Source organism: uncultured Roseibium sp. (assembly GCF_947496995.1).
Lineage (GTDB): Bacteria > Pseudomonadota > Alphaproteobacteria > Rhizobiales > Stappiaceae > Roseibium.
In genome coordinates this window covers 115343-157009 of sequence record NZ_CANMFD010000008.1, presented here as the reverse complement: position 1 = coordinate 157009, position 41667 = coordinate 115343, and the positions used below count along the sequence as shown (strand labels likewise).

Here is a 41667-nt window from a genome sequence, read left to right as displayed (position 1 = left end):
GTTCAAATCCTGCTCCCGCAACCAAATCAAAAAGCCCCCTCGGATCCGTCCAAGGGGGCTTTTGCGTTTGACGTACAGCAGGGAGAAGCAGGCGCCTCCTCTGACGAACTCATTCATCAGACTGCAACGCGAATTCGGAAGTCAGGTGTTCAGTCTTGCTCCGGCTCGAAATAGTTCGAGTTGTCTGCCGAGATAAGCGCGATCGTGGAATCCAGACGGGAGAGGTGAAGGACGCCGGCTGCGATGGCTGCGCTGCTGTCGTGGGCTTTCACTGCCTCGGCGATCATCTCATGATCCTTGAGCAGCTGGGGCATCCTGTCCTGTTTGGCCAGGCCGAGTGTGCACAGGCGGTCAACTTTTGCCTTTTCGGCGGAGATCACATCAAAGGCAAAATCGACCCGGGCGATCCGGCAAAGCGCCTGGTGAAACGCGTAGTCGAGGTCACCAAAGGCTTCGTAGTTCTTGTCCGCAATGACCTTGCGCTGCGCGGCAATGCAGTCGTTCAGCAAGGCGGCACCAGCGGCATCGCACCGCCGGGCGGCCAGGTCCAGGACTTCTTTTTCCACGGCTGCGCGCACGAAACGCGATTTTTCGATTTCCCGCGACGAGAACCTTCTGACTTCGGTCGCTCTTTGCGGTCGGATCAGCAGGAGGTCGAGGCTTTCCAGGCGGCTGAAGGCGTCCCTGACGGGCTGTCGGGAGACACCGAATTTTGCGGCGATATCGGCTTCGGAAATCCGGTCTCCCGGCTTCAGACGCATCGATCCGATCTCGTCGTAGAGGTAGTCGAAGATCTCGTCGACACGCGGCCTCCGGTCGCTCGTCTGTTTCAATTGCACCATTCCATTTTCCTCCGACGCCCGGGATCAATAGGCGCATTTCGCCTCTGAAACCAGTTACCTGTCCCAATCTTGCAACCGAGCAGCCAACTCGAGACGAGTGAAATTTGGACTAGTATTCCAGATTTCAGACTAGTATACTAGAAATAAGTTGTCAGGCGCCGTGTCGCTGCGATCAGACCTGATCGCCAGGCGCGGCTACTGGAGCTGTCCGATCGGGATATGGCGGATTGACGGCCGGTCGGTTGAAGGTCAGCCGATAGACAGTCTGAGACGATACCTCGAAGACCAGGCGCATGCGGGCCAGCACCGGTTCAATATGAGCGGCCTCAAAGCGATGCGGGGTCGGTTCGTAATGTCGCTGTCCGGTTTCCGCTGTTCGCTCCCTGCGGGTCTTCACCGTTTCTGAGGGGCAAAGCGACGACAGCTTTCGCACTTTCGAAGCGCGGGAGCCATAAAGAGCGAGAACGAGTGAACAGCGCGAGACCACAAGCTTCAAGTCAGATCGCCGTCCCAGGGATTTTCAATGTCGAAACAACGACTGACAGTGATGCGGTAAGAAGGAAATGAAATGAAACTCAAGGGTAAGACAGCAATCGTTACCGGCGGCGGCCGGGATATCGGCAGTGCCTGCGCAGTGAAGCTGGCGGAAGAAGGCGCGAATGTCGCCATCAATTATTTCTCCAGCAGCAAGGGCGCGGATGCCACCGTGGAGGCGATCAAGGCGCAGGGCGGAAAGGCGTTTGCGCTTCAGGGCGACCTAAACACCCAGGCCGATGTCGATGCGCTGGTTGCCAAGACGGTCGAGACCTTCGGCGGCGTGGACGTCCTGGTCAACAACACCGGTGGGTTGATCGCGCGCAAGAAATTGTCCGAGATGTCTCTTGAGCACTGGCAGGCGGTCATGGACCTGAACCTGACCAGCACGTTCCTGATGATCAAGGCCTGCCTGCCTCATCTGAAATCGGGAGCCATCGTCAACATCGCCAGCCAGGCGGGACGCGACGGCGGAGGCCCGGGTGCGGTGGCTTATGCGACCTCGAAGGGCGCCATCATGACCATGACCCGCGGCCTTGCCAAGGAACTGGGTCCCGACGTCCGCGTCAACGCGCTGTGCCCGGGGATGATCGACACCGACTTCCACAACATCTTCACCAAGGACGAGGTCCGCCGCAACGTCGAAGCCGCGACACCGGTGAAACGTCAGGGGACGCCGGTCGATGTTGCCAATCTCGTCTTGTTCCTGGCCTGCGAGGATTCCGCTTTCATGACCGGCGCCAATGTCGATATCAACGGCGGCATGCTTTTCAGCTGATCATGAATGAATGTGGAGACAGTCTTGCCATAAGCTGCCTCCTGCTGTGACGAACGGAAATATGTGATCCGCCAGGTGTGGGCGGATCACGTCAACCGGTCTTGATGCCAACCGTAGGTACGGCTGGTATCAAGGCCGGTTTTTTTGCGTTTAAAGACCCCTGATCTCCGAAAATCGGGTCAAGCGGAGAGCTGCTCGCAATCGGGGGTAATTGTCTAAAAAGATTGTATGTTCATTTTCATAAACTAATGGTAGTATTTCCTGGATTTTCCGAATGCATTCTTTTGAATTGTCTTTTTTAAAAAACATATTGGCGGATAGCGCATGTCACTCTCCCAAAAGTGGATCGACACGGTCGAAAAAGGCATCGACGACGTGCGGTGGGACCAATATGACGGTTCGATCCAGAAGGAAGTAGAAGCCTACAGCTCGCGCCTGAACAAGACGCCCAATTTTCTATCGCCCAGCTGGCTTTACATAAAGGCCATGCTGTGGACGGAAAGCGGCGGGCCGGACAATCCTGCCTGGACCACGCGGCCCTTTCAGATAGGCAACAAGGGAGATCCTGCCTACGACGTTCTCAAGAACGAGAAGGAAGGATCGTCCCTTATCATGAGTGCGACGCTGAAGGGCGATATCAAGGCGGACAAGATCAATACACCTGACGTCAATCTGCGGGCAGGCATTGCATATCTTTATACCCGCATGGCGACCTACGACCACAAATCGATCCGCGACACCAAGGATACGGCCAAGCATACCTATGCGGTGCAGGCCAACGACAACTTTGAACGGATCGCAAAGAAAATCGGAACGACCGTCACCGAGCTCAGGCAAAGCAATCCGTCCGTCGACCCCACGAAGCTGCAGATCGGCCAGAAACTCGATTATTACAAGGCCGAAATCAGGCTGGTGATTACGGGCTGGCGTAAATTCACCACCGAAAAGATGGCAGAGCGGTACAATGGCGGCGGTGACGTGAACTACAAGGCCAAGCTTGACTACCTGATCGGCACGGTGTTCCCCAAACTGAAACGGAACAAGACGAAATGAGGCGACCGATGCGACGATTGACCGTTTATCTGCTGGCAGCGGGCCTGCTGGCCGGCAATGCCGCGGCGGACGGTACGCCTTCCACCGCAGAAACCGCTGCGTCTTTTCCCGATGAACGCAGCGCGATCGCCGATGCGTTACTCGGGCAGGGTGTTCTGGTTGACGGGCGTCTACTGACGCATCTGAGCCATGTCTGCAATCTGACGATCGGCGAGGGGGCCTACCCGGTGCTCGATGTCCGCGAACTGGTGCGGGGAGCAGTAACGCCGCGCGGTCAGTCGCGGATTGTCGTCATCGATCCGGAATTCGCTCTCATGCAGAGTTTCGAGTACGGACAGGCGCGGCCCCTGTTCTGCGACGGCAATCGTCTGTTTCTGAACGGAGACCTTGCCGTCGACAATATCGGCCCTGAGGGCAATGTTCTTGAATTTTCCGCGCCGGAGGCCGCCCCGTCCGTCACGAGTATGGAAGCCAATGATTTCCCGGCACCGGAAATCGGAACGCCCGATTTCCGGCTGCAGTAGATCGCCTAGCGGCCTCAGTCGAACAGCGACGGCAGGAACAGGGAGAAGGCGGGGACGTAGGTGATCAGCATGAGCGCCACGAAAAGCGCCAGGTAGAACGGCCAGATCGATTTGAGTGCGTCCTCGATCCTGATCTTGCCGACGGCGCAGCCGACGAACAGGCACGTGCCGACGGGCGGTGTGCACAGTCCCAGACCCAGGTTGACCAGCATCATGATGCCGAACTGCACCGGATCCATGCCGAGTTCTCTGGCGATTGGCAGGAAGATCGGCGTGCAGATCAGGATAAGGGCAGCCATGTCCATGATCATGCCGAGCACCAGAAGCATCAGGTTGATCAGCAACAGAATGACGATCTTGTTCTCCGAGATCGCCAGGAGGAACGTGCTCAGTTTCGTCGGGACCTGGTAGAGAGCGAGCAGATAGGCGAACGAACTGGCAAAGCCGATCAGGATCATCACCATCGCCGTGGTGCGCAGCGAGGACGTTACGCAGACGACGAATTCCTTCCAGCCGAGGGTTCTGTAGACAATGGCTGTCAGGGCGAGGGCGTAGATCGCTCCGAAGGCTCCGGACTCCGTCACGGTGAAGACGCCGGACAAGACGCCGCCGACAATGATGACCGCCGTGATCAGGCCGGGTATGGCGCTGACGGCGGATCGCGCCACAGCGCGCCAGCCCGGAAAAGGCTCGGAGCCGTAATTGTGTTTGACCGCCACCACATAGGCGGCGACGGCGAGGCACAGGCACATCAGGATGCCTGGGATGACGCCCGCCAGGAACAGCTTGGAAATGGATATCCCGCCGCCGGCGGCGACAACGAAGATGATCATGTTGTGGCTGGGCGGAATGACAATGCCTGCGATGGACGAGGTCACTGTGACGTTGACCGCATAGTCCGGGCGGTAGCCCTTTTCCTTCATGACCGGGATCAGCAGGGAGCCGAGCGCGGAAATATCGGCGATGGCCGACCCGGAAATGCCGCCGAACAGCATGCTGGAGGAAATGTTCACCATGGCGAGGCCGCCGCGAACGTGGCCGACGAGGGTGGACGCAAACCGGACCAGGCGGGCGGCAATGCCGCCGTGGAGCATCAACTCACCTGCGAAGATGAAGAAAGGGATGGCAAGCAGGGAAAAGGACGCGATGCCGGAAATGGAGCGCTGGAACGTCATCAGCAGAGGGAAGCCCTCGTACCAGAAGGCGGCAGCCGCGGAGATGCCCATGGCGAAGGCGACCGGGACGCCGAACAAGACACTTATGCCGAACACACCCAGCAGGATTGCGAGACCCATATTCAAAGACCTTTTTTATTCGGAGATCTCGCCGCGCAGGGTGCTGAGGCCTCTCAGGACGAAACGCGAACCGGCGAAAATGACGATGAGCCCACCACAGGCGACCGCCGAAGCGGTGCGAATACTCTCCGGGATGTTCAGCATCGGAAGAAGGGTCGCCCAGCCGAACTCGAAAAGTTCCAGGCTGGCGACGAGCATGACGCCTCCGAAAATCGCCAGAGCCAGGTCGGTCAGCAGCAGCAGAACCTGTCTTGCCTTTGGCGGCAGCGCATCGCGCAAAAACGTGACGCCGAGATGCGACTGTTCGTGAATGCCGACTGCGGCGCCCAGGAAGGTGATGTAGCAGATGAGGAGAAGGGCCAGTTGCTCGACCCAGGTCGGTGTCGAATTGAGGACATAGCGGCCGAACACCAGCCAGCCGAAAGTGGCCACGAGAACGACAAGCGCGACCGACCCGATAAACACACAGACATTCTTGAGACGGGTCAGCCCTGTTTCCAGGCGGTCCGCAAAATCCCTGAAATGCGTCATTTCATTCTCCCGGTGGCGGGCCGTGCCGGAGGAGTGAGCACGGCCCGTCCCATTGTTATTGCGCGTTTCTGAACATGTTGACCAGCTCGGTCAGTTCAGGGTTCTGCGCAAGATACTGCTCATAGACCGGAGCCATGGCTGCCTGAAAGGCTGCTTTGTCGGCGATGGAATTCACGGCGACGCCGCCACCTTCAACCTTGGCCATGCTGGCAGCTTCGCGTTCCTGCCAGAGCTTGCGCTGCAGCTCGGTGCTGTTGCGGCCGGCGACCTTGACGATTTCCTGCTGTTCCGGTGTCAGGGAGTCGAAGGTTTTCTTGCTCATGCACAGGCACTCGGGAATGATGAGGTGCTGGGTGAGCGAGTAATATTTGGCAACTTCGAAATGGTTGGTGGATTCGTAGGACGGAGGATTGTTCTCCGCGCCGTCGACGACACCGGTCTTGATGGCCTGATAGACTTCGGCAAAGGCCATCGGGGTTGCGTTGCCACCCATGGAATCGACCATTCCGACGAACAGATCGTTGTTCATCACCCGTATCTTCATGCCCGTGATGTCCTTGGGCTCCTCGATGGGCTTCACGGATGTATAGAATGACCGTGCACCCGCATCGTAATAACCGAGAGCGATCAGGCCTTTTGCTTCCAGCCCCTTGCTCAGGGCAGCGCCGGGTTCGCCGTCCATCAGTTCGTACATCTGCGGTACGCTTTTGAAGATGAAGGGCAGGGAGACGACATTGGCCTCCGGTACGACCTGGCCCATCGGCCCGAGGCTGAAGACGCCGAAATCAATGACGCCGAGGCGGGTCTGTTCGATGGCATCGGGCTGTGAGCCCAGAACGCCGGAGTGGAAGATCTTGGCGGTCAGTTCACCGTCGGTCTTCTCGCTGAGTTCCTTCGCGAAGGCTTCCATGCCGTGCGAGACCGGGTAGTCCTCCACATGGATATTCCAGCCGCGCAGTTCGCGTGCTTCGGCTTCAAGCGCCGGGATTGCGAGCGACGCCGCAACGACGGATCCAAGAAGCATGGCTAATTTGAGAGATTTGAATTTGGTCATCGGTTCCTCCCTGTTTGACCTCCGTAGACGATATTTATTTTACAAATATTTACAAGTTAAAAAATTAATCAGACAAATTTCCGCGATTTTTCTTTTCAACCGATTGAAATGAGGGAGTAATTTTCGGACTGGCGATCAAGACTGCTCTAGCGTCGAGCCAGGGTCCTAGATCATTCAGTGGTCTTCCGAAGTGGCTGCGGCGTCCTTTTCTGGTGCGCCTCAGGCCATCGGGAAAAGCCATGGGAGAGCATGCGTTGCGATACAAATTTTTACAAATAATTGACAAATAGGATTGGGGCGAATATCTCTTCAAAGGGACAAGGCGTATCCTGTTCTGCAAATATCGGAGTGTCTCCTGTGGCGGGTTTGAGCAAACAAACACACGAAAAACTGATGAACGTGAGCACGGCGACACTGACAACCGTTCTGTTCAAGCATGGATTGAGGAATATTTTTCTGCAGGGGCCGCAGCGTTTGCGCCCTGGTCCGAACATGGTCGGGCTTGCCTATACGCTGAGGTATATTCCGGCCCGGGAAGATCTGGATCATCTCGAAACCTTCGCCAATCGCGAGAATGCGCAGCGCAAGGGTGTTGAGGAATGTCCGGAAGGAGCGGTTTTCGTGATCGATTCCCGCGCCGATGCGTCAGCCGCGTCCGCGGGATGCATCCTGGCGACACGGCTTCAGTCCCTGGGATGCAGCGGGATCGTCACCGACGGAGGATTCCGGGACACGCCGGAAATCGCGCAGCTGGAGATGCCGGCCTATCACACCCGACCCAGTGCGCCGACCAACCTGACCAAACATCATGCCGTTGCCATAAACGATCCGATCGCTTGTGGAGGGGTCGCGGTTTTTCCCGGAGATATCATCGTCGGGGACAATGAAGGCGTTGTCTGCATACCCGATCATATGGCAAACGAGGTGGCGAACGAAGCGGCGGAGATGACCGTCTTTGAAGATTTCGTCCTGGAACGGGTGCAGCAAGGGGAGTCGACATTCGGGCTATATCCCCCGACCGACGCCTCGACAAAGGAGAGGTTCAAGTCTTGGCGGCACGAAAGAAGCAGGTAATCGCGCTTGCGGCAGCCGAGGGGCAGGTTCGCGACAAGACGCTCTCCGACAGGGCGTATGAGAACATTCTTGCCAAGATCATGGACGGGGATATTCCCGTCGGAGGCAAGTTGCCGACCGAACAGACGCTCTCCGAGGAGCTTGGTGTCTCGCGGCCGGTGCTGCGCCAGGCGCTGAAGCAGTTGCGAGAGGATGACGTGGTCGTCTCGCGCCAGGGGTCCGGGTCCTATGTAAAACGCCGCCCGGAAGGCGCGGTCCGCGATTTTGCGCCTGTCGGGTCAATCGCCGATATTCAACGCACATTCGAGTTCAGGGCCGCCATCGAGGGCGAGGCTGCCTATCTTGCGGCGGAGCGGCGGTCGGAAGACGATCTTGCGGAGCTGCGCAACGCGCTGCTGGAACTGGACCGCTGTATCGAAAACGGCGAATTGGGCGTGGCGGCCGACGAGGCCTTTCATGTCGCCGTGTGCAATGCGGCGGACAACAAGTATTTCGTGGCGGCCAGGTCGTCGATGAAATCCAATATTCTCACGGGCATGAACCTCACCAGAAACCTGACGCTGACTAAGCCGCAGGACCGTCTGAAACTGGTCCAGTCCGAGCATTATGCGATTTTCGAAGCCATCGAAAAATTCGACCGGAAGGCTGCCAGAAAAGCCATGCGCAGCCACGTCGAGAATGCCCGAAAGCGGATTTTCGAGGGCTGATAAAAGCCTCGATAAACAAGACCCATTTTTAGGTTGCCATGAGATACCCGGGATCTGTGGTTCGGTATGGCTGTCAGGCCTCGTTTGCTTCTGAAAAAAGCCTCTTCATTCGACCTGAAGAACGATCTTGCCGATATGGCTTTTTTCGCCGAAAGCTTCCTGTGCCCCGGCGATTTCCTGCAGCGGGAAAGTGGCTGCGACCAGCGGGGCGATGTCGCCGCGCTCGATCCTGTCGATCAGGTTGCCGAAGACTTCCGGTTCCAGAACGGTGCAGCCGAAAAAGCTCAGGTCCTTGAGGTACAGGGTGCGCACGTCCAGTTCGACGACAGGTCCGGCAATCGCGCCTGCCACCGCGTAACGACCGCCGGGCCGCAGGACGTCGAGCAATGCCGGCCATCCGGGTCCGGCCACCAGATCGATGACAACGTCGATGCTGTCGGACCCGAGTTCTCGAACCGGATCGTCGTTCCGGCCAATCGTTGTTGCAGCTCCAAGCTTGCGGATCGCATCGGCTTTGGCGGTACCTGTAACCGCAATGACTTTTGCGCCGCGTGCCTTGGCAAGCTGGACCGCAGCCGAGCCGACGCCGCCCGATGCGCCGGTCACCAGAACAGTGTCTCCCTGTTGAACCCTTGCGCGGGTCAGCATGTTTTCAGCAGTGGAATAGGAACAGGGAAACGATGCCAGTTCCGTATCCGAGAGGCTGCTGTCGATCTTGTGGGCGTGCCGGGATGCGACGCGCACGAAATCCGCAAATCCTCCGTCGCATTCCGAGCCGAGATACCATGGCCTTGGGGGTTCGGCCCCGTTCACTTCGCGCAGGCAGGGCTCAATCAGGACGCGCTCGCCGATGCGGGCCGCCGAAACCTCCTCGCCGACCGCAACGATATGACCGCAAACGTCGGCGCCCTGGATCCGGGGGAAGGTCAGCGGCGCGCCCGACCAGGAAGCGTCATCCGCAGCTGCGTTTTTCGAATACCAGCCGATACGGGTGTTGATGTCGGTATTGTTCACTCCGGCCGCCGCCACGCGCACCACAACGTCCCGAGGGCCTGGCCGGGGCACTGGGAGGTCGGTCCGCCATTGCAGCGTCTCGGGACCGCCATGTCCCGTCAGAACTATTCCGCGCATGGTCTCCGGCAATGTCATTGTAGGCCCCTTTTCAGGTAGAATGATTACTCTACTTGCGTTTGGTAGAGCAATCATTCTACCTTGTCAAACATGAACGAACTTCAGATACGGATAGCAGCCGGCCTTGAGCGTGCCTTCGCAGAGCACGGGTTTTCGGCGCCGAATATCGAGACGCTTCGCGATGCCGCGCAGGTTAGTCTCAGGACGCTCTATAAATATTATCCCTCCAGAAACGACATGGTGCTGGCGGCCCTGGAGTTTCGACACGAGCGCTATCTGGCGCAGATCTTTGCTGATCTGCCGGCGCCGCCGCGAGAGGCGCTTTTCGAAGTCATCCGGCGGGTCGGGCAGTGGATGGAGAGCGAAGCCTCGCACGGGTGCCTGTTTCATTCCGCTGTGGCGGCAGCGCCGGAAAACGGGGCGTTGAGACATCTTCTGCAGCGCCACAAGCATGAATTCGCACAGCGGCTGGCAGCGGCCGCGAAGCTTCCGGAAAACCAGACAGAGTTGCTGCTGATTTGCGAGGGCCTGATGCAATTGTGGCCTCTGTACCGGAACGAGGCCTGTGAAAGCGCCTTGCAACTGGCCGCCGCGTTGCTGGCAGATGACGGCGGCGACCGAAAGGTTGCCGGCAAACGCGGCCGGATCGAAACGGTTGCCTGACATACTCCCGGACCGGACAAGAAAATGACCGGCCGCCCAAAACCACTGCAGGATTTCCTTACCGCAGCCCTCGATGCGTTTTCAAAAGCGGCAAGCGAACCGGAAAGCCACAGCGCCCTGTCACGTATCGAAAGAGCGCTCGCGGAGCCAGCGCCGGTTCCCTTCCAGGACGGGCGTCGACTGCCGGTTTGCGATCATCTGCGTTTGTTCCAGGGACAGGGGTCGGGGCGCACGGCCTTGGGCGGTCTTCTGGACAGGTTTTTCGATCTTGAGCCAGGGCTCGTCTGGCGGGGCCGTGCCGGCGACATGACGAACGCCAGCGCGAACTTTGCCGAAGGGCATGCAAACGCCGTTGTTGTCGGTCCTTCCGGGATGGAGCGGCGCTCGGATGTCTGGCTCGGCGTTTCACTGCTGGCGCCGCATGTCCGCTATCCCAACCATTCGCATCCGCCGGAAGAAATCTACCTTGTTGCGAGCAAGGGAGAATTCCGGCACGGAGGCAGCAACTGGTTCGAGCCCGGGCCCGGCGGATCTTTCTACAATTCACCGGGCATCGACCACGCCATGCGCTCCGGGGATACGCCGCTGCTCGCATTCTGGTTCCTGTGCTCCAGCGACGCGGGCGAGGCTTAGGGAGGTCCAGCGCGCGTTCTCCGGTCGTTTTGCGGGCCCGGCGGCTTGTTTGATCCAAATCCGGTGTGCTGAATTGCGTGAGCGCAGTGCGGCAAAAAGGTTTTCACGGAATGGACAATCAATTCCATTTGGTTATCGATTGATCCGGGATTCCCATTATTCCGATGACGGGCTTTCCGCTAGACAGGTTTTATCGGGAGTGCCTGCGGTTTTCGGGCCGCACATCCCGACAAGTGGAGGAGACACTATGAAATACACGCCCAAGAGCCTGTGTGCGGGCCTGCTCGCGTCCGTCGTGATTGCCGGTGCAGCGCCTGTTCATGCCGAAACCTACATTGTCGCGGTCGGTGCGGCCTCGAACAGTCTTCAGGGGCGAAGCGCTGCGCGCTTTGCCGAAGAGCTGCAGGAGCGCCTCGGAGATGCCGACAAGGTTGAGTTCTATGCGGATGCGCAGCTCGGCGACGAGAAGGAGCTGATGCAGAAACTCCGTCTCGGCACGGTACAGTTCACCCTCATTTCGTCCATCATGACCAATGTCGCGCCGGAATTCGCCCTGTTCGACATGCCGTTCCTCGTCCAGGACCGGGAGCATCTGAAGGCCATCGACAAGAATCTGGTCAGAACCGAGCTTGCTCCCAAGGCGGAAGCAGCCGGACTGCATGTGATCTCGACCTGGGAAAACGGCTTCCGCCAGATCACCAACAGCAAGAAACCGATCAACGTTCCTGCCGATCTCGACGGTCTGAAAATCCGTACGCCTTCCTCGGAATGGCGTGTGGCGATGTTCAAGGAATGGGGCGCCAACCCGACGCCGATGGCGTTTTCGGAGGTGTTCGTCGCCTTGCAGACCGGCACCATGGACGGTCAGGAAAACCCTCTGACGAATATCGTCGGCGCCAATTTTCAGGAAGTTCAGGGATATCTGAGCCTGACCGGCCACGTCTATTCGCCGACCTATCTCACCACGGGCGCCGGGACCTGGGGCAAGATGTCTGACGGCGTCAAGGCGATCGTCGGCGAAGTGGCTTCCGAGGTTCAGGACTGGTCTCTGGCCCAGGGTGAAAAGGCGGACAGCGAACTGGTCGACAAGGTTCGTGCCGCGGGCGTCGAAGTGAACGTGGCCGACAAGGCTGCCTTCGTTGCAGCGTCCGTCCCGATCTACGAAGCTTTCGCCGCAAAGGTCGAGGGCGGCGACAAACTGGTCGGCCTCGCCCAGAGCCTTGCCAACTAGAGCAAGTCGCGTTGAATTGAACTCAGGAAACCGCCCGAACGCATTTGTAATGCAAACGCTACCTCGGGCGTCTTCCTGAACCCTTCAATCCGCTTGAACGCGACACGCTCTAAATCACGATAACAATGAAGCCGGCCGGGCAGAACCGGCCGGCGAAATGGACCGGGAGGAGCCATGATTGCCCTATTCGAGCGCATCCTTGTGCGCGCAATCGAGGCTGTCTGCATCGCATTGCTGCTCGCCCTGACCGGGGCGGTCATTTATTCCACGACGATGCGATACCTTGGATGGTCGCCGTCCTGGTACGACGAACTTGCCAGCGTAATGCTTGCATGGCTGACATATTTCGGGGCGACCTACGCCGTTTTCATGCGGCACCACATGTCCTTTGCCGGGCTGGTGGCGGCGCTTCCGCGAGGACCGGCCGTGGCGCTCGCGCTGGTCTCCGAAATACTTGTCCTCGGCTACTTCGCCCTGGTTGCCTGGTACGGAAACGCCGTTCTTGCCGTCGCCAAGTGGGATTCCCTGTTGAGCCTTCCCTGGATGACGCTTGATATCGTTCAATCCGTGATCCCGATCTCCGCGGTGCTGATGATCGTCGGGACACTTCTCACGATGCCGCGCACCCTGCGGGATGCCGCCTCAGGCATCGATCACGAACATGCCGAGATCGAACAGGTAATCGCAGAGGCGGAAAAAGACGCCCAGGCGCTGCATCTCAAGGAGGCCGGCAAATGATCCTTCTTCTGACAACCGTCGTTCTGATCGCGCTAATTCTCATCAACGTGCCGATCGCCATTGCCATCGGCATCGTTTCGGTCGGCGGGTTCCTGCTCACGTCCGGTTCCGACCGTCTCTACGACATGGTGATCGCCCTGTATTCGGGAGCGACCTCGTTTCCGCTGATCGCCATTCCGCTGTTCATTCTCGCGGGCAACCTGATGAACACATCGGGTATTTCAGTCAGGCTGATCAATTTCGTTTCCGCGCTCATCGGTTTTGTTCGCGGCGGGCTGGGGATGGTCAACATCGGCGTCTCGATGGTCTTCGCGGAGATCTCCGGCTCGGCCGTGGCCGATGTCGCGGCAACGGGAACGGTGCTGATCCCGGAAATGAAAAAACGCGGTTATTCGCGGACACTGGCGGCCGCCATCACGTCATCTTCGGCGTCGCTTGCAATCATCATTCCACCGTCCATTCCGATGATCCTCTACGGCGCGATCGCGGAAACCTCGGTGCTCAAGCTGTTTGTCGCCGGTATCGTGCCCGGTGTCATGGGCGGCGGTCTGCTCATGCTGGTGACCTACATACTGGCGGTGCGCTACGATCTGCCGCGTGCCGAAGGGTTCGATCTCGGTCATGTCGGCAGGACTTTCCGCGAAGCCTTCTGGGCGCTGACCATGCCGGTGATCATCCTCGGCGGTATTTTCTCCGGGCTTGTGACGGCGACCGAAGGGGCCGGCCTTGCGGTTCTCGCCGCCCTGGTGATCGGGCTCTTCATCTATCGCGACCTGGACATACGCCGCTTGCGCAAGACCATGCTGGAAGGCATCAGCCAGACGGGTGTGGTCATGATGCTGGTGGCGACGTCCGCTGCGCTGGGCCTGTTCCTGACCCAGGCGCAGGTTCCCCAGCAGCTTGCCGCGCAGATCACCGAGATCACCACGAACCCCTACATCGTGCTTGCTCTGCTGAACCTGCTGCTGCTTGTCCTCGGGATGTTCCTGCATGGAGCAGCGGCGATCATTCTCGTCGTCCCGGTGGTGATGCCGCTTGTCAACGCCGTCGGTATCGACCCGATCCATTTCGGCATCATGGTGACGCTGAACCTGGCAATCGGGCAGCAGACGCCGCCTGTCGCCTCGGTGCTGATCACCTCGTGCTCGATCGCCAAGGCGGGCATCTGGGAGACGTCGCGCGCCAACCTGCCGTTCATCGCGGTCCTGGCGCTGATCCTGCTCCTGGTCACCTACGTTCCCCAGGTTTCACTTGCATTGACGGAGTATATCCAATGACGCCTGCCAAACCCCGTCTGGTTCTGACACTGGGCGACCCCGCCGGCATCGGATCGGAGCTGGTTGCACGGCTGCTTGCCGATCAGGAGGCCCGCGAGGCGGCGGACGTCCTGATCCTCGGCGACGAGGGCGAACTGAAAGAGGGAATGAAGACGGCCGGCCTGTCCTTCGACTATGACGTGGTGACCGGTGCCGCAGCGCTTTCCGAAGCCTCCGGAACACCGCTGTTTCTTCAGGTGGGGCGAGCCCCGGAAACCGGCTGGAAACGCGCGGAGGCGACGGCGGAGGGCGGGGCCCATTGCCTGTCGACGCTCGGCACGGGCCTCGATCTCGTCAGCACCGGTCAGGCCGATGCACTGGTGTTCGCGCCTCTCAACAAGGCATCCCTGCATCTGGCCGGCATGCGGCAATCAGATGAGTTGCACTGGTTCGCCGACAGGCTCGGCCATAACGGCAGCGTCTCGGAACTCAACGTGATGGAAGGGCTGTGGACCAGCCGGGTGACAAGCCATGTCGCCCTGCGCGAGGTTGCCGATCTCATTACCGAAGACAAGATCATCGAGGCTTCGCGGCTGATCCATAATGCGCTTGTCGAAGCGGGCATTGAAACGCCGAGGATCGGTGTCTGCGGGCTCAACCCGCACAATGGCGACAACGGCAATTTCGGCACGGAGGAAATCGAGATCATCGTTCCCGCCGTCGAGCGGGCGAAGGCGCTCGGCCTGCCGGTCGAGGGGCCTTATCCGTCAGACACGATCTTTCTGAAAGCGGTCGCGAAGGAACTGGATGCCGTCGTCACGCTCTATCACGACCAGGGCCAGATCGCGATCAAGCTGCTCGGCTTCTGGCAGGGTGTGACCGTTCAGGGCGGCCTTCCCGTTCCGGTCACCACGCCGGCGCATGGCACCGCCTTCGATATCCGCGGCAAGGGCTGCGCCAATGTCGGCCCGATGCGCAACGCCTGGAACATTGCCTGCACCATGGGGGCCCGGCGCCGTTCCTCCCGTATTTCCCAATGACTGGATCTCCCAAATGAAAATCAAATCTGTTCGCACGCGCGTCTGGACCTGGAAAGGACCGACGGTCCCGCCGCAAGGCAATTTCTGCACCAATGCTTCCGACGCGCTCTGGACAAAGGGCGACGCCATGTCGTCCTTCCGGTTTTACCAGTGGCTGACGTGTGAGGTGGAAACTGAGGACGGTACCGTGGGGATCGGCAATGCCGCCCTTGCGCCGACCATCGTCAAGAAGGCCATCGACGACTGGTACGCGCCTCTGGTGATCGGCGAAGATCCGTTCGACTACGCCTATATCTGGGAAAAGATGTACCGACGAAGCCATGCCTGGGGCCGCAAGGGCATCGGCATGACCGCCATATCCGCCATCGACATCGCCATCTGGGACCTGATGGGGAAACTCGTCGGCAAGCCCGTGTTCAAACTGCTTGGCGGGCGCACCAAGGAAAAGATCCCGGTCTATTATTCAAAGCTCTATGCCGGCTCCATCGAGAGCATGCAGCGCGAAGCCGAAGAGGCGATGAAGGGCGGTTACAAGGCGTTCAAGTCGCGTTTCGGTTTCGGGCCGAAGGACGGCATGCCGGGCATGCGCGAGAACCTGAAGCGGGTCGAGGCGGTCCGCGAAGTCATCGGCTATGACAACGACCTGATGCTCGAATGCTACATGGGCTGGACCCTCGACTACGCGAAACGCATGCTGCCGAAGCTGGCGAAATACGAGCCGCGCTGGCTAGAGGAACCGGTGATTGCCGACGATGTCGGGGGGTATGCCGAACTCAATGCGATGAACATCGTGCCGATTTCGGGCGGAGAGCATGAATTCTCGATCATCGGCTGTGCGGAGCTGGTCAACCGGAAGGCCGTGAGCGTCCTGCAGTATGACACCAACCGGGTCGGCGGCATCACCGCCGCGCAGAAGATCAACGCGATCGCGGAAGCCGCACAGATCCCGGTGATCCCGCATGCGGGTCAGGCGCACAACTACCATGTGACCATGGCCAATACGAACTGCCCGATCAGCGAATATTTTCCGGTCCATGACGTCGAGGTCGGCAACGAGCTCTTCTATTACATCTTCGAAGGCGATCCCGAGGCGCGGGATGGCTATCTGCAGCTCGACGACACGGTGCCGGGTCTTGGCATTTCGATCACCGACAAGCACCTGCAGCATTTCGAGATCACGGAGTGAACATGATCGGCTATTCCGGTATCTGGCCTGTCGCTCCGACGCCCTTTCACGATGACGGATCAATCGACGAGGAGGGAATGCGCCGCGTTCTCGACTGCCTGATCGACCAGGGCGCCGACGGCATCTGCATTCTCGCCAATTTTTCCGAACAGTTCCTGATCTCCGATGCGGAGCGGGAGTTCTTGACGCGGCTGTCTCTGGAGCATGTGGCGGGCCGGGTTCCGGTGATTGTCACGATCAGCCATTTCGCCACCCGGATCGCCGTCGAGCGAGCGCGCCTTGCCAAAGATCTGGGTGCGGCCATCGTGATGATGATGCCGCCCTATCACGGCGCACTTTTGAAGGGCAATGCGAACCAGACCTTTGAACAGTTCCGGGCCGTCGGCGACGTCGGCATTCCGATCATGATCCAGGATGCGCCGCTTTCCGGCGTCGACCTGCCGGTGCCTCTGCTGGTGCGCATGGCGTGCGAGATCGAGATGGTGAAGCTGTTCAAGATCGAATGCCCGCAAGCGGCCAACAAGCTGCGTGCGCTGATCGCCGAAGGTGGAGACTCCATCGAAGGGCCGTTCGATGGCGAGGAGGGGATCACCCTGCTCGCCGATCTCGATGCGGGCGCGCGCGGCTCGATGACCTCCGGCATGATCGTCGACCGGATCAAGCCGGTGATCGAACTTTACCACGCGGGGCGGACGGAAGAGGCGGCCGATGCCTATGCGCGGGTCCTGCCGGCCATCAACCACGAGAACCGGCAATGCGGCTGGCGCTCCTGCAAGGCCGCCATGGTGGAGGGTGGTGTTATCCGTTCGGAATTCTGCCGGCACCCGATAGAGCCGCTTCAGCCTGCCATCCGGGACCGGCTGCTGAACCTGCTCCGGCCGCTCGATCCGCTGGTGCTGCGCTGGGGGCGATAGCCGACAGGGCGCCGGGTCCGTGACCCAGATCGTTCAAAAAGAAGAGACAGTGCAATTTGACCCTCCGCAAGCGGGATTGTTCCGGTTCGATGGATAGAGCAAAGTGGATGCGCCGAAGACTGAGCGGATCGACCGATATGCATGGAACCTTTGACATGGCGATCCTGTCTCGCCTGCGGTTCAAACAACTCGCCCTTGTGGCCAGCCTGGAAGTGACCACGAATCTGCACGGATCCGCGCGCGAACTGAACCTTTCGCAACCGGGAGCGACCAAGCTGCTGAAGGAGGTTGAGGAAACGCTGGGCGTGACACTGTTCGAACGCCAGTCCCGGGGCATGAAGGCAACAGCCTATGGCGTCGTCGTCGCCAGGCATGCCCGCCAGATCATTTCCGAAACGGGACGCCTGAAGGCGCAACTGTCCGCCATGCAGCGCGGCGAATACGGGAAGGTGCGGCTCGGAGCCATCATGGAAGCCTTGCCCGGACAGGTTTCCAGGCTGCTCACGAACCTGATGGAATCGAGTTCCGGGCCGCAGATCAGCCTCACGGTTTCAACGTCCGACAACCTGATCGCCGGGCTCAACGAAGGGGCACTCGACTTTGCGCTGGGCCGGCCCGTAGAGCACCTCGATATGAGCGGCATCCGGTTCGAACCGCTGTGGCAGGAGAAACTGGCCGTCGTCGCCGCGCCTGGCCATCCACTGGCGGAGAAGGACCGGCTCGGCCTGAAGGATCTGGACGGCTTCAGCTGGATCCTTCAACCGCGCCCCAGTCCCATGCGGATGTCCATCGACCTGGCGTTTGCCCGCGCGGACCTGCCCGCACCGCATTACAGCCTGGAAACATCCTCGATGCTGATGACGACCGTCGCGGTCGGCGAAAGCGACCTGCTGGCCGTCCTGCCGCAATCGGTCGCCACTTACTACTCGGACAGCGAGCTGATCCGTATCCTGCCGGTGCAACTGGAGGAGCACATGAGCCGCTATGGGCTTCTCATCCCGAACAAGGATGAATTCGGTCCCGAAGTCGAGGCGCTGGTGTCTCTGGTGCGGTCTCTGTTTTAGGTGCAAATGCCTTGCGGGGGCTGATCTCGTCGGCGCCCTCCGGTGCCCTCATTCTTCTCGGGTGCGCGTTGAATCCACCCGCAGCATGGACAGCAGTTTCCGGACCGCCGGGGATAGAAAACCGTCATTTCGGACGACGGTCTGGAAGAACCGGTCAAGCCGCGCTTCCGGGACCGGTACCGCACGGCGGCCGCCTGCGACCTTGGAGTCCGGCTTGCATCACGCATCGAATTCGCTCAATAAATAGCCCTCTTCCAGATCCGATTGCCGGTCGTGCGTCGTTTCATTTCAAGGACTTCACAGCTCAAGGCGGGACATTTCATGTTTGACGATATCGACATGTTGGCCAGGGAGGCGACGGAATGGCGCCGGCACCTGCACGAAAATCCGGAACTGCAATTCGTTGAAACCGATACCGCAGCCTATGTGACGGAAAAGTTGCGGAGTTTCGGCCTGGAACCGGAAACGGGTATCGGTGGCACGGGCGTGGTTGCGGTTATCGAAGGCAATGGCTCGGCCGGCAAATCCATCGGTCTGCGCTGTGAGCTGGATGCCCTGCCCATCGAAGAACAGACAAATGTGTCCTATGCTTCCAGGCGCTCCGGCGTCATGCATGCCTGCGGTCATGACGGCCATATGGCCATGCTGCTCGGCGCGGCGAAAAAGCTTGCTGCCGACCGGGAATTCCCTGGCCGGATCGTTCTCATCTTCCAGCCGGCGGAGGAGTTCGGTGGGGGCGGTGAAAAAATGATCGTCGAAGGCCTGTTCGACGGGTTCGACTGCGACGAAGTCTACGGCATTCACAACATGCCGGGAATTGAAGCGGGCAAGGTTGCGGGCGTTTCCGGGCCGGTCATGGCGGCAGCCCGGGCCTGGGACCTGAAGATCGAAGGCAAGGGCGCGCATGCGGGCTGGCCCCATACGGGCATCGACAGCATCGCCGTGGCGATGGATTTCATCAACGCATGTAACGCCATCGTTGCGCGTGAGACCGATCCGATTGCGGCCGTCGTCATTTCCACGACCCAGATACACGCAGGCACCAACTACAATGTCATTCCGCAGTCTGTTCATGTCGGCGGTACCATTCGAACCCTGTCCGACGCCGCCATGGCGGATGTGATTGCGCGCATGCAGCGCGTGGCGAGGGGAGTTGCGATCGCGAAAGGGTGCGAGATTACCTTCGACGTTCAGAGCGGATACCCGGTGACGGTCAATCACGGCACGCAGCTGGCCGGAGCGCTTGCGGCAGTGCAGTCGGCTTTCGGCAGCGAAGCCATCGAAGCGGAGTGCGATCCAAAGATGGGTACGGAGGATTTCTCCTACATGCTCAATGAGAAACCGGGCGCCTATCTGTTTCTCGGCTCGGGCGATGTGGCCCCGCTGCACAATCCCTCCTACGATTTTCCCGACGGGATCATCGAGCGCGGGATCGGGGTCTGGATGACCATCGCGAAGGCGCGCACCGCCGCCTGAGCCTCCACACAATCGACGTTTCAAAGAAGCCGGGCCTTGCCCGGCTTTTTCTTTAGGCATGCCTAAAACGTAACCTTGACATGTCTAAGATTCTTATTGAACATGTCTAAACACGGAGAAAGACATTTTCATGTATGATCGCAATTCCCCCTTCATGTCGAGGCAGTCGGTTCTCGAACCCAAGCAGAAAACCGAATTCGCCGAGGAGCGGCTCTCCCAGGCGATCTTGTGGTGTGAACTCACTCCTGGTTCCACGGCGACGGAAGTGGAGCTTGCGGAACGGTTCGGTCTCGGGCGCGCGGCGACGCGCGCTGCGCTCGCCAAGCTTTCGGCCTTTGGTCTCATGCAGCCGATCCCGCGCCTCGGGTGGCGGGTCCTGCCGATGAGCGGAGCACTGATCGGACAGGTGATTTCGGCCCGTCGGCTCGCGGAACCGGCTCTCGCCGGAGCCGCTTTGAAAGCCGACGCCCTCGGCCAGGCGGCGAACCTTGCCAACATGATCGCCATCATCGGCGATCAGTGCGATGAGGGGTCGCTTTCCACCCGGCGCGGATACGAGCGCGATCTGTTCGACCTCGTCGCTCAGGGCGTCAATCCGATCGTGGCCAATTTTCTTGCGAGCCTCTGGGACCAGTCGGACCGGATTGTCCGGTTTCTCGAGATCGGCGGCGCCAAGCCGATGGGGTCGATCAACGCGGAAGCCCTCGTCGATGCGCTTGCGGAGGGGAAAACGGAGATGGCCGAAGCGGCGCTGATGGAACATCTCGACAGATTTCAAAGCTTCGCCAGCGAAGGACTGCTCAACGACGGCAGCGAGCTGGTGTTGGACGGAGGAAGCTCAAAACGGCAGGCAGCACCGGCAAAACAGCAAGAAGAATCAAAAAAGCCTGCAGACGGACCTATTCGTGTCTCCTCGCGCGACAGGTCATCTAGTACGGGAACAGAATCATGAACGCGTTCAGAAAAACGGCGCATCGTATCGCGCCACTCATACTTTCGGTCGGCCTGGTCTTCACTGCTCCGGCGGCTGGTCTTGCGAAGGACCTGCTGACGGTCAATCTGGTGAACGAACCGGCGACCCTCGATCCGCACCAGCAATGGAATCCGGACAGCTATTACGTCTACAGAAATATCTTCGACAACATGCTCACGCGCGACAATGCGGGTGAAATCGTGCCGCAGATCGCCACGGCATGGGATCAGGTCAGCGATACGGAGATCACGTTCGATCTGCGCGACGACATTGTCTTTCACGACGGCGAGAAGCTGACGGCGGAAGATGTCGTCTACTCCATCGAGCGCATTACCGATCCGGATTTCGCCAGCCCGCAGCTCGGCCAGTTCAACAAGATCATCAAGGCCGAAGCTCTAGGCGACTACAAAGTCAAGCTGACGACCGACGGTCCGTATCCGGCGTTGCTTGCACAGCTCGTCAAGCTGTCCATCGTTCCCGAGCACGTCGCCTCCTCGATGACGTCCGAAGAGTTCAATGCCGCGCCGGTCGGCAGCGGTCCCTACAAGTTCGTCAAGTGGGATCGCGGCGTGGAAGTTGTCGTGGAGAAAAACGACGACTACTGGGGCGACAAGGGGCCGTTCGAAACCGTCTCCTTCAAGGGCGTGCCGGATGCCTCCACCCGCATGGCGAACCTGCAGGCCGGCACCGCCGATCTGGTGGTCACGCTCAACGCTGACCTTGCCCAGCAGCTTGAAACCAGCGGCCGCGGCGTGGTGAAAAACGTGAACACCGAGCGCGTCGCTTATTTCGCCATGAACAGCACCAAGGCTCCGCTCGACGATATGGAACTTCGCAAGGCGATCGGCTACGCAATCGATCGTGAAGGCATCGTCGAAGGCCTTCTGGGGGGCTATCCGAAGGTGGTGGACCAGATGTTGTCGCCGGCCCATTTCGGCTGGAAGGACGGCATGACCGGCTTCACCTACGATCCCGAAAAAGCCAAGGAGATTATCGCCGGTCTCGGCGACGATGCGAAGGTCGAGATGGCTCTGGCAACCTCGCCGGTGTTCGACCAGCGTGTCGTGCAGGCAATCCAGCAGATGCTGACCGAAGTCGGCCTGAACGCTTCCATCGAGATTGTCGACATGGCCACCTGGCTCAAGGATCAGCAGACAAGCAACGATCAGGCGCCGATGCTGACCTTCTCGCGCTGGTCGTGCGCGTGCCAGGATCCGGACGGCATCATGTATCCGCTGTTGCATTCGTCGTCCGCCTGGTCCCGGTTCTCGGATCCGAAGATCGACGAATTGCTCGATGCCGCGCGCAGCGAGCTGGATCTGGAAAAGCGCGCAGGGCTCTATGCGGAACTCAACGCGCTTGCCGTGGAAAAGGCCGCCATCCTGCCGCTCTACCAGGCAGCAATCATCTATGGCGCGTCGGACAAGCTGGACTGGCAGCCGACCTCCAACGAGAGCATGTTCCTGAACCGCATGGGCTGGTCGGAATAATCCCCGAAGGCCGGCGACTTCACGCCGGCCGCTCCCCCTTTTGCCGCGCGCCCCGTGCGCCGGACCTCACGCATGGAGACTGCAAATGTCTTTTTCGAAATTACTCAGGGCGGCCGCTGTCGTCTCGGTGATGCTGACCACGGCTTCTGCGGCGCTTGCCAAGGACGAACTGGTGGTCGATCTGGTGAACGAGCCGGCGACACTTGATCCCCACATGCAGTGGAATCCTGACAGCTACTACGTCTATCGCAACATCTTCGACAATCTCGTCACCCGCAACAATGACGGCGAGATCGTGCCGCAGGTTGCCGAGAGCTGGGAACAGATCTCCGATACCGAGCTGCAACTGGACATCCGCGACGGGATCACGTTTCACGACGGCGAACCGCTGACGGCTGACGACGTCGTCTATTCGGTCAAGCGGATCACCGATCCGGACTTCTCCAGTCCGCAGCTCGGTCAGTTCAATTCCATCGTCGACGCGAAAAAGGTGGACGACAACACGGTCGTCCTGACCACGAAGGAGCCTTATCCGGCGCTGCTTGCCCAGCTCGTGAAACTGTCCATCGTGCCGGAGCATGTTGCCGGCAAGCTCGGCAAGGAAGGCTTTAACGAGGCTCCGGTTGGTTCGGGTCCCTACAAGTTCGACGGGTGGGACCGCGGCGTTCAGGTCACCCTGAGCAAGAACGACAACTACTGGGGCGACAAGGGGCCTTTTGAAACCGTCGTCTTCAAGGCCGTGCCGGATGCGTCCACCCGCGTTGCGAACCTGCGCGCAGGAACAGCCGACCTGGTGGTATCGCTCAACAGCGACCTGGCCATGCAGTTCGAGGGAGCCGACGGCGTCAAGGTGCTGTCCGCGCCCACCGAACGTGTCGGCTTCATGGGCATGAACACTCTGGTTCCGCCGCTCGACGATCCGGAAATCCGCCTGGCCGCCGCAATGGCAATTGACCGGGAAGGCATTGTCGAAGGCATTCTGCAGGGTGGCGAGAGCGTCGCCAGCCAGATGGCAACCTCCGCGCATTTCGGTTTCGTGGAGGGGGTCGAACCCGTTCCCTACGACCTTGAAAAAGCCAGGGCGATCGTTGAGGAAAAAGGCGAAGCGGCCAAGGTGCCGATGAAATTCGCGACCTCGCCGGTCTATGACCAGCGTATCGTCCAGGCCATCCAGCAGATGCTGAACGAAGCCGGGTTCGACGTCGAAATTTCCATGACCGACATGGCAACCTATCTGAAAGCCGCCCAGAACCCGGAACAGTCCGCGCGCCCTCAGCTCAGCTTCGGCAGGTGGTCCTGCGCCTGCCAGGATGTCGACGGGGTTCAGTATCCGCTCCTGCATTCGTCCTCCAACTGGTCGCGCGTAAACGACCCAGCGCTGGACACACTGCTGGAGACCGGCCGGGCGACACTCGACGAGGCTGCCCGTCTGGACGCCTATTCCAAGGTTCAGAAGATCGTGGCGGACAACACCTATATTCTGCCACTCTATCAGGCGGCTGCTCTCTACGGCGCCAATGATGCGCTCGTCTGGCAGCCGACCGCGAACGAAAGCCTCTTCCTCAACCGGATGAGCTGGCAGAACTGAGCAAGACGCAATGACAAGCTTCCTCCTGCGCCGCATCGGCCAGTCGCTCGTCGCGCTCTTCGGTGTCATGACGCTGGTGTTCTTCATCCAGCGTCTGACCGGAGATCCGACATACCTGCTCGTGCCGGAAACGGCGACGCAGGAGGATATCGAGGCCATGCGCCATGCGCTGGGCCTCGATCGGCCGCTGTTCATTCAGTATGTGGACTTTTTCCGGGATACGCTGAGTCTGGATTTCGGAAAATCCTTCATTCAGAATGTTCCGGTCACCACGATCATTGCGTCGCGGCTTCCCTACACACTGGAACTCGCCGCCGGTGCCTTGCTGGTCGCTGTGGTCATCGGTGTGCCTCTCGGGCTTTTGCTGGCGCTCGCGCAGAAGAAATTCTGGACCAACGGGCTTATGGGAATTGTTCTGGCGGCACAAAGCATGCCGACCTTCTGGAGCGGCATTCTCATGATCCTCCTCTTCGGCGTCTCGCTCGGCTGGCTGCCGCCGTCGGGTTCGGGCTCGTTCGCCCATCTCATCATGCCGTCCATTGCGCTGGGCCTTCTGTCCATGGCGACCTATGCCCGCATCATGCGCAGTTCGGTGCTGGACGAACTGTCGAAGGACTACATCCGTTCCGCACGGGCGCGGGGCGTGAAGACCCGCAGGCTGGTGATCCGGCATCTGCTTCGTAACTCGGCCATTCCGGTCATCTCGATCACCGCGCTGGAAATCTCCCAGCTTCTGGCCGGAGCGGTGATCGTGGAAACGGTGTTTGCCTGGCCCGGGCTGGGTCTGCTGACGGTCCAGTCGGTGGTTTCACGTGATTTCGTTGTCGTTCAGGGCGTCGTCCTGCTCGGCGCACTTGTGACGATCGCCATGAATTTTCTCGCCGACATTCTCTACAGTTTCGTCGATCCCAGAATCCGCCTGGACGGAACCGGCCGATGACGGGAGCTCTCAAAAGCCTGCGCACGGTCTTCTTTCCCGCAGACGGCAAGGGGATACCTGTCGGCGTCTTTGTGATGATCGTCGCGTTCATGGTGCTGGTCGCCGCGCTGGCGCCCCTGCTGGCGCCTGTCGATCCGAACACGCAGAACCTGATGGGGCGCCTGAAGCCACCGGGAACGCTTGCCCGGGGAACATTGTTCGTGCTCGGTTCGGACGAACTCGGTCGGGATCTGCTCTCCCGGCTGATGTATGGCGCGCGCGTCTCACTGTCGGTCGCCTTCCTGTCCGTTCTGCTGTCGGGAGTGGTCGGAACGGTGCTCGGGATGGCGGCTGGTTACAAGCGCGGCTGGGTCGAGACGGTGATCATGCGGATCGTGGATATCTTCCTGTCCATCCCGGCAATCCTGCTGGCGATCATTACGGTTGCGGTCCTCGGGCCGGGCTTCATCAACGTCATCCTGGTGCTGGCCCTGACCCGCTGGCCACGCTATGCGCGTGTTGCCTACGGTCAGACCCTGTCGGTGGCGAACATGCCTTATGTCCGCCTATCGACGGCCATGGGGGCCGGCTGGGTCCGCATTCTCGCCCTGCATATCTTCCCGAACATTATCGCCGCTCTCTCCGTGGTCGCCACGCTGGAATTCGGCCTGATGGTTCTCTTCGAGGCGGGTCTGTCCTTCCTCGGGCTGGGTGTCCAGCCGCCCACCGCAAGCTGGGGGGCAATGCTGAGCGTCGGGCGCAACTATGTCTCCAACGCCTGGTGGATCGCCACTTTCCCAGGAATCTGTCTCTTTCTTCTCGTGCTGTCGGTCAATCTCATCGGTGACCGTCTCAGCGACTATCTCAATCCCAAGTCACGGTAGTTCATCATGGAATTCGGTACTCAGTTTCAGGGACAAGGTGTTGTCGTCACCGGTGCGCTCGGCCTGTTCGGCCGCGGGATCGCCAAGGCATTCGCAGCAGTCGGCGCGAAGGTCTGCGTTACGGACATGGACCAGGCCGCGCTGGAAGACCTGGTCACGGAACTCGGCACCGAGGGAAGTTTCGCCCGGGCCTGCGACCTGACGTCGACCGAGGACATGGACAATCTCATCAAGGCGGTCGGCGATGCCTGGGGTGCTCCCGACATCCTGATCAACAATGCGGGCATCTATCCGAGCGGCTTTCTGCTCGACATAGACACCAGCGACTGGGACCGGCTCATGGATGTCAACCTGCGGGCACCGTTTCATCTTTCGCGCGGCTTTGCCCTGCAGATGATCAAGGCGGGCAAGACCGGGAGTTTCGTCAATATTTCTTCCGGCGCTGCCCGCAAGATGCGCCGGACCGTCGTGCCCTATTGCGTTTCGAAGACGGCGCTCGACCGGCTGACCAAGGGATTTGCGGTCGAGCTTGCCGAGTTCGGCATCCGTGTGAATGCCCTCGAACCGGGATTTGCCGCCGGCAGCAGCGTCAGCGCCCTTTCGGAGGAACATGTGACCCGGGCAATCAGGGGCATTCCTCTCGGACGGCCGACCAGCATGGACGATATCGGGCCGGCGGTTCTTTATCTGTCTTCACGGGAAGCCTCCTATGTGACCGGTACGACCCTCTCCGTCGACGGTGGCAATTCAGCCGGCACCCTTGACGTATTCCAGGACAAGAAGACACCGCTATGAGCAGCCTGAAACCCGCAGCCCCGTATCCCTGGCCGGAGGGAAAGACCTCCGCATTCTGCTTCAGTGTCGATGTGGATGCCCATTCGCCCTGGATGTGGAACAACCGCAACGATCCGCCGGCCCTGCTGTCCCACCTCGAACAGCGCCACTTCGGCCCGCGGGTCGGGCTCGCACGGCTTGCCCGGCTGCTGGAGTCCGTCGGCGTCAAGGGAAGTTTCTTCGTGCCGGGTGCGGTTGCCGAGGCGCATCCCTGGATGCTGCCGGAATTGCTGGAGGCCGGTCACGAGGTTGGGCTGCACGGATATTTCCACGAACTCGTTCAACAGGTCAGCGATGCGGAATTCTCGCGCATGCTCGAGGCTTCCATCGCGCTGTTCGAAAAACAGATCGGAAAAAAGCCGGCCGGGTTCCGGTCGCCTGCCTGGGAGATGACCCCGCATATGGTGGCCGAGGTCAAGCGCCACGGCTTCTACGACAGTTCGCTCATGGGTTTCGAGACGCCCTATTGCGTGGACGGGCTTACCGAGGTGCCGGTCAACTGGGCGACGGATGATGCCATCTTCTTCAAGTTCCTCGGCGGGCCGGGCATGGACAGCTGGCCGCCGGTCGGGACAGATGCAGTGCTTTCTGCCTGGCAGGAGGAACTGACCGCCAGTCGCACGTTCGGTACGCTGTTCATGCTCACCGTGCACGACTGGATCTCCGGGCGCGGTGCGCGCACGCAGATGCTGGAAAAGCTTCTCGAAAGTGTTCTGTCGGACAGCGGAATCTGGGTCGCGACCGTAGGCGAGGTCGCGGCGCATTATGAAGCGGTGACGCCCGGTCGGGATGCCGTTTCGCCGGAGATACCGGAGACCCTCTTCAACCATCCGGCCTGGAAAGGCGCCTGATGCAGACCTGGAATATTCACAAGCACCAGCTTGTCTCGACAAAAGGCATCGTTGCCGCCCAGCAGTTCGAAGCGGCGCAAGCCGGTGCCGCCATCCTGGATGCCGGCGGCAATGCCATGGATGCAGCCGTTGTCACGGCGCTCGTGCTTTCGGTGGTGGAACCCTGGTTGAGCGGCGTCGGCGGCGGCGGCCTGCTTCTGTGGGCTGACGGGCAGGGACAGGCAGTCGATACGCTGGATTTCAATGTCCGCGCCAGCCGCAACATGACCCGCGACCAGTATCCGCTGAGCGGCGGGCTTGATGGCGACTGGTTTGACTGGCCCGCTGTGGAGGACGACCGGAATATAATCGGCTATTCGTCCATCTGCGTGCCCGGGGCAATCGCGGGCTTTGCCGAAGCGCTGGAGAAATACGGGACAATCAGCTGGGCCGAGGCGCTTGCGCCTGCCATCGAGTTCGCCGAACGCGGCATGATCGTCGACTGGTTCACCAGCTTGTGCCTTGCCATCGATCTGTCGGGCCTATCCCGGTTTCCCGCAACGGCGGACCTGTTCCTGGACAACGGCAAACCACGCAAGGTCGGGCTGGGTGAGGCGGAAGCCTTTCTGCCGATGCCTACCAAGGCCAAGATGCTTCGCCGCCTCGCGGAGGCAGGTGCCAGGGACTTCTACGAAGGCGACATCGCCAGAAGTCTTGTCGAGGACCTTCAGGCGGGCGGGTCGGTCATCGACGCGCAGGACCTTGCCGGCTACCGGCCGCGCTGGTCGCATTCCAGATCAGCGCCCTACCGGGAAACGACCGTGCATGTCGTTCCGGGCCTGTGCGGCGGGGCCAGTCTTCTGAACACGCTGGGGCAACTCGAAGATGTTCTGCCGCGGCTCAAGGTGAACAGTGCGGAAGCGGCATCCGCCTATGCCAGAGCCATTCGAACGACCTATGAAGACCGCCTGAAGACCATGGGTCATGCAGGCAGCCGGGAGGACTGCACCAGTCATGTCTCGGTGGTCGACAAGGACGGCAACATGGTTTCTCTCACCAACACGCTGCTGTCCCGCTTCGGCTCGAAGGTTCTCCTGCCGCAAAGCGGCATTCTGATGAACAACGGCATGATGTGGTTCGATCCCCGCGACGGGGTGCCGAACGCCATTGCCCCCTCGGCGCAACCGCTTGCCAACATGTCACCGGCCATCTTGCATCGGGAAGGCAAGCCCTGGCTGGCGATCGGTGCGGCCGGCGGGCGGCAGATATTCCCGGCGCTGGCCCAGCTCATATCCTATCTGGTGGATGGCGAACTCTCCCTGGATGAAGCCTTCCACGCCCCGCGTCTCGACGGCAGCGGTCCGACGATCGTGATCGACCGGACGGCGGAGCCGGACGTCGCGGCGGCCGTGGCCGAACATTATCCGGTGCGGATCACCAGCAACACGCTGCATCCGGTATGTTTCGCCATTCCCTCCGCAGTGTTGAACGACCGCGTCACCGGCAAGCGATTTGGCATGGTTCATCCCGTGAACCCCTGGACGGGCGCCGCCGAAGGAGGGGCCGATGGCTGACGCACGCGCCGACACCACCCTCCGGATCTCCGGGCTGAAAGTCTCCGTCGGTCCCTTCCAGGTGGTTGACGGGGTGAATATCGACATCGGGAAAGGCGAGATCGTCGCCCTGGTGGGAGAGAGCGGGTCCGGCAAGAGCCTGACGGCGCTTTCCGCCATGGGACTGCTGTCGGGCCGCGTCGTGCAGAGCGGAGGCGATATTCTTTTGAACGGCGAGCGGATCGATCCGCTGGACGAGCAGGAAATGAGCCGTCTTCGCGGGACGCGCATTTCAATGATTTTCCAGGAGCCGATTGCGTCTCTCAATCCTCTCCTGAGCGTCGGCGAACAGGTTGCCGAGAGCCTGTTCGTGCATGGCCGGGCGGGGCGAGCGGAGGCCTGGTCGAAGGCCGTGCAGATGCTTGCCGATGTCGGTATCCCGGAACCGGAAAAACGCGCCCGGCAGTTTGCCTGGGAATTGTCCGGCGGCATGTGTCAGCGGGTGATGATCGCCTCCGCGCTGATCGCCGAGCCGGACCTGTTGATCGCCGATGAGCCGACGACGGCTCTCGACGTCACGGTTCAGGCGCAGATACTCGATCTGATGCGCCGCCTGCGCGACAAGACGGGCACCTCGATTCTCATCATTACCCACGACATGGGCGTTGTGGCGTCCATAGCCGACCGCGTCTGCGTCATGTATGGCGGCAGGGTTGTCGAGCAGGCGGAAGTGCACCAGCTGTTCAGGGCTCCGCAGCACCCCTATACGAAACTTCTCCTGACAACGATTCCCAAGATTACCGACACACCCAAGGAAGAGCTCTATTCCATCAAGGGGACGGTTCCCGATATCAGCGCCTTTCCCAAAGGGTGCCGGTTTCGTACACGCTGTCCGCTTGCCGACGATGTCTGTCTGCTTTCACCGGAACTCGAAGCTGCAACCGGGGCGCAGGGTGGGCTTGTCGCCTGCTGGCATTCCGACAAGACGGAGACGCTCCAATGAGTGAGGCGCAGCGGGAACCGGAGCAATCGCCGCGCCCTGTCCTTCTTCAGGTCGATACCCTGAAGGTTCATTTCCCGTCGGGCAGGAAAAGCCTGTTCGGCGAGGAGCAGGTGGTGAAAGCGGTCGACGGTGTCTCCTTCCGGGTACACGAAGGCGAGACGGTAGCGATTGTGGGGGAATCCGGATGCGGGAAGTCGACGACCGGCAACGCCATCCTCGGCCTTGCGCCCGTCACCGAGGGCAGGGTCTCGTTTCGGGGGCGCGATATTGCCGGTCTCGGACCGGAGGAGCGTGCCAGCATGTGGCGCAATCTTCAGGTGGTCTTTCAGGATCCGGTCGCCGCGCTCAACCCGAAGCGGACAATCGGCCAGTCGATTGCCGAGCCACTTGCCATCAACAAGGTGCCGAAGACGCAGCAGAACGAACGTGTCGCAACGCTGCTTGATCTTGTCGGTCTCAATCCGGGCCAGAAGGACCGTTTCCCGAACGAGCTCTCCGGGGGGCAGCGTCAGCGTGTGGTCATCGCCCGGGCCCTTGCGCTGGAACCGGACCTGATCATCTGCGACGAGCCGGTTTCGGCGCTTGATGTATCGATCCAGTCGCAGATCCTGAATCTGCTGATGAAACTGCAGAGGGATCTGGGGCTTGCGTATCTTTTCATCTCGCATGACCTGTCCGTGGTCCGGCACATCGCCGACCGGGTCATCGTGATGTATCTCGGTCATATCGTGGAACAGGGGCCGGCCGACATCCTCTTCAGGGCGCCCCGTCACCCGTATACGGAAGCCTTGCTGTCGGCGATTCCCTTGCCGGATCCGGTTCTGGAGAGAGCAAAGAAACGGGTGCTCCTGGAAGGCGATCTTCCCAGCCCGGTGGACCCGCCGAAAGGCTGTCCCTTCGTCACGAGGTGTCCCATCCGCGAGGCACGTTGCGCTGATGAAAAACCGGCTCTGCGGCAGGACGAATACGGCCGGGAAACAGCCTGTTTCCTGCGGTAGGCTCCGGCTGGTCGTCTGCTTCTCGGGCAGCGGGCCGATCCGCGTCCTGCCGTTGTCGCGAGTGTAGGCAACGCGAAGAGCCAGAGCCGCCATGGGCTTCTCGTCCCTCATGAATATCGATCGATAAATTAATTCGAATTGACGCTATGGATCGGTGCCCTCAAGCTTCCCGAGATCTAACGGGGAGGCGGCTGGCCGTGGCCTGCCGGAGAAAGGCGGGGGAAATGGTATGAACGTCGGTTCAAGAATTTATCTCAAGCGTCAGGTAACGCCTGCCGACATTGTGGACGGGTTCCGTACTTTGCCGTCGGCCAATGTCGCCGACTCGATGAACCGCCTGAACTCCCTGGAGCCACGCATCCGCCGGATGGGGCCGCCGCTTGCCGCGCCAATGGCAGGCGCCGCGGTGACGGTACGGGTCTGTGCCGGCAACAACCTGTTGTTGTACAAAGCCTTGGACATCGCCGTGCCCGGTGATGTGATCATCGTTTCCAACGGTGGTGCGGACAATCAGGCGCTGATGGGCGAAGTGATGTTCGGATATGCGAAGTCTCGCGGCGTTGCCGGGATGGTCTTCGACGGTCCGGTGCGCGATGTCGACTCGTTGGACAGCCTGGAGCTTCCGGTGTTCGCCACCGGTCTGCGGCCCGGCGGACCTTTCAAGAACGGTCCGGGAGAAGTGAACGTTCCAATCGCCTGCGGCGGCGTCAGCGTGAGCGCGGGGGACGTCATCCTGGCCGACAATGACGGCGTGGTGGTCATTCCGCGGACGGGCGCTGCGGGTGTGCTGGAGCGAGCCCGCGCCTTGTCGAAGACGGATCAGGAGAAGGTTGCGGCAGGTCTTGCCGGAACCCTGGACCGGAGCTGGGTCGAGCCTGCGCTCGAGGCTGAGGGTTTCGAGCAGATTGACGGCTTTTATGAATGAAATGCCCAAATCCGTCGCGCTGTCTTACGCGGACCGGGGCATGCCATATTCCGGTTTCTAGCGCACCGTGGAGAAGGCGGTCGGAGTTAGAAAGCTGGAAGCGATGTTGGCCACGACTTCGCCGTGTTCGGCCTGATGGGCGGAACGGGCCGAGACCCATTCGGGATCTGTTGCAAAGGCGGTCCAGAGGCGCTCGCGCTCTTCCAGCGTTTCCCATGCCAGGAAATAGGTCAGGTCGTGGTTCGAGGGGCCTACCAACGTGGTGAAAAAGCCTGCGGGACGCAGGCCGATCCGTTGCCAGATGCGCAAGGTTGTCGTTTCGAACCGTTGCAGGAGGGCGGGCATTCCACCGGGCACACATGAATAGACGCGCATTTCATAGATCATCGGGATTTCCTTTTGGGGCCTGCAGTCGATGTCGCGGCGATTTTATCGCGAGGTGCTCAGGTCTTCGTCGATACCTTGCGCGGGTTTGTGCGGCAGGCGGATCAGATAAGAGTTCAATTCCTGCATGGTCGTGCAGGAATTGGCCGTGACCTAACCGCCGACCACGGCGGTCTGGTCGGAATAGCGCACGGTGAAGGTCATCGAACCTTCGTTCAGCATCCAGCGGCGCAGGTCATACCGGCGCAGGCCGGCGGCGTGGAACGGATCGGCATCCGCGAGCGCGCGGGCTTCCGCCTCATCTCTGGCGCGCACAATGATCATGCCGCCGTAGGGGACGTCCGCACCTTCCTCGAACAGCGGGCCGGCGCCGAACAGAATGCCGTCGCGCTCCATCCTGATCTGATACTCCAGATGTGCGGGCAGAAGCTCCTGCATCCCGGGTCCGCGTGCGGGCGTCGTGGTGATGACATAGAGCGACTGGCGCAGCATGCTGGCGTAGAGGTCTTCGGGTTTCTGTGCACTCATGATGAGGCTCCAATCGGATCTGGAACGACAAGGCCCGCCGGAATGGACCGGCGGGCCGGGACGTCAGCGTTTGTCGATACCGGCTGAATCAATCACGTCGGTCCAGACGGCGATTTGGCCTTCGATGAGCGCCTTGAGCTCTTCGCCGCTCGAACCGCCAGCCTTGGCTCCCAGGTCGCCGATCTTTTCCTGCACCTCGGGCAATTCCAGCGCTTTATGCACTTCGCCGCGGATGCGTTCGGCAATGTCATCGGGCACGTCTGCGGGCATGCCGATGGCGGTCCAGGAGACGACATCGAAACCTGGGGAGACGGTTTCCGACACGGTCGGAACGTCGGGAGAATCCGGCCAGCGGTTTTCGGAAGTCGCTGCAAGGATGTCATAGACGCCTGCTTCGGCCTGTCCGCGGATAACGGTTCCGGTGTCGATGATCACGTCCACTTCGCCGCCCATCAGGGCCGTACTTGCCGCAGCGCCGCCCTTGTAGGGCACATGAATGAACTTCGCTCCGGTGCGAAGATCGAGAAGTTCACCCGTCAGGTGCTGGGTGGATCCGACGCCGGAATGGCCGATCTTGAGCGTGCCGGGGGCAGCCTTGGCAGCCTCGATCAGCGCATTGATGGACTCGTATTCACCGGCTCTGGCTGCAATGAAGAACGGGAACTGGCCCAGGGTGGAGATGAAGGTGTAGTCATCGACGGACTCGTAAGGCAACTGATTGTAAAGCGCCGCGGCCACGGCGTGGCCGCCCACCATCAACTGCATCGTATAGCCGTCCGGGTCCTGTTTGGTGACATAGCCGGAAGCCACGGTGCCTCCTGCGCCGGGACGTGATTCCACGACCACCGGCTGTCCGAGGCCCTTGGACATTTCCTCGGCCAGGATGCGGGACACGGTGTCGGCATTGCCACCGGCGCCAAAGCCGTGGACGATCCGCAAGGAGTGATCGGGAAAGCTGTCTTGCGCGGCGGCAGGCAGCGCCAGCGCGAGGGTCAATGGCAGAGCTGCCAGTAATTTCTTGAACATTGTATTCCTCCCAGTTGTTCAAGCCCTTGTTCCGTCAGCCCGGGCTTGTTGAAGGCTTTTCGCTTAACTCAAGGCGTTGAGTGGACGGGTTTTCTCATGGCCGAAACTCCCGACCAGACGGCAAATGCGATCAGCACGGCCGAACATGCGACCAGCATGGCGCTGATCGGCCGAGTCAGGAAGATCGTGAAATCGCCGCCGTACAGCAGCATGGTCCGGCGGAAATTGTCCTCAAGCAGCGGGCCAAGGACAAAGCCCAGCATGACGGGGGCCGGCTCGAAGCGGTAATTCTTCATCAGGTAGCCAAGCACGCCGAAGGCGAGCGTGAGAACCACATCCGTGACGCTGGTGCGGTGTGAATAGACGCCGACACAGATCATGACGATGATCACCGGATAGAGCTTCTGGTAGGGCACGCGCAGAAGCAGAACCCAGAGCTTTATCAGCGGGATGTTGATCAGAAGGAGAATGATGTTGCCGACGAAGAAACTCGCGATCACACCCCAGAAAAGCTCCGGCTGATCGACCGCGAGGCGCGGTCCGGGAATGATGCCGTTCAGTATCAGCGCGCCTATGATCAGCGCCATCACCGCATCACCGGGGATGCCCAGTGTCAACGTCGGGATAAAGCCCGTCTGGGCAGCCGCGTTGTTGGCGGACTCCGGCGCCGCCAGGCCGGGCAGATGCCCCTTGCCGAACTTTTCAGGTGTGCGTGAAAACCGTCTCTCCATGGCGTAGGCCATGAAGGAGGCAATGGCCGCACCGGTTCCGGGCAGGGCGCCGAAGAAGCTGCCGATGCCGGATCCGCGCACAATCGGCAGCACCAGGGAGCGGGCTTCCGCTCTGGTGGGAAGGACGTCCCGCATGGTGATTGAGAGCGCCGGTCCCGGCGGGCTGCGCCGGGAGGCGTTGCGGATGATCTCGCTGACCCCGAAAAGGCCCATGGCCAGGGATACAAGGCTGATCCCGTCAGCCATTTCCGGCATGGCGACAAAGCGGTAGTACCCGGTCGTCGCATCCGCACCGACAAGTCCCAGGGCGATCCCCAGGAGCACCATGGCGAAGGAGCGGATCTGGGAACCGGTGCCGATCAGCGAGGCGGCGAGCAAGCCGAGGATCACAAGCATGGCGTATTCCGGTGCGCCGAAGCGCAACGCGATGATCGTCATGGGGATCGCCGCCAGCACCAGAATGGCGACGCCGACGATGCCGCCGACGAAGGACGAACAGGCCGCCACGAAAAGCGCAAGCCCGGCGCGGCTGCGTTGCGCCAGCGGATAGCCTTCAAGACAGGTGACCACCGATGATGGCGTTCCCGGCAGGTTCAGAAGGATGGAGGCGATGGAGCCGCCATACTGGGAACCGTAATATATGCCCGCCAGCATGATCATCGAGGTCGTTGCATCGAGGTAGAAGGTGACCGGCAGCAACAGCGAAATAGCCGTGATTGCGCCGATCCCGGGCAAGACCCCGATGAGCTGACCGATGAACACGCCGATGAAGGCATACATCAGGATCTCGGGTTGCAGAACGACGCTCAGACCGAGCAGGAACTGATCGATCATCGCTACCTCCAGAATGCCGGAATGGGCAATTCGAGTGCGACAAGGAACAACAGCCACCCTCCAAGGGTCGCGAGACAGGCGTAAACCAGCACGGGCAAGGGGCGCGCCTCGTCATCGGCAAACATCGAGACGACGACGGCGAGGAACATCGACGGCACAAGGCCGGCGATGTCGATAAGACCGGCGAACAGGAGGATGGCCGTCGAGACGAAGATCAATCCACGCGGATGCATCCTGCCCGCCTGCGCGGCTTCGGGGGTCGCCACGTCAATGGCGATGATCGCAACAGCCAAAGCGCAGATCAAGAAGCCCACCACACGCGGGATGTACCCCGGACCCATCTGGGTCAGGTTGCCCACCGGATAGCTCCAGCAGATCAACAGCATCACAAGACCCGCCACAAGCAGCACGCTGCCGCTCAGGGCGCGCCGCGCTGTGCCTGGCCAATCCTGGGTCACGCTTTGCATAACCGTCTCCTCCCTGAGACCGTTGATCGACGAGGCCTGTTTCACGGCCCCTTGTTCATGGTCCCTGCCGGTGTATTCGAAGGCGCCGGCGGAACGATGCCGAACCTGTCGGCGACCGCCGCCAATCGCTTGAGTGTGCCTTCTGCAATTGGAATGCCGTTTTGCATGCGTTCGGCAGACAGACAAAACCCGCGTTCCCCGGGCATCAGGATTTTGTCTGTGCCCGGTGCACGGGGCAACTTCCTGAGGCGGTCCGCCAGATCCGAGATGTGTTCGGCAAAGGTGTCCGGCTCACCGAAAGCCGCAATCTTTATGGCCAGCGCGGCACCATTCATGGCGCCTTTTTCTCCCGCCAGCACAGGAGCGATCGCGGGGTTTGCCACGAGGACACTTGCGAGGACTTCGATCATCAGGGACAGGCCGGACCCCTTGGGGCCGCCAAGAGGTGTCAGCGTCGCCACATCCGAAGGGTCCGTCGCAGGCGTGCCATCAGCGGCAATCGCCCAACCTTCCGGTATGGCCGAGCCGGTATCCCTGGCATGCATGATCTTTCCCAGTGCCACGGTGGAGGTGGACATATCCAGAAGAAGTGGCAGTCCCTGCGATGGTGCGGCGATGGAAATCGGATTTGTCGAAAGCCCGGAGACCCGAGCCCCGTGGTAGGCCATCAAGGGGCCGGAGGCCGTCATGACTATCCCCAGACAGCCGTTTTCGGCAGCTCGCAGCGCGAAGTAGCCGACGGCTCCCGCGTGGGTGATGTTACGCGCCGAGCACCAGCCGATCCCGAAACGTCCGGCTGTCTCCACTGCCGTATCCATGGCCGCGATCATCGCGGAAGGGCCGGGAGCGCGCGCTGCTTCCAGCACGGAAACCGCTCCTTCCCGGGACACGACATGGGGAACCGCGACCGGATCGATGGTCCCCTCTTCGGTCATCTCGATATAGCGAGGTATGCGCAGGACCCCATGTGAGTCCGCTCCACGCGCGTTTGCCCAGACAAGGATTTCAGCCGTATTTTCCGCATGGGCCGGGCTGTAACCGCCGGCCTGCAGAAGATCTGCGGCATACCGCTTGAGTTTGTCCGGGTGGAACAGCTTCATGCTTGTGAACCCAGCGGTGTCGGGAAGAATTTTTTCAGCCAGGCATGGATCAACGCCCGGGTATGCGGCTCGTCCTCATCCGACAGCGGGAAATGAGAGACACCGGTAGGGATCATCAGCTCGGCGTTGGCGCCGGCTTTTTCGAACAGCCGGATCGACTGCTCCATCGGTGTGATCACGTCCCCTGCGGTATGGAACAGTAGAAGCGGACGCGGCGCGATCTCGGCCACGACATCTTCCGCACGGAAATTATACATGCTGATGGCAGTCTCGACCGGCACTTCGAACTGGGCATGTGGAGACAGATTCTTGCGCAGTTCTTCGGGGATGGGAACCACGTCGAAGCGCGAAACCCACAAGCTTTCGCCCGTGGCCGCCTTATGCCTGCGGCCTTCGTCCAGAAGGGCGGTGAATTTCGCCCAAGCCTCCGGGGTCGGGTGTTGTCCGCGGAATTTGCGTTCGCCGTCTCCCCAGCCGCAGAGCGACAGAACACAGGCCACGCGCTGATCGACACCGCCGGTGAAGATCGCGACGGCCGCTCCGAAGCTGTGGCCGGTGACGCCTATGCGGTCCGGGTCCACCTCTTCGCGCTGTGCAATGAAGCTGAGCGCGTTGCGCGTGTCGGCGACCTGATCAAAGCACCGCACCTCGCCGCGCGCGCCTTCGCTTTGGCCGCAACCGCGAAAATCGATGCGGAAAACGCAATAGCCCATTTCCTCGATCATGCGCGCGACAAGCTCCACGTGAGACTTGTCCTTGGTGCCGACGAAGCCGTGCAACACGATGAAGGTCGGCAGGCGCTGTCCGGGTTTGCGTCCTTTGGGGACGTGCAGAATGCCTGACAATTTCAGGCCGTCTGACATGAATGTGAGATCGTGTTCCATTCAGGGTCCTTGGTGTCGCTTCGAGAGTTACCGGGTTTGCGCGCGCCGTGCGGCGCTGAAGGTTTCAAACCTTGCCAGATGATCGCGCAGGAAGGCTTCGGTGTCCGGATTGGTGATGCTGGCAGCCTCCACATCGACCTTCCCCCTGGCGCCTGCGACCTGCACCTCGGGTTTCGCCATGATTTGCATGTCCTGACTGTGAAGCACCTGACGCAGGCTTTCATGAACCCTTGCGCCACCGAGCAGACCGGGGGACACGCTCCAGATGGCGACAGGTTTGTCCGCGAGCGGATTTGGGTTGGCGCGGGACAGCCAATCGATCGCGTTTTTCAGCGCGCCCGGAATTGACCAGTTGTATTCCGGTGTCACGATCAGCAAGGCATCGACACCGGCGACCGCGTCTGTCATTGCACCGACGGCTGCGGGCAAGCCGGCGTCGAGAACATCCTGATTGAACAGCGGCAGGGTGCCCGGGTTGGGCAGGGACTCACATGTCATGCCCTGGGGCACCAGACCGGGCACGGAGCGGGCAACCGCCCTTGAGAGCGATTGCTGCCTGAGCGAGCCTTCCAGAATTCCGATTTTGATCACGTTGTCGTCCATACTTTATGTTGGGGGCGTCATGCGTCCTGCGGGGCGGCCCATGGAAACTTGTGCGCGAGCCAGGGGGCGGGTGCGGGTTCTCCCCAGACGTTCATCACGCGGACATTCTCGGGTCGCTTCAGCGCGGTAATCACGTTCGGTTCATAGCGGTCATCATCGTGGATGAACGCCATGCCGCCTGCGCATTCGACCATCGCGCCGCAGGCGTCGATATAATAGGCGTAGGTATTGTCACCCGGCCGGTGCCGCCCGGGGCCCCACACCAGCATCTTGTCGTGGGTATCGAGCAAATCGCCGAGACGGCAGTAGTCGGAAAATTCGGACACTTCCCAGGAATAATGGTGCATGCCCGTCGGGCCGCGCACGATGCCCAGAATGTGATGCAGGCGGTTGCCTCCGCGCATCCAGCTCAGCCCGTCATCCACCATCCGTTCCGACAATCGCAGACCCATGATCTGCTCAAGCTGGGCTCGTGTTTCAGCCGGTTCCGGCGAGGTGATATTAACGTGGTCAAGGCGCAAGGGACCGAGCCCGACGGTGGCATGCCGCCGGCCGTATGTTTCATCCGCAATTGGAGAGTGGACCTCGAAAGTATGGCCTTGAGGGGTCACGAAGCTCATGCCTTTTTCGCAGCAGGACAGGCTCGGCTGCGTCGCGACGACGCGGCACCCGGCGGCCGCGACCCTGCCTGCGGCTTGCGCCACGGCGTCTTCCGAGATCGCATCGAAGCCGATGGAGCGCACGGAGTTTTCGGAGGCCTGGTGCAGGACCAGTTCCGCCCGGCGCCCGTTCGATGACAGCCAGACAGAGCCACCATGTTCATGCGTGACATGCAAGCCGAGGATGGAAACCGACTCATCAACCAGGGCCTGGACGTCAATCACGTTCAGCTGAACATGACCGAGCGCATTCACCAAGTAGCTCATTTCTTCATCCTTCAAGTCCTCTTTGATCAGGACGCTAACACGTACTTTCTACAATAACAAATATTTTCGAAAATCCATGCATAGTGGAAAAGTCGCGGCGTTTATGGCCGCAGCTGGCTTCATCGCCGGTGCCCGGCAGCCCTATACTTCCGCCTCAACTCTGTTGGACAGGGTTCCGATTCCTTCGATCTCCACCTCGACGAAATCGCCCGGGTTCAAAAACTCTGGCGGCTTGCGCGTGATTCCGAAACCCGTACAGGTCCCGGTGACAATGACGTCACCGGCAACGAGTGGTGCGAAGGTCGAGATGTAGGCGATCAGGTAGGGAATATCGAAAATCATCCGCGCCGTGCTCGTGCGCTGCTTCTCGACGCCGTTCACCCGCGTTGTCAGCTGAAACCCGCGCTCATGAACGGGCAGGTCTTCGGCTTCTACCATCCAGGGGCCAAAGGCGCCGGTTCCGGTGAAGTTCTTTCCGGCGGTAAACTGGTGCGAGTGCTTCTGCCAGTCGCGGACACTGCCGTCGTTGTAGATTGAATAGCCGGCCACATGGGCCATGGCCTGTTCGGCTTGAATGTGTCGGCCAGCCTTGCCGATGATCACCGCCAGTTCGCCTTCAAAATCGAGACGTTCCGATTGGCTTGGCTGGATCAGGGGATCACCATCGGCGATTTGCGAGCACGGCAGACGCAGGAACAGGACGGGATACTCGGGTGTCCTGGCCGGGTCGCTGCCTGCCTCATGATAGTTCAGGGCTGCCATGACGATCTTGTCCGGGTTGGGTACCACCGGCAGCAACCTGACCTCATCGAAACCGAAGTCCGGCCCGGTGACACTGCCGGGAAGGTCCTTGGGCGACCCGGCGGTCAGGAAGGATCTGAGATCGGGGAAAAGTCCGGCAGAGCGGTTGCCCAGATCGGCTATGCCGTCGCCATGGACGATCCCCCAGGAGGACCGCTGATCCTTGATGAAAGAAACCAGTTTCATTCGCAACTCTTTCTATTTTCGAAAATATGTATATCTTGGAATATGCGGCCCGTTAAGAAAAACTTTGATATTTGTGCATGAGGCGTGTCTTTAGGGATATTCGAAGATCTGGCGGGTTGCCTGGACACAGCCGCGGGCTAGTCCTGTCGTCCAGGGTACGGAGCCCTTGAGACCGACTGAAATGTTTCCGGAACCGGGGCCGCATATGAAACGGAGTGCTGCTTGAAAAAGATCGCTGGAACGCGCAGCCAGAAACAAGCGAAAGCCGGGGATCCCTCCTCCGGTCAGGATGTCCTGTCGCGGCTGCGCAACGATATCGTAAGTAGTGTTTTCGAACCGGAGACCCGATTGAAGTTCGCGGACCTGACCGAACGCTACGATGTGGGAATCGGCACGTTGCGAGAGGGATTGTCGCAACTGGTGTCGGAAGGTTTCGTCACGCTGGAGGCTGGCAAGGGATTCAAGGTCGCTCCGGTTTCAGCCGAAGAACTGATCGAGATTACCGAGCATTTCATCAGTCTTGAAAAACGTGCGCTCCGCGATGCGATCGAGAATGGCGACGATGATTGGGAGGCTAATATCGTCGCGGTTCATCACCGTCTCAGTCTGATCGAGAGCCTCCCCTGGGAGGAGCGGATGACCCGGCATTCGGAATGGGTTCAGCGCCACCGGGACTTCCACGAGGCGCTGGTCGCGGCCTGCTCGGGACGGTGGCTGTTCAGGCTTCGCTCGATCATGTTCGACCAGCTCGATAGATACCGGTTTGTCACCAAGAGAGCGCCGGAAGGGCTCGGAGGACGAAAGTTCGAAGAACACTCCGAGATCATGGCCGCGACGCTGGCGCGCGACGCCGATCTGGCCTCGGAGCTGATTGAAAAGCACATAAGCGACACATCGGAACGTGCGATCAGGTTGCTCTGACCCGATCAAGATAATCGGTCTTTCGGCCCCACAATCGATTGCGATTGTGGGACCGTTTGTTTTTGAAACAGCCAGACACAATGACCGGAACAGGCCTATAGAGCGCTGACGCGTCAATCAGACCATCCCTGTCATCGCGGATAGATAGAATGTTGCCGCCCGGAAATTAATTCGAGGCGGCAAGCAGAATTGACTTTAGCCCCCTGTGCAATAGTACCAGAAGCCTTCAGTCATGGCGCTGTTGGTCCATGTCCAGCAAAGTGTCGGATCAGGCGGTGGCGGCGGTGTGTTCGCTGCAACGACGATCAGCGTTCCAAGGGTTACTCCGAATACGGTTCTTCCCCAGTATTGGCCGCGCCAACCTCTTGGACGGTTAACAACATTTACATTCACATTCCGGTTAATGGTGGTGTTGTTGTTTACATTCCGGTTGACGGTGTTTTTGTTTACGTTGCGATTGATGGTGTTTTTGTTCACATCGCGATTGATGTTTGTGTTCTTGTTAATGTTTGTATTCTTGTTTCTATTGTTGATATGCCTGTTTTCGGTGTTGTG

Annotated in this window: 43 protein-coding genes (1 of these 43 running past the window's edge); 27 read left to right on the top strand and 16 right to left on the bottom strand. The window is 60.3% G+C overall.

All coding sequences use genetic code 11. From position 1 onward, the window contains the following. Positions 1-149: 149 nt before the first annotated feature. A complete protein-coding gene (locus Q1B40_RS23790) occupies positions 150-842 on the bottom strand; it encodes a GntR family transcriptional regulator (RefSeq protein WP_299820737.1) in 693 nt (230 codons plus the stop codon). 568 nt (positions 843-1410) lie between these two features. On the opposite strand from Q1B40_RS23790, the gene Q1B40_RS23785 reads away from it, so the two are divergent. From Q1B40_RS23785 to Q1B40_RS23775, 3 genes are all read left to right on the top strand, one after another. Beyond that, positions 1411-2154 (top strand): SDR family NAD(P)-dependent oxidoreductase, encoded by a 744-nt coding sequence (locus Q1B40_RS23785; RefSeq protein WP_299820734.1) that lies wholly within the window; start codon positions 1411-1413, stop codon positions 2152-2154. 324 nt (positions 2155-2478) lie between these two features. After that, entirely contained in the window at positions 2479-3207 is a 729-nt protein-coding gene (locus Q1B40_RS23780; RefSeq protein ID WP_299820731.1) for a LysM domain-containing protein, read from the top strand. A gap of 8 nt (positions 3208-3215) precedes the next feature. Beyond that, on the top strand, positions 3216-3731 hold the full coding sequence (locus Q1B40_RS23775) for a hypothetical protein (RefSeq protein WP_299820728.1): 516 nt from the start codon (positions 3216-3218) through the stop codon (positions 3729-3731). Between the two features lie 14 nt (positions 3732-3745). Here the strand turns inward: Q1B40_RS23775 and Q1B40_RS23770 are convergent, their stop codons facing one another. The 3 genes from Q1B40_RS23770 to Q1B40_RS23760 are packed head-to-tail and all read right to left on the bottom strand — an operon-like array spanning position 3746 to position 6611. Continuing rightward, positions 3746-5026, bottom strand: a complete 1281-nt coding sequence (locus Q1B40_RS23770; protein WP_299820725.1) for a TRAP transporter large permease — start codon at positions 5024-5026, stop codon at positions 3746-3748. Positions 5027-5041: 15 nt separating this feature from the next. Further along, on the bottom strand, positions 5042-5557 hold the full coding sequence (locus tag Q1B40_RS23765; protein ID WP_299820722.1) for a TRAP transporter small permease: 516 nt from the start codon (positions 5555-5557) through the stop codon (positions 5042-5044). Between the two features lie 55 nt (positions 5558-5612). Further along, positions 5613-6611 carry a TRAP transporter substrate-binding protein gene (locus Q1B40_RS23760; protein ID WP_299820719.1) on the bottom strand — a complete coding sequence of 333 codons (999 nt, stop codon included), beginning with the start codon at positions 6609-6611 and terminating at the stop codon, positions 5613-5615. A 393-nt stretch (positions 6612-7004) separates the two neighbouring features. Between Q1B40_RS23760 and Q1B40_RS23755 the strand changes: the two genes are divergently transcribed. Next, positions 7005-7685 carry a ribonuclease activity regulator RraA gene (locus tag Q1B40_RS23755; protein ID WP_299820716.1) on the top strand — a complete coding sequence of 227 codons (681 nt, stop codon included), beginning with the start codon at positions 7005-7007 and terminating at the stop codon, positions 7683-7685. Further along, positions 7661-8392 carry a FadR/GntR family transcriptional regulator gene (locus Q1B40_RS23750; protein ID WP_299820713.1) on the top strand — a complete coding sequence of 244 codons (732 nt, stop codon included), beginning with the start codon at positions 7661-7663 and terminating at the stop codon, positions 8390-8392. Before Q1B40_RS23755 ends, Q1B40_RS23750 begins: the two co-directional genes overlap by 25 nt. A gap of 105 nt (positions 8393-8497) precedes the next feature. On the opposite strand, the gene Q1B40_RS23745 is transcribed toward Q1B40_RS23750, so the two are convergent. After that, on the bottom strand, positions 8498-9541 hold the full coding sequence (locus Q1B40_RS23745; protein WP_299820710.1) for an alcohol dehydrogenase family protein: 1044 nt from the start codon (positions 9539-9541) through the stop codon (positions 8498-8500). Positions 9542-9613: 72 nt separating this feature from the next. Between Q1B40_RS23745 and Q1B40_RS23740 the strand changes: the two genes are divergently transcribed. The 21 genes from Q1B40_RS23740 to Q1B40_RS23640 all read left to right on the top strand — a co-directional run bounded on the left by Q1B40_RS23740 (position 9614) and on the right by Q1B40_RS23640 (position 31721). Beyond that, entirely contained in the window at positions 9614-10186 is a 573-nt protein-coding gene (locus Q1B40_RS23740) for a TetR/AcrR family transcriptional regulator (protein ID WP_299820707.1), read from the top strand. A gap of 24 nt (positions 10187-10210) precedes the next feature. Further along, complete coding sequence (locus tag Q1B40_RS23735; RefSeq protein ID WP_299820704.1) at positions 10211-10819, top strand: dimethylsulfonioproprionate lyase family protein; 609 nt, start codon at positions 10211-10213, stop codon at positions 10817-10819. A gap of 247 nt (positions 10820-11066) precedes the next feature. Then, positions 11067-12050, top strand: coding sequence for a TRAP transporter substrate-binding protein (locus tag Q1B40_RS23730; protein ID WP_299820701.1), 984 nt, complete (start codon positions 11067-11069; stop codon positions 12048-12050). 174 nt (positions 12051-12224) lie between these two features. Then, positions 12225-12788, top strand: a complete 564-nt coding sequence (locus Q1B40_RS23725; protein ID WP_299820699.1) for a TRAP transporter small permease — start codon at positions 12225-12227, stop codon at positions 12786-12788. After that, positions 12785-14065 carry a TRAP transporter large permease gene (locus Q1B40_RS23720; RefSeq protein WP_299820696.1) on the top strand — a complete coding sequence of 427 codons (1281 nt, stop codon included), beginning with the start codon at positions 12785-12787 and terminating at the stop codon, positions 14063-14065. Before Q1B40_RS23725 ends, Q1B40_RS23720 begins: the two co-directional genes overlap by 4 nt. Continuing rightward, positions 14062-15084, top strand: a complete 1023-nt coding sequence (locus Q1B40_RS23715; RefSeq protein WP_299820693.1) for a 4-hydroxythreonine-4-phosphate dehydrogenase PdxA — start codon at positions 14062-14064, stop codon at positions 15082-15084. Before Q1B40_RS23720 ends, Q1B40_RS23715 begins: the two co-directional genes overlap by 4 nt. 13 nt (positions 15085-15097) lie before the next feature. Beyond that, positions 15098-16270: an L-rhamnonate dehydratase gene (locus tag Q1B40_RS23710; RefSeq protein WP_299820690.1), complete on the top strand. Its 1173-nt coding sequence runs from the start codon at positions 15098-15100 to the stop codon at positions 16268-16270. A gap of 2 nt (positions 16271-16272) precedes the next feature. Then, positions 16273-17184, top strand: coding sequence for a dihydrodipicolinate synthase family protein (locus Q1B40_RS23705; RefSeq protein ID WP_299820687.1), 912 nt, complete (start codon positions 16273-16275; stop codon positions 17182-17184). A gap of 137 nt (positions 17185-17321) precedes the next feature. Beyond that, positions 17322-18248 carry a LysR substrate-binding domain-containing protein gene (locus Q1B40_RS23700; protein ID WP_299820684.1) on the top strand — a complete coding sequence of 309 codons (927 nt, stop codon included), beginning with the start codon at positions 17322-17324 and terminating at the stop codon, positions 18246-18248. 321 nt (positions 18249-18569) lie between these two features. Continuing rightward, positions 18570-19724 (top strand): M20 family metallopeptidase, encoded by a 1155-nt coding sequence (locus tag Q1B40_RS23695; RefSeq protein ID WP_299820681.1) that lies wholly within the window; start codon positions 18570-18572, stop codon positions 19722-19724. 130 nt (positions 19725-19854) lie between these two features. After that, the gene (locus tag Q1B40_RS23690) at positions 19855-20676 is read left to right on the top strand and encodes a GntR family transcriptional regulator (protein WP_299820678.1); all 822 of its coding nucleotides are present in this window, start codon (positions 19855-19857) and stop codon (positions 20674-20676) included. Beyond that, the gene (locus Q1B40_RS23685; protein WP_299820675.1) at positions 20673-22187 is read left to right on the top strand and encodes an ABC transporter substrate-binding protein; all 1515 of its coding nucleotides are present in this window, start codon (positions 20673-20675) and stop codon (positions 22185-22187) included. Before Q1B40_RS23690 ends, Q1B40_RS23685 begins: the two co-directional genes overlap by 4 nt. A gap of 85 nt (positions 22188-22272) precedes the next feature. Beyond that, a complete protein-coding gene (locus Q1B40_RS23680) occupies positions 22273-23775 on the top strand; it encodes an ABC transporter substrate-binding protein (protein WP_299820671.1) in 1503 nt (500 codons plus the stop codon). A gap of 10 nt (positions 23776-23785) precedes the next feature. Next, positions 23786-24715, top strand: a complete 930-nt coding sequence (locus Q1B40_RS23675; RefSeq protein ID WP_299820668.1) for an ABC transporter permease — start codon at positions 23786-23788, stop codon at positions 24713-24715. Beyond that, positions 24712-25578 (top strand): ABC transporter permease, encoded by an 867-nt coding sequence (locus tag Q1B40_RS23670; protein ID WP_299820665.1) that lies wholly within the window; start codon positions 24712-24714, stop codon positions 25576-25578. Before Q1B40_RS23675 ends, Q1B40_RS23670 begins: the two co-directional genes overlap by 4 nt. Before the next feature lie 6 nt (positions 25579-25584). Beyond that, positions 25585-26373, top strand: coding sequence for an SDR family NAD(P)-dependent oxidoreductase (locus Q1B40_RS23665; RefSeq protein WP_299820663.1), 789 nt, complete (start codon positions 25585-25587; stop codon positions 26371-26373). Then, positions 26370-27263 (top strand): polysaccharide deacetylase family protein, encoded by an 894-nt coding sequence (locus Q1B40_RS23660; RefSeq protein ID WP_299820660.1) that lies wholly within the window; start codon positions 26370-26372, stop codon positions 27261-27263. Before Q1B40_RS23665 ends, Q1B40_RS23660 begins: the two co-directional genes overlap by 4 nt. Continuing rightward, the gene (locus Q1B40_RS23655) at positions 27263-28816 is read left to right on the top strand and encodes a gamma-glutamyltransferase (RefSeq protein WP_299820658.1); all 1554 of its coding nucleotides are present in this window, start codon (positions 27263-27265) and stop codon (positions 28814-28816) included. Before Q1B40_RS23660 ends, Q1B40_RS23655 begins: the two co-directional genes overlap by 1 nt. Then, the gene (locus Q1B40_RS23650; RefSeq protein WP_299820655.1) at positions 28809-29798 is read left to right on the top strand and encodes an ABC transporter ATP-binding protein; all 990 of its coding nucleotides are present in this window, start codon (positions 28809-28811) and stop codon (positions 29796-29798) included. The genes Q1B40_RS23655 and Q1B40_RS23650 overlap by 8 nt, the downstream gene beginning before the upstream one ends. Then, positions 29795-30796, top strand: coding sequence for an ABC transporter ATP-binding protein (locus Q1B40_RS23645; RefSeq protein ID WP_299820652.1), 1002 nt, complete (start codon positions 29795-29797; stop codon positions 30794-30796). Before Q1B40_RS23650 ends, Q1B40_RS23645 begins: the two co-directional genes overlap by 4 nt. A gap of 229 nt (positions 30797-31025) precedes the next feature. Beyond that, positions 31026-31721 (top strand): RraA family protein, encoded by a 696-nt coding sequence (locus Q1B40_RS23640; RefSeq protein ID WP_299820649.1) that lies wholly within the window; start codon positions 31026-31028, stop codon positions 31719-31721. 57 nt (positions 31722-31778) lie between these two features. Here Q1B40_RS23640 and Q1B40_RS23635 read toward each other — a convergent pair whose 3' ends face one another. The 10 genes from Q1B40_RS23635 to Q1B40_RS23590 all read right to left on the bottom strand — a co-directional run bounded on the left by Q1B40_RS23635 (position 31779) and on the right by Q1B40_RS23590 (position 40191). Further along, positions 31779-32108: an NIPSNAP family protein gene (locus tag Q1B40_RS23635; RefSeq protein ID WP_299820646.1), complete on the bottom strand. Its 330-nt coding sequence runs from the start codon at positions 32106-32108 to the stop codon at positions 31779-31781. Positions 32109-32258: 150 nt separating this feature from the next. Then, positions 32259-32633 carry a YciI family protein gene (locus tag Q1B40_RS23630; RefSeq protein ID WP_299820643.1) on the bottom strand — a complete coding sequence of 125 codons (375 nt, stop codon included), beginning with the start codon at positions 32631-32633 and terminating at the stop codon, positions 32259-32261. 63 nt (positions 32634-32696) lie between these two features. After that, on the bottom strand, positions 32697-33659 hold the full coding sequence (locus Q1B40_RS23625; RefSeq protein WP_299820640.1) for a tripartite tricarboxylate transporter substrate binding protein: 963 nt from the start codon (positions 33657-33659) through the stop codon (positions 32697-32699). A gap of 68 nt (positions 33660-33727) precedes the next feature. Continuing rightward, the gene (locus Q1B40_RS23620; protein ID WP_299820637.1) at positions 33728-35224 is read right to left on the bottom strand and encodes a tripartite tricarboxylate transporter permease; all 1497 of its coding nucleotides are present in this window, start codon (positions 35222-35224) and stop codon (positions 33728-33730) included. Positions 35225-35226: 2 nt separating this feature from the next. Continuing rightward, on the bottom strand, positions 35227-35691 hold the full coding sequence (locus Q1B40_RS23615; RefSeq protein ID WP_299820634.1) for a tripartite tricarboxylate transporter TctB family protein: 465 nt from the start codon (positions 35689-35691) through the stop codon (positions 35227-35229). A gap of 41 nt (positions 35692-35732) precedes the next feature. Next, positions 35733-36791 carry an Ldh family oxidoreductase gene (locus Q1B40_RS23610; RefSeq protein ID WP_299820631.1) on the bottom strand — a complete coding sequence of 353 codons (1059 nt, stop codon included), beginning with the start codon at positions 36789-36791 and terminating at the stop codon, positions 35733-35735. After that, positions 36788-37675 (bottom strand): alpha/beta fold hydrolase, encoded by an 888-nt coding sequence (locus tag Q1B40_RS23605; protein WP_299820628.1) that lies wholly within the window; start codon positions 37673-37675, stop codon positions 36788-36790. Before Q1B40_RS23605 ends, Q1B40_RS23610 begins: the two co-directional genes overlap by 4 nt. Positions 37676-37702: 27 nt before the next feature. Then, a complete protein-coding gene (locus Q1B40_RS23600) occupies positions 37703-38266 on the bottom strand; it encodes an NADPH-dependent FMN reductase (RefSeq protein ID WP_299820626.1) in 564 nt (187 codons plus the stop codon). 29 nt (positions 38267-38295) lie between these two features. Then, positions 38296-39204, bottom strand: a complete 909-nt coding sequence (locus Q1B40_RS23595) for a VOC family protein (protein WP_299820623.1) — start codon at positions 39202-39204, stop codon at positions 38296-38298. Between the two features lie 141 nt (positions 39205-39345). Beyond that, entirely contained in the window at positions 39346-40191 is an 846-nt protein-coding gene (locus Q1B40_RS23590; protein ID WP_299820620.1) for a fumarylacetoacetate hydrolase family protein, read from the bottom strand. A 222-nt stretch (positions 40192-40413) separates the two neighbouring features. Here Q1B40_RS23590 and Q1B40_RS23585 point away from each other — a divergent pair, with 222 nt between their 5' ends. Further along, complete coding sequence (locus Q1B40_RS23585; protein ID WP_299820617.1) at positions 40414-41112, top strand: FCD domain-containing protein; 699 nt, start codon at positions 40414-40416, stop codon at positions 41110-41112. 195 nt (positions 41113-41307) lie between these two features. Here Q1B40_RS23585 and Q1B40_RS23580 read toward each other — a convergent pair whose 3' ends face one another. After that, positions 41308-41667: the 3' portion of a hypothetical protein gene (locus Q1B40_RS23580; protein ID WP_299820614.1), read on the bottom strand. It continues 180 nt past the right edge of the window; the window shows 360 of its 540 coding nt (coding positions 181-540); the start codon falls outside the window, past its right edge; it ends in the stop codon at positions 41308-41310.

What these genes read in the sequence shown, in the direction of transcription:
- Q1B40_RS23770 (WP_299820725.1), bottom strand. Translation starts at nt 5,026, where the DNA reads ATGGGTCTCGCAATCCTGCTGGGTGTGTTCGGCATAAGTGTCTTGTTC.
- Q1B40_RS23725 (WP_299820699.1), top strand. Translation starts at nt 12,225, where the DNA reads ATGATTGCCCTATTCGAGCGCATCCTTGTGCGCGCAATCGAGGCTGTC.
- Q1B40_RS23630 (WP_299820643.1), bottom strand. Translation starts at nt 32,633, where the DNA reads ATGAGTGCACAGAAACCCGAAGACCTCTACGCCAGCATGCTGCGCCAG.
- Q1B40_RS23685 (WP_299820675.1), top strand. Translation starts at nt 20,673, where the DNA reads ATGAACGCGTTCAGAAAAACGGCGCATCGTATCGCGCCACTCATACTT.
- Q1B40_RS23610 (WP_299820631.1), bottom strand. Translation starts at nt 36,791, where the DNA reads ATGAAGCTGTTCCACCCGGACAAACTCAAGCGGTATGCCGCAGATCTT.
- Q1B40_RS23615 (WP_299820634.1), bottom strand. Translation starts at nt 35,691, where the DNA reads ATGCAAAGCGTGACCCAGGATTGGCCAGGCACAGCGCGGCGCGCCCTG.
- Q1B40_RS23680 (WP_299820671.1), top strand. Translation starts at nt 22,273, where the DNA reads ATGTCTTTTTCGAAATTACTCAGGGCGGCCGCTGTCGTCTCGGTGATG.
- Q1B40_RS23635 (WP_299820646.1), bottom strand. Translation starts at nt 32,108, where the DNA reads ATGATCTATGAAATGCGCGTCTATTCATGTGTGCCCGGTGGAATGCCC.
- Q1B40_RS23785 (WP_299820734.1), top strand. Translation starts at nt 1,411, where the DNA reads ATGAAACTCAAGGGTAAGACAGCAATCGTTACCGGCGGCGGCCGGGAT.
- Q1B40_RS23700 (WP_299820684.1), top strand. Translation starts at nt 17,322, where the DNA reads ATGCATGGAACCTTTGACATGGCGATCCTGTCTCGCCTGCGGTTCAAA.
- Q1B40_RS23790 (WP_299820737.1), bottom strand. Translation starts at nt 842, where the DNA reads ATGGTGCAATTGAAACAGACGAGCGACCGGAGGCCGCGTGTCGACGAG.
- Q1B40_RS23780 (WP_299820731.1), top strand. Translation starts at nt 2,479, where the DNA reads ATGTCACTCTCCCAAAAGTGGATCGACACGGTCGAAAAAGGCATCGAC.
- Q1B40_RS23625 (WP_299820640.1), bottom strand. Translation starts at nt 33,659, where the DNA reads ATGTTCAAGAAATTACTGGCAGCTCTGCCATTGACCCTCGCGCTGGCG.
- Q1B40_RS23620 (WP_299820637.1), bottom strand. Translation starts at nt 35,224, where the DNA reads ATGATCGATCAGTTCCTGCTCGGTCTGAGCGTCGTTCTGCAACCCGAG.
- Q1B40_RS23735 (WP_299820704.1), top strand. Translation starts at nt 10,211, where the DNA reads ATGACCGGCCGCCCAAAACCACTGCAGGATTTCCTTACCGCAGCCCTC.
- Q1B40_RS23675 (WP_299820668.1), top strand. Translation starts at nt 23,786, where the DNA reads ATGACAAGCTTCCTCCTGCGCCGCATCGGCCAGTCGCTCGTCGCGCTC.
- Q1B40_RS23660 (WP_299820660.1), top strand. Translation starts at nt 26,370, where the DNA reads ATGAGCAGCCTGAAACCCGCAGCCCCGTATCCCTGGCCGGAGGGAAAG.
- Q1B40_RS23705 (WP_299820687.1), top strand. Translation starts at nt 16,273, where the DNA reads ATGATCGGCTATTCCGGTATCTGGCCTGTCGCTCCGACGCCCTTTCAC.
- Q1B40_RS23690 (WP_299820678.1), top strand. Translation starts at nt 19,855, where the DNA reads ATGTATGATCGCAATTCCCCCTTCATGTCGAGGCAGTCGGTTCTCGAA.
- Q1B40_RS23755 (WP_299820716.1), top strand. Translation starts at nt 7,005, where the DNA reads ATGAACGTGAGCACGGCGACACTGACAACCGTTCTGTTCAAGCATGGA.
- Q1B40_RS23645 (WP_299820652.1), top strand. Translation starts at nt 29,795, where the DNA reads ATGAGTGAGGCGCAGCGGGAACCGGAGCAATCGCCGCGCCCTGTCCTT.
- Q1B40_RS23655 (WP_299820658.1), top strand. Translation starts at nt 27,263, where the DNA reads ATGCAGACCTGGAATATTCACAAGCACCAGCTTGTCTCGACAAAAGGC.
- Q1B40_RS23745 (WP_299820710.1), bottom strand. Translation starts at nt 9,541, where the DNA reads ATGACATTGCCGGAGACCATGCGCGGAATAGTTCTGACGGGACATGGC.
- Q1B40_RS23595 (WP_299820623.1), bottom strand. Translation starts at nt 39,204, where the DNA reads ATGAGCTACTTGGTGAATGCGCTCGGTCATGTTCAGCTGAACGTGATT.
- Q1B40_RS23715 (WP_299820693.1), top strand. Translation starts at nt 14,062, where the DNA reads ATGACGCCTGCCAAACCCCGTCTGGTTCTGACACTGGGCGACCCCGCC.
- Q1B40_RS23605 (WP_299820628.1), bottom strand. Translation starts at nt 37,675, where the DNA reads ATGGAACACGATCTCACATTCATGTCAGACGGCCTGAAATTGTCAGGC.
- Q1B40_RS23740 (WP_299820707.1), top strand. Translation starts at nt 9,614, where the DNA reads ATGAACGAACTTCAGATACGGATAGCAGCCGGCCTTGAGCGTGCCTTC.
- Q1B40_RS23665 (WP_299820663.1), top strand. Translation starts at nt 25,585, where the DNA reads ATGGAATTCGGTACTCAGTTTCAGGGACAAGGTGTTGTCGTCACCGGT.
- Q1B40_RS23640 (WP_299820649.1), top strand. Translation starts at nt 31,026, where the DNA reads ATGAACGTCGGTTCAAGAATTTATCTCAAGCGTCAGGTAACGCCTGCC.
- Q1B40_RS23720 (WP_299820696.1), top strand. Translation starts at nt 12,785, where the DNA reads ATGATCCTTCTTCTGACAACCGTCGTTCTGATCGCGCTAATTCTCATC.
- Q1B40_RS23695 (WP_299820681.1), top strand. Translation starts at nt 18,570, where the DNA reads ATGTTTGACGATATCGACATGTTGGCCAGGGAGGCGACGGAATGGCGC.
- Q1B40_RS23650 (WP_299820655.1), top strand. Translation starts at nt 28,809, where the DNA reads ATGGCTGACGCACGCGCCGACACCACCCTCCGGATCTCCGGGCTGAAA.
- Q1B40_RS23760 (WP_299820719.1), bottom strand. Translation starts at nt 6,611, where the DNA reads ATGACCAAATTCAAATCTCTCAAATTAGCCATGCTTCTTGGATCCGTC.
- Q1B40_RS23590 (WP_299820620.1), bottom strand. Translation starts at nt 40,191, where the DNA reads ATGAAACTGGTTTCTTTCATCAAGGATCAGCGGTCCTCCTGGGGGATC.
- Q1B40_RS23670 (WP_299820665.1), top strand. Translation starts at nt 24,712, where the DNA reads ATGACGGGAGCTCTCAAAAGCCTGCGCACGGTCTTCTTTCCCGCAGAC.
- Q1B40_RS23710 (WP_299820690.1), top strand. Translation starts at nt 15,098, where the DNA reads ATGAAAATCAAATCTGTTCGCACGCGCGTCTGGACCTGGAAAGGACCG.
- Q1B40_RS23775 (WP_299820728.1), top strand. Translation starts at nt 3,216, where the DNA reads ATGCGACGATTGACCGTTTATCTGCTGGCAGCGGGCCTGCTGGCCGGC.
- Q1B40_RS23730 (WP_299820701.1), top strand. Translation starts at nt 11,067, where the DNA reads ATGAAATACACGCCCAAGAGCCTGTGTGCGGGCCTGCTCGCGTCCGTC.
- Q1B40_RS23765 (WP_299820722.1), bottom strand. Translation starts at nt 5,557, where the DNA reads ATGACGCATTTCAGGGATTTTGCGGACCGCCTGGAAACAGGGCTGACC.